41 protein-coding genes and 1 tRNA gene (1 of these 42 running past the window's edge) are annotated in these 57,671 nt (G+C 56.1%); 25 read left to right on the forward strand and 17 right to left on the reverse strand.

Features of this window, described 5'->3' with window-relative positions:
- Positions 1–7 precede the first annotated feature (7 nt).
- Both HB393_RS21510 and HB393_RS21515 read left to right on the forward strand, forming a co-directional pair.
- A complete protein-coding gene (locus HB393_RS21510; RefSeq protein ID WP_255551495.1) occupies positions 8–1,486 on the forward strand; it encodes an ABC transporter substrate-binding protein in 1,479 nt (492 codons plus the stop codon).
- A 198-nt stretch (positions 1,487–1,684) separates the two neighbouring features.
- Complete coding sequence (locus HB393_RS21515) at positions 1,685–2,728, forward strand: LLM class flavin-dependent oxidoreductase (RefSeq protein ID WP_213807273.1); 1,044 nt, start codon at positions 1,685–1,687, stop codon at positions 2,726–2,728.
- 76 nt (positions 2,729–2,804) lie between these two features.
- Here HB393_RS21515 and HB393_RS21520 read toward each other — a convergent pair whose 3' ends face one another.
- Positions 2,805–4,055, reverse strand: a complete 1,251-nt coding sequence (locus tag HB393_RS21520; RefSeq protein WP_213807274.1) for a TIGR03790 family protein — start codon at positions 4,053–4,055, stop codon at positions 2,805–2,807.
- A 355-nt stretch (positions 4,056–4,410) separates the two neighbouring features.
- On the opposite strand from HB393_RS21520, the gene HB393_RS21525 reads away from it, so the two are divergent.
- Together HB393_RS21525 and HB393_RS21530 are read left to right on the forward strand one after the other, a co-directional pair.
- Positions 4,411–5,151 carry an SDR family oxidoreductase gene (locus HB393_RS21525; protein ID WP_213807275.1) on the forward strand — a complete coding sequence of 247 codons (741 nt, stop codon included), beginning with the start codon at positions 4,411–4,413 and terminating at the stop codon, positions 5,149–5,151.
- A gap of 120 nt (positions 5,152–5,271) precedes the next feature.
- On the forward strand, positions 5,272–5,856 hold the full coding sequence (locus HB393_RS21530) for a TetR/AcrR family transcriptional regulator (protein ID WP_213807276.1): 585 nt from the start codon (positions 5,272–5,274) through the stop codon (positions 5,854–5,856).
- Positions 5,857–5,901: 45 nt separating this feature from the next.
- On the opposite strand, the gene HB393_RS21535 is transcribed toward HB393_RS21530, so the two are convergent.
- Complete coding sequence (locus HB393_RS21535) at positions 5,902–6,240, reverse strand: hypothetical protein (protein ID WP_213807277.1); 339 nt, start codon at positions 6,238–6,240, stop codon at positions 5,902–5,904.
- Entirely contained in the window at positions 6,241–6,474 is a 234-nt protein-coding gene (locus HB393_RS21540; protein ID WP_213807278.1) for a hypothetical protein, read from the reverse strand. It abuts the gene before it with no gap.
- Between the two features lie 232 nt (positions 6,475–6,706).
- On the opposite strand from HB393_RS21540, the gene HB393_RS21545 reads away from it, so the two are divergent.
- The 3 genes from HB393_RS21545 to HB393_RS21555 all read left to right on the forward strand — a co-directional run bounded on the left by HB393_RS21545 (position 6,707) and on the right by HB393_RS21555 (position 12,240).
- The gene (locus HB393_RS21545) at positions 6,707–7,153 is read left to right on the forward strand and encodes a transcriptional repressor (protein ID WP_213807279.1); all 447 of its coding nucleotides are present in this window, start codon (positions 6,707–6,709) and stop codon (positions 7,151–7,153) included.
- Positions 7,154–7,320: 167 nt separating this feature from the next.
- Positions 7,321–9,555 carry a catalase/peroxidase HPI gene (katG, locus tag HB393_RS21550; RefSeq protein WP_213807280.1) on the forward strand — a complete coding sequence of 745 codons (2,235 nt, stop codon included), beginning with the start codon at positions 7,321–7,323 and terminating at the stop codon, positions 9,553–9,555.
- Positions 9,556–10,056: 501 nt separating this feature from the next.
- Positions 10,057–12,240 (forward strand): EAL domain-containing protein, encoded by a 2,184-nt coding sequence (locus tag HB393_RS21555; protein WP_213807281.1) that lies wholly within the window; start codon positions 10,057–10,059, stop codon positions 12,238–12,240.
- Positions 12,241–12,293: 53 nt separating this feature from the next.
- On the opposite strand, the gene HB393_RS21560 is transcribed toward HB393_RS21555, so the two are convergent.
- From HB393_RS21560 to HB393_RS21575, 4 genes are read right to left on the reverse strand one after another with little or no spacing between them, the layout of a single operon-like run.
- Positions 12,294–13,877 (reverse strand): efflux transporter outer membrane subunit, encoded by a 1,584-nt coding sequence (locus HB393_RS21560; protein WP_213807282.1) that lies wholly within the window; start codon positions 13,875–13,877, stop codon positions 12,294–12,296.
- On the reverse strand, positions 13,874–17,005 hold the full coding sequence (locus HB393_RS21565) for an efflux RND transporter permease subunit (protein WP_213807283.1): 3,132 nt from the start codon (positions 17,003–17,005) through the stop codon (positions 13,874–13,876). The genes HB393_RS21560 and HB393_RS21565 overlap by 4 nt, the downstream gene beginning before the upstream one ends.
- Positions 17,002–20,334 (reverse strand): efflux RND transporter permease subunit, encoded by a 3,333-nt coding sequence (locus HB393_RS21570; protein ID WP_213807284.1) that lies wholly within the window; start codon positions 20,332–20,334, stop codon positions 17,002–17,004. Before HB393_RS21570 ends, HB393_RS21565 begins: the two co-directional genes overlap by 4 nt.
- Complete coding sequence (locus tag HB393_RS21575) at positions 20,331–21,419, reverse strand: efflux RND transporter periplasmic adaptor subunit (RefSeq protein WP_213807285.1); 1,089 nt, start codon at positions 21,417–21,419, stop codon at positions 20,331–20,333. Before HB393_RS21575 ends, HB393_RS21570 begins: the two co-directional genes overlap by 4 nt.
- Before the next feature lie 1,036 nt (positions 21,420–22,455).
- Between HB393_RS21575 and HB393_RS21580 the strand changes: the two genes are divergently transcribed.
- On the forward strand, positions 22,456–23,010 hold the full coding sequence (locus HB393_RS21580) for a TetR/AcrR family transcriptional regulator (RefSeq protein WP_213807286.1): 555 nt from the start codon (positions 22,456–22,458) through the stop codon (positions 23,008–23,010).
- A gap of 156 nt (positions 23,011–23,166) precedes the next feature.
- On the opposite strand, the gene HB393_RS21585 is transcribed toward HB393_RS21580, so the two are convergent.
- From HB393_RS21585 to HB393_RS21600, 4 genes are all read right to left on the reverse strand, one after another.
- Complete coding sequence (locus tag HB393_RS21585; RefSeq protein ID WP_213807287.1) at positions 23,167–24,168, reverse strand: NAD(P)-dependent alcohol dehydrogenase; 1,002 nt, start codon at positions 24,166–24,168, stop codon at positions 23,167–23,169.
- Between the two features lie 338 nt (positions 24,169–24,506).
- Entirely contained in the window at positions 24,507–25,322 is an 816-nt protein-coding gene (locus HB393_RS21590) for an SDR family oxidoreductase (RefSeq protein ID WP_213807341.1), read from the reverse strand.
- Positions 25,323–25,650: 328 nt separating this feature from the next.
- The gene (locus HB393_RS21595) at positions 25,651–25,995 is read right to left on the reverse strand and encodes an EthD domain-containing protein (RefSeq protein ID WP_213807288.1); all 345 of its coding nucleotides are present in this window, start codon (positions 25,993–25,995) and stop codon (positions 25,651–25,653) included.
- Positions 25,996–26,050: 55 nt separating this feature from the next.
- Positions 26,051–26,881, reverse strand: coding sequence for an enoyl-CoA hydratase/isomerase family protein (locus HB393_RS21600; protein WP_213807289.1), 831 nt, complete (start codon positions 26,879–26,881; stop codon positions 26,051–26,053).
- A gap of 1,216 nt (positions 26,882–28,097) precedes the next feature.
- Here HB393_RS21600 and HB393_RS21605 point away from each other — a divergent pair.
- The 3 genes from HB393_RS21605 (at position 28,098) to HB393_RS21615 (ending at position 33,912) form a co-directional block, all read left to right on the forward strand.
- Complete coding sequence (locus HB393_RS21605; RefSeq protein WP_213807290.1) at positions 28,098–29,327, forward strand: efflux RND transporter periplasmic adaptor subunit; 1,230 nt, start codon at positions 28,098–28,100, stop codon at positions 29,325–29,327.
- On the forward strand, positions 29,327–32,500 hold the full coding sequence (locus HB393_RS21610; protein WP_213807291.1) for an efflux RND transporter permease subunit: 3,174 nt from the start codon (positions 29,327–29,329) through the stop codon (positions 32,498–32,500). Before HB393_RS21605 ends, HB393_RS21610 begins: the two co-directional genes overlap by 1 nt.
- Positions 32,501–32,604: 104 nt before the next feature.
- Positions 32,605–33,912 (forward strand): TolC family protein, encoded by a 1,308-nt coding sequence (locus HB393_RS21615; RefSeq protein WP_213807292.1) that lies wholly within the window; start codon positions 32,605–32,607, stop codon positions 33,910–33,912.
- A 102-nt stretch (positions 33,913–34,014) separates the two neighbouring features.
- Here HB393_RS21615 and HB393_RS21620 read toward each other — a convergent pair whose 3' ends face one another.
- Positions 34,015–36,036 carry an amidohydrolase family protein gene (locus tag HB393_RS21620; RefSeq protein WP_213807293.1) on the reverse strand — a complete coding sequence of 674 codons (2,022 nt, stop codon included), beginning with the start codon at positions 36,034–36,036 and terminating at the stop codon, positions 34,015–34,017.
- Positions 36,037–36,164: 128 nt separating this feature from the next.
- Here HB393_RS21620 and ruvX point away from each other — a divergent pair, with 128 nt between their 5' ends.
- Positions 36,165–36,638, forward strand: coding sequence for a Holliday junction resolvase RuvX (ruvX, locus tag HB393_RS21625; RefSeq protein WP_255551479.1), 474 nt, complete (start codon positions 36,165–36,167; stop codon positions 36,636–36,638).
- Positions 36,639–36,778: 140 nt separating this feature from the next.
- Here ruvX and HB393_RS21630 read toward each other — a convergent pair whose 3' ends face one another.
- Positions 36,779–37,423, reverse strand: a complete 645-nt coding sequence (locus HB393_RS21630) for an HD domain-containing protein (protein ID WP_213807295.1) — start codon at positions 37,421–37,423, stop codon at positions 36,779–36,781.
- 557 nt (positions 37,424–37,980) lie between these two features.
- Here HB393_RS21630 and HB393_RS21635 point away from each other — a divergent pair.
- Positions 37,981–38,691 carry an alpha/beta hydrolase gene (locus HB393_RS21635; RefSeq protein WP_213807296.1) on the forward strand — a complete coding sequence of 237 codons (711 nt, stop codon included), beginning with the start codon at positions 37,981–37,983 and terminating at the stop codon, positions 38,689–38,691.
- Between the two features lie 661 nt (positions 38,692–39,352).
- Here the strand turns inward: HB393_RS21635 and HB393_RS21640 are convergent.
- Positions 39,353–39,426: transfer RNA gene (locus HB393_RS21640), tRNA-Gln, on the reverse strand.
- Between the two features lie 166 nt (positions 39,427–39,592).
- On the opposite strand from HB393_RS21640, the gene HB393_RS21645 reads away from it, so the two are divergent.
- A complete protein-coding gene (locus HB393_RS21645) occupies positions 39,593–40,087 on the forward strand; it encodes a DUF1572 family protein (protein WP_213807297.1) in 495 nt (164 codons plus the stop codon).
- Positions 40,088–40,201: 114 nt separating this feature from the next.
- On the opposite strand, the gene HB393_RS21650 is transcribed toward HB393_RS21645, so the two are convergent.
- On the reverse strand, positions 40,202–41,425 hold the full coding sequence (locus HB393_RS21650) for a VWA domain-containing protein (protein WP_255551481.1): 1,224 nt from the start codon (positions 41,423–41,425) through the stop codon (positions 40,202–40,204).
- 133 nt (positions 41,426–41,558) lie between these two features.
- Here HB393_RS21650 and HB393_RS21655 point away from each other — a divergent pair, with 133 nt between their 5' ends.
- The 8 genes from HB393_RS21655 to HB393_RS21690 all read left to right on the forward strand — a co-directional run bounded on the left by HB393_RS21655 (position 41,559) and on the right by HB393_RS21690 (position 53,126).
- On the forward strand, positions 41,559–43,385 hold the full coding sequence (locus HB393_RS21655; protein ID WP_255551482.1) for a SpoIVB peptidase S55 domain-containing protein: 1,827 nt from the start codon (positions 41,559–41,561) through the stop codon (positions 43,383–43,385).
- Between the two features lie 123 nt (positions 43,386–43,508).
- The gene (locus HB393_RS21660; protein WP_213807298.1) at positions 43,509–44,516 is read left to right on the forward strand and encodes an NAD(P)-dependent alcohol dehydrogenase; all 1,008 of its coding nucleotides are present in this window, start codon (positions 43,509–43,511) and stop codon (positions 44,514–44,516) included.
- Positions 44,517–44,693: 177 nt separating this feature from the next.
- Positions 44,694–46,934, forward strand: a complete 2,241-nt coding sequence (locus HB393_RS21665) for a WD40 repeat domain-containing protein (RefSeq protein WP_255551484.1) — start codon at positions 44,694–44,696, stop codon at positions 46,932–46,934.
- A gap of 221 nt (positions 46,935–47,155) precedes the next feature.
- A complete protein-coding gene (locus HB393_RS21670; RefSeq protein ID WP_213807299.1) occupies positions 47,156–48,571 on the forward strand; it encodes an ABC transporter permease in 1,416 nt (471 codons plus the stop codon).
- The gene (locus HB393_RS21675; RefSeq protein ID WP_213807300.1) at positions 48,564–49,013 is read left to right on the forward strand and encodes a carboxymuconolactone decarboxylase family protein; all 450 of its coding nucleotides are present in this window, start codon (positions 48,564–48,566) and stop codon (positions 49,011–49,013) included. Before HB393_RS21670 ends, HB393_RS21675 begins: the two co-directional genes overlap by 8 nt.
- 79 nt (positions 49,014–49,092) lie before the next feature.
- A complete protein-coding gene (locus HB393_RS21680; protein WP_213807301.1) occupies positions 49,093–49,854 on the forward strand; it encodes an ABC transporter ATP-binding protein in 762 nt (253 codons plus the stop codon).
- Between the two features lie 266 nt (positions 49,855–50,120).
- Positions 50,121–52,589, forward strand: coding sequence for an ATP-dependent Clp protease ATP-binding subunit (locus HB393_RS21685; RefSeq protein ID WP_213807302.1), 2,469 nt, complete (start codon positions 50,121–50,123; stop codon positions 52,587–52,589).
- Between the two features lie 78 nt (positions 52,590–52,667).
- Complete coding sequence (locus HB393_RS21690; RefSeq protein WP_255551486.1) at positions 52,668–53,126, forward strand: cupin domain-containing protein; 459 nt, start codon at positions 52,668–52,670, stop codon at positions 53,124–53,126.
- A 65-nt stretch (positions 53,127–53,191) separates the two neighbouring features.
- Here the strand turns inward: HB393_RS21690 and HB393_RS21695 are convergent, their stop codons facing one another.
- Both HB393_RS21695 and HB393_RS21700 read right to left on the reverse strand, forming a co-directional pair.
- Positions 53,192–53,488 carry a YtxH domain-containing protein gene (locus HB393_RS21695; protein ID WP_213807303.1) on the reverse strand — a complete coding sequence of 99 codons (297 nt, stop codon included), beginning with the start codon at positions 53,486–53,488 and terminating at the stop codon, positions 53,192–53,194.
- 123 nt (positions 53,489–53,611) lie between these two features.
- Positions 53,612–54,316: a uracil-DNA glycosylase gene (locus tag HB393_RS21700; RefSeq protein WP_255551487.1), complete on the reverse strand. Its 705-nt coding sequence runs from the start codon at positions 54,314–54,316 to the stop codon at positions 53,612–53,614.
- A gap of 557 nt (positions 54,317–54,873) precedes the next feature.
- On the opposite strand from HB393_RS21700, the gene tig reads away from it, so the two are divergent.
- The 3 genes from tig to clpX all read left to right on the forward strand — a co-directional run.
- Positions 54,874–56,322, forward strand: coding sequence for a trigger factor (gene tig / locus HB393_RS21705; protein WP_255551488.1), 1,449 nt, complete (start codon positions 54,874–54,876; stop codon positions 56,320–56,322).
- Positions 56,323–56,424: 102 nt separating this feature from the next.
- Positions 56,425–57,051 carry an ATP-dependent Clp endopeptidase proteolytic subunit ClpP gene (gene clpP / locus HB393_RS21710; protein WP_345945371.1) on the forward strand — a complete coding sequence of 209 codons (627 nt, stop codon included), beginning with the start codon at positions 56,425–56,427 and terminating at the stop codon, positions 57,049–57,051.
- 205 nt (positions 57,052–57,256) lie between these two features.
- Positions 57,257–57,671, forward strand: the 5' portion of a protein-coding gene (clpX, locus tag HB393_RS21715) for an ATP-dependent Clp protease ATP-binding subunit ClpX (RefSeq protein WP_213807306.1). It continues 872 nt past the right edge of the window; only the first 415 of its 1,287 coding nucleotides appear in the window; it begins with the start codon at positions 57,257–57,259; its stop codon lies off the right edge, out of view.

A 57,671-nucleotide genomic window follows, 5' to 3' on the forward strand; every position in this document is an offset into this window, starting at 1 on the left:
GACCAACCTGGATGTGCGGCAAGGGACGGATGCGCAGAGTGAGCGGGTGGGTGGGCTGATCTTCGATGCGCTGGTGAAGAAGGACGAACACTTCAATCTGCGGCCCTGGCTGGCGGCGAGCTGGGAGCAGCCTGATGCGCTGACCTGGGTGTTTCATCTGCGGGATGGGGTGCGGTTTCATGATGGGCGGCGGCTCGAGGCGGAGGATGTGGCTTACACGATCCGAAGCATGATCGACGGGACTTTGATTACGGCGAAGGGTGGCTCCTTTGCAGCGGTGAAGGCGGTTGAGGTACTGGACCGGCTGACGGTGCGGGTTCGGCTGACGCGACCGTATGCGGGCTTGCTGTTCAATATGAGCGATGGGTTGTTTGGGGTGGTGCCAAAGGGTGCGGGGCGGGACTTTGGGCTGCATCCGGTTGGGTCGGGGCCGTTCCGGTTTGTGAGCGCGGTTCAGGATAAGGAGGTGATCCTGGAGCGGAGTTCGGAGTATTGGGCGGATTCGGTGGAGACTGGGTTCAGGGTTCAGAGCTCGGGGGCTGGTGGGCAGGAGCCGCGTGGGAGAAGGATTGAGCGGGTGCGGTTTTCGGTGGTGCCGGATGCGATTACGTCGGCGCTGGAGTTGAAGAAGGGATCGGCAGATCTGGCGAGCAATGTGGTGACGCTGGATATGGTTCATACGCTGGAGAGCGAGCCAAACCTAAAGGTGGAGTCGGTGCCGAGCTCGATTGTGAACTATGTGAACTTCAACGTGACCGACCCGGCGCTGAAGGACGAACGGGTGCGGCAGGCGGTGGCGTGTGCGATGGACCGGCAGGCGATTGTGGATGCGATCTGGCGAGGAAAGGCGCGGTTGGCGAATACGCTTTTGCCAGTGGGACATTGGGCTGAGGCCAATGGCGGGGAGATGGCGGCTTATCCGCATGATGTGGCCAGGGCGAAGGCGCTGCTGGAGGCGGCGGGATTTCGAGCTAACAAGGATGGGGTGCGGGTCCGGATTACTCTGAAGATCAATACGGATGAGACGCCGCGGTTGATGGCGGCTGTGTTGCAACAGCAGTTGCGGGCGGCGGGGATCGATCTGCAGATACGGTCGGCGGAGTTTGGGACGTTCTATGCGGATGTGACGAAGGGTGCGTTCCAGATGTATGCGCTGCGGTGGATCGGGAGCAATGAAGATCCGGATATCTTCCGTTATGTGTATGGGTCGGGGAGTTTTCCTCCGAAGGGAGGAAACCGGGGACGGTACTCGAATGCCCGTGTGGACGCGCTGTTGACTGCGGCGGCTGTAGTGACGGATCAGAGCGAGCGGCGGCGGGAGTATGTGGAGGTGCAGAGGATTCTGGCGGAGGAGTTGCCGGGGATTCCGCTGTGGTATCCGAATAACCAAGTGGTGCACACTCGGCGGATCGTGGGGGTGAGGCCGAGGGTGAGTGGGAACTTTGATTTTCTTACGGATGCGGAGATTGCTTCTTCCAGTCGTTGAATCGCATTGCTGTTGCTCCATTTGTCCTCGATATGTGTGAGGCTCAAAAATCTTCCCTTTCCTCAATGTGAAGTTCGTGCCCGTCAGAATATTTGTGGATTGAAGTTGTCTTACTTGCGTCTATACCGGCAGCGCCCGCGCGAAGTCGTTGTGTAGCTTCGCGCGGAAGTTCTGGCGATTTGAAATCAAGGACTTTATATGAAAACTCCGATCTTCTCCGCTCTCGACTTCGTAATGGTCCGGCAGGGTGACGACGCTGGCAAAGCCATTGCTCAATCGGTTGAGCTGGCCCGATATCTTGAGAAGTTGGGCTATCACCGTTTTTGGGTGCCCGAGCATCATGGCGTGGAGTCTTTCGCCTCTGCCAATCCGGCTGTCCTGATAGGGCATATCGCCGGGGCGACGAAATCGATTCGGGTGGGCGCAGGTGGCGTGATGCTGTTCAACCATCCGCCTTTGGTGATCGCGGAGCAATTCGGGACCTTGGCATCGATCTATCCTGGCCGCATTGATTTAGGAGTAGGTCGCGCTGTAGGCTCTGCCACGCCTAAAGAGCCTATCTACAAGGAGGCTCTGCGGCGCGATCCTCAACTCAGCGGTGACAGCTTTCCACGGCATGTCGCGGAGCTTCAGCTTTACTTTGGAGCTGAGGAACCGGATCAACAGATTCGAGCCTATCCGGGACAAAACACCAACGTTCCGATCTACCTGCTCAGCTCGAGCGGCTACAACGCACAGTTGGCGGGAGAGCTCGGTCTGCCGCTGGCGTTTGCGACGCATATTAAGCCCGACAATCTGATTCCCTCGGTTAAACTTTATCGTGAACATTTCCGACCATCTAAGTTCCTGTCGGAGCCCTACGTCATGGTCACGGCTTTGGCATTAGCAGCAGACACCGACGAAGAAGCGCACAGATCCTTTACCTCTGTCGAACAATTATTTTTGGCGTCCATCAGAAATGGGCCGCCAAAGCTCCCACCAAAGGTAGACAGCATGGACGGCCTTTGGAGTGAGGAAGAAAAGCAGGCGGTAGGGCAAAGAATGAAGTCGGCTATCCTGGGAGATCCGGCGACTGTACGCCGCTCTCTTCAGGCTTTGCTTCAGGAGACCCAGGCAGATGAACTGATGCTGTGGTCCACTGCGTACGATCCTGCGGAACGATTTCGGTCGTACGAAATTCTTGCAGAGGCGGTCGCTTCGCTACAAGACCAGAGCGAAGTGGATGCTGCTCTCGTGTCGTAACTAAGGCGTTTACTATCCAGGGATTGTTGTGAGAGGCGGAGACCGTGATAGGTCTCCGCCTTTTGTCTTGCGTCGCCTATTTCTGCGCCTCTCCTAGCGGACGGGATGGATAGGGGTGTGTGAGCGGATCGCCGACGACGATGTCCGTCCAGCCCACCATTTTGGAGCCGGCGAAGAAGCTCTCTGCCAAGGTGAAGCCGCTGGTATACCGGTCGAGAACGATGGTAGGCGAGGAGATGGACTGGAGTAGCGGCTCGTCGGTGTATCCCTTGACGCCGGTGATTCCCTGGGAGATGAGGTCGGCGATCATGCTCTGTCCGTCGGACTGGCGGAAGAAGCTTCGGGCGCTGGTGGAGACGGCTGTATCCCCTACGGCGCCGGGGGCAAACTTCAGCGTGTTGTAGGCTCCCTGGGAGAAGTTGTTGTCGTTGCTGCCCCAGGAGTAGTAGCCAAGCAGATTGCTGCGGTTGCCTACGAAGGTCTCGTTCAGGTCGACGTCTACAGGGACTCCCTTGGCTTCGAGGATATTGCCGGCGTGCTGCATATCCGCGTTCCAAGTGCCGAAAGAATCTTCCTGCGTGATCAGGGTGCTGGGGAGTGGCGCTGGCTGCGAGCTGGGATCGTCGATTCCGAAGTCGGGTTCGATATCCAAGAGGATCTGACCGTTCTTGAGACCTTTCTCCGCAGTGAGTGCGTGCGTGGTCAACGCCTCCGCGTCGGGCAGGCTGTAACCGTCCAGCCGGGTTACGAGATAGCCACCAAACTTTGCGTGGCTAAAGGGCACTCTCGCATCCCAGTAGCGATTCATCCAGGCTGTGCCGACTGCGAAGCCGCCGGGATCGTTGAATGTGATTTTGATCGCGCCAGGAATCTTGTCGTAATCCAATGCAGCAAGGGTGCCGTCGAGGGAGGTGAGGGTCTGTCCACTGAACGCCTCACCGGTCTCTCCGCCTGCGACGCGGATGGGGATGCCTCTTGTGAGCACGATGAAGTTGATGTTGGGATGAGTCTGCAGGAAGGCACGGATGGGATTTTCAATCTGCTGCTGATAGTCGGCGAAGTTGATGGTTTCGTTGTCCTGGGTGACGGTGGAGTCGATGCATTGAATGCGTAAGACGTTGGGCACGCTTCGCTTCGTACTGTACTGCATGCCGATGGCTCTGGAGGTAGAGCTGGAGTTGTTGATGACTACGAGCACCTTGTCCGGTGTCGCTGCCTGACTGGGAGATGCGATCGCTGCGAGAATTCCGAAGACTAGAGAGAGGGTGAGGAGGTGCGTTCGGGCGAGCTTCTGGGCGGGCGGGAAGATCCAGTCAAAGGGGGTCATAGGTATCCTGTGGTGAGAAGAACACGAGGAATTATGGAGTATTCCGGTTGCGCTACAAATAACCGTCGATTCATCGGAGATGTTTCCGCGTGGGCTTCGCAGGTATTCCCTCTCGGCCTATAGATCCTGAAAGCCTCGTTAGGATTACTCCGCAGACAAGTTTTTTAAGTTGGCTACAGACTATTCAACAAGATAGGAAACACCCGTTACAGAATCGAAGCCAGTATCTCTTCTACCGTTCTGGTTTCGTTTTGACGCATACGATCTTTAAAAGTATAGTTAAAACAACCAAACGGTAGGAAGTTTTTAATCGCGACGTTCCATCTTTCCATCTATCTTCCAAGAGGTAATTCCGATGTCAAACAATCAAAAAGTTGCACTGATCACAGGCGCGAATCGTAATATTGGCTTCGAAACAGCTCGTCAGCTAGGCCAGAGGTCCATCACCGTAGTGATTGCGGCGCGTATCTTGAGCTCTGCAGAGGAAGCCGTATCCAAACTCAAGGCCGAGGGCATCGATGCATTTCCAGTGAAACTCGACGTTACTAGTGCACAAGATCGCGACACTGTTGCCAACACTATTAACGAGCGTTATGGGAAGCTCGATATTCTTATCAACAACGCCGGTGTCGATGCACCGGACGGAATCTTCACTCCCAAGACGATCGATACCAGCGAAGAAGAACTCCAAACTGTCTTCGCTGCGAATCTCTTCGGCGTGATTGCTCTGACCCGCTCTCTCTTGCCTTTGTTGAAAAAAAGTGATGCCGGCCGCATCGTCAATGTATCGAGCAAGCTTGGATCGTTTGCGCGTCAGAGTGCTCCAAACAGCGAGATCGCAGCGATGAAGGCATTTTCCTATAACGCTTCGAAGGCCGCACTCAACATGTTCACGATTCACCTGGCTGCAGAGTTACAAGGTACGAACATTAAGGTCAACTCCGCACAGCCGGGTTGGGTGAAGACAGAATTGGGTGGAGAGCATGCGCCGATGGAGATTGCGGATGGTGCCCGGACCAGTGTCGATCTTGCTCTTATCGGCCCAGACGGCCCAAATGGCCGCTTCTTGCATCGCGGCGAAGAGCTCCCCTGGTAAGTCGCAAATAGCGAATAAACTCAGTGTGAGCACACGCCGGCTGCCTCAGGCGAGTGCTCACACTTTTCTTGGTTTGCAACACATGGCGAACTCTTTTGTTACGCTGGAAGAGGAGTTCCGATGCTAAAAGGTGAGAAGACACGTAGGAAGATTATCGAGAAGGCCGCGCTGCTCTTCAACAAGAAGGGATTTGATGGCATCTCGATGCAGGACGTGAGCGAGGCGACTGGTCTCGAAAAGGGTAGTCTCTATACTCACTTCAGCAGCAAGGAAGAGTTAGCGAAAGAAGCGATGGCTTACGCCTCGATGACGAGCTTCATCTCAAGCATCGAGAATCTGGAGAAGCTAACGAGCCCCGTTGAAAAACTAAAGCTCCATATTCGCAATGTCCTCTCGAAGCCGAATTTTCCGGGCGGATGTCCTCTGACCAATATCGCTATCGATGCCGATGACGGAAACACCGTTATGTACGCAATGGCTCAAGAGTCGTTGAAGCATTGGACATCATTTCTGAAACAGTTGATCAAAGAAGCGCAAGAGATGGAAGAGATTCAGTCGTCTGTGAATCCAGAGGCGTTTGCTACCTTGATTATCTCGCTTCTTGAAGGCGCATGCCTCGCCTCGAGGCTGCAGAGATCAAAGAAGGCTCTTACGGTAGCGCAACAGTTCCTCACCGCCCAGATTGACGGCTACGTCAAAGAGTAAGCACCTGCACTGTATCTACTTTCGGATGTCTTAGCCGTTTCGATCCTAGTTCGGTTGTTCGTCAGAATTGGCTTTCCCCGACTTTGCTGCGGTTCCAGAAGCGCTCGAAGGTGGCGGAAACAACGCGCCGTCTTCGCCTGCACCAGGTTGTGCTTCACCATACGCGACCGCACCGGCAGAGGCCTCAATGCCCGCGTTCCGTATCACTTCCTGCGCTCCTGTCGGCCATTTGCCGTCGGTGATTAGATGGTCGTCGAGGATGAGATCATTCTGATAGTTCGTCCACATTCCACCGATCTTTGCGCTGTCATGCCAGTTATCGATGGCCGTGTTATCGGGCGAGATCCGCAACGGATAAGCAGCCTTCACTGTATTGATGTTCAACTACTCCGCCGCCGGGTCTTGTACCACGTTCCGCCGAACGATGATGTAGCGGGAACCCTCATCCAAATACAAGCCAATCAAGCCGTGGATATCGAAGATGTAGTTCTCTGTAATCAGCGTGCCAGGACTAGCGGAAAGATTATAGATCGCACCACCATCGTGAAAGAGCTTCTTGGCTCCGTGCACGCGATTGTTCGCGACGACAATATCACGATGAGTCGTAGGCGTCCGCAAGTCGTTTCACTTTAACCTCTGTAATTTCTTCAGTACGAACATGAATCGCCCAGACGCTTCGCATCCACCTGATATCACGGCCGCCTCTTCCGAGGCGTTCTTGATCATCACCACTGTAGAAGAATATGGTTTGCTTGTTGCTCTGCGGTACGCGTACGATGGCGTTCAGCCAAAATCGCTCCCACTCTCCACCGCTTGACGAACAATAATAATTATCGTTTACTAGCTATTAATGCATGTCTCTCCCAACGTCGAGACCCGTCCCTTCCGTAAGCTTTGTGCGGATCATGGGCTCGCCGCGACCCATCAGCGCCAGGTTCTTTACGAGGTCATGCAGACGATGCCTGGCCACCCCAGCCCGGAAGAGGTCTATGCGCGGGTCAAGAAGAGAATACCCGCAATCTCTCTTGCGACGGTTTACAAAAATATTCATCTCTTTGTCGAGAGAGGCGTGCTAAAAGAAGTCAGCATGCACCACGGCTCCCTCAGAGTCGAGTTGAACAGCCACCTTCACCATCACATGGTCTGCTCGCATTGCAAGGCCATCACCGACATTGAAGAAAAGGATCTCGGCGTTCTTCCGACGCTGCAACGATTGCCTGGGGGCTTTCAGGTGGAACGCTACGCTATCGACGTCATCGGAATCTGTGCCGCTTGCCAGAAAGCAAAACGCGGCTAACACCATCAACCCACTAACCGAACTGAAGATGTTGAATAGAACAACAACAGATATTTGACCACCGGCCGGGCAACTTTCATAGATGGAAACTCGAATTTGCTAACCGTTTGGCCCCGCGACCCAATCGTGGGATAGGCTTCACCAGCAATGAAAACGAAGGAGCGAAAATGTCGGATGAAATGAAGTGTCCAGTGCCGCACGGCGGCACCCCCTCCACCAGCACGGAGACGGCTTCCCCCCTGCACGGCGCTGTTACGCACAACTCGCGCAAGATCACACGCAACGAACATTGGTGGCCCGATCGCCTCGACCTCGCCGTCCTCCATCAGAACACCAAGCTAGCCGATCCCATGGGCCAGGACTTCGACTACGCGGCAGAGTTCAAGACCCTCGATCTCGATGCGGTGATCAAAGATCTCCACACCCTGATGACCGATTCGCAGAGCTGGTGGCCCGCGGACTACGGCCACTATGGCCCATTTTTCATCCGCATGGCATGGCATGGCTCCGGCACGTACCGCACCTACGATGGCCGCGGCGGCGCAGGCATGGGCACGCAGCGTTTTGCTCCGCTCAATAGCTGGCCGGACAACGTAAGCCTCGACAAGGCTCGCCGCCTGCTATGGCCCATCAAGCAGAAGTATGGCAAGAAGATCTCCTGGGCCGATCTCATGATCCTTACCGGCAACGTTGCGCTGGACTCGATGGGTTTCAAAACCTTCGGCTACGGCGGCGGCCGCGCTGACGTCTGGGTTCCGCAGGAAGACATCTTCTGGGGCAAGGAGCACACCTGGCTCGGCAGCGACCGCTACCAGGGGGAGCGTGACCTAGACCACCCTCTCGCCGCCGTCCAAATGGGCCTCATCTACGTCAACCCGGAAGGTCCCGATGGCAAACCGGATCCGGTCGCTTCGGCACGCGACATCCGAGAGACCTTCGGCCGTATGGCGATGAATGACGAGGAGACCTTCGCGCTCATCGCCGGTGGCCACACCTTCGGCAAGGGCCACGGCGCCTACGATCCAGGAAAGTTCGTCGGACCCGAACCCGAAGGCGCACCGATCGAGCAGCAGGGCTTTGGCTGGAAGAACTCCGCGGGCAAAGGCAATGCTGAAGATACGATCTCCAGCGGTCTCGAAGGCGCGTGGACTACCAATCCCATCAAGTGGGACTCTGAGTACCTCGACAACCTTTATAACTTCGACTGGGCGCTAAAGAAGGGCCCAGGCGGCGCATGGCAGTGGTATGCCGTGGCAGAGGAAGCCAGCGTTCCCGACGCGCACATCAAGGACAAGAAGCATCTGCCTATGATGTTCACCTCGGACCTTGCGCTCAAGTTCGATCCCGCCTATGAAAAGATCGGCAAGCGCTTCCAGGCCAACCCCGACCAGTTCGCCGACGCCTTCTCTCGCGCATGGTTCAAGCTCACGCACCGCGACATGGGCCCCATCGTCCGTTACCTCGGACCCCTGGTTCCCAAGGAGCAGTTGATCTGGCAGGACCCCGTCCCGGCTGTCGATCACGAACTCATCGGCGAAGCGGACATCACCGCACTCAAGGAGAAGATCCTCGCCTCTGGTCTCTCGATCTCGCACCTCGTCTCGACTGCCTGGGGAGCGGCAGCGTCCTTCCGAGGCTCCGATAAGCGCGGTGGAGCAAATGGTGGACGCATTCGCCTCGAGCCACAGAAGAACTGGGAGGTGAACCAGCCACTCGTGCTCGCAAAGGTTCTCGACACGCTCGAGGGGATTCAGAAGGACTTCAACGCGACGGGCAAGAAGGTCTCGCTCGCCGACCTGATCGTTCTGGGCGGTTGCGCTGCGGTTGAAGCGGCTGCAAAGAAGACTGGATCCAACGTTCTCGTTCCCTTCGCGCCTGGCCGCACGGATGCTTCGCAGGAGCAGACCGATGTTGAGTCCTTCGCCCCGCTAGAGCAGACGGCGGACGGCTTCCGCAATTATCTTCGTCTGGGACACACAGAACGGGCGGAAGCGCTGCTCGTCGACCGGGCGCAATTGCTGACTCTGACCGCTCCTGAGATGGCTGTCCTCGTTGGTGGCCTGCGCGTCCTCGGTGCCAACTTCTGTGGCTCGAAGAACGGTGTCCTCACTACGCAGCCCGAGACGCTGACGAATGATTTCTTCGTCAATCTGCTCGACATGGCAACTGAGTGGAAGGCATCTTCTACTTCGGAAGGCTTGTTTGAGGGGCTGGATCGCGCGACAGGTGAGATTAAGTGGACCGCCACTCGTGTAGACCTAATCTTCGGTTCCAACTCTCAACTCAGGGCCATCTCGGAAGTTTACGCATCCGCCGACTCGAAGGAGATCTTCGTGAAGGACTTCGTAGCTGCGTGGAACAAAGTCATGAACCTTGACCGCTACGATTTGCGCAAGGCGTAGGTCGTCAGTTGTATGCAACTCCGTAAACCAAGGGGCTACCGTAAGGTAGCCCTTCTGTATTCCTACTTCCAGCACCATTGGCCGCAGTATGTTAGATAGAACATCCGCGCGATCCGCGGCCGATCTCCACCTTCGCCGGATCCACACGATACGCTGATATCAATGCCTTTTTCCTTCTCTAGGATGAACATACTTCTCAAGGAATCGAACCACTACTAACGTCCGCTAGACATCCCTAACGCCGTCTACACCATTGACCCCGGCTACGATAGACCATCACCTACGTCTTTCAGGTAGCTGCGCCCCCTTTCGTCGTCCAGTAAGATCGACCAAATAAGTGCTGTCAGCACTGAAGCGCATCTTTACGCGCTGTAGAGTTGGATTTGGAATTTCTGCATCGAAGCGAACGTACGGGGCCAGGGTATGCGTGAATTAACTACTCTCGATCAAGCATCAAGTGTCTTGGCTCGTCGCGCTTTGCTCGTAACTCTCAGTATAGGCATGGTAAGCTCCGCTTCAGGGCTCCTCGCGTCTACCATAGGCATGGTCGCCGCGCGCGAATTCATCTTCGTCGCCTGCATCTTCCTCTTCACTCTCTGCGCTCTTGTCACACTGCTGGCATTCCGCAAAGTCGCCGTCCAAACGATAGCTACGGCAACTACCGGCTACTACGCCGCCCACATGTGCGTTGGCGTCTGGATCTCGCTTTCTGGTACCGGACAACACCTCAATCTCTTCATCTATCTGCTCTGGCTCTTCCCTCTCCTCGTCTTCAATAAACTGGTAAACCAGCCGGCCATCAGCCGTCTGCTCGCAAGAACGATCCTGGTGGTTCCTCTCCTAACCATCCTTTGTCTCCTCCCCAGGTGGGCCATCGTCCTCCCAACCGAGCAACGAGTCCTCCTCGGCATTTTCTGCCTCACTTACGTCTGCTATGCCCTTACGCTCAATATTGTCACCCGCTACCGTGAAAAGTACATCGCGGAGCAGCAGCGTACAGAATCCCTCAAAGTCACCGCCGAAATCTTCGAAAGTATCTCCGACTGCTTCCTCTCACTCGATGCGGAGTTCCGTCTCATTTATCTGAACGATGCCGCCTGTGCTGAACTCAACGTCGACCGCCAAAGCGCACTCCACCACACTCTCGACCGCGCCGCCCCACGCTTCTTTTCCGACTCCATCGTCAGCAGGCTTCAAGCTGCTTCTGTGCATGACCTCGCCACCCTCTTCGAGGCCCAGAGCGAACAGAACAGTCTCTGGTACGATTTCCGTTGCTTCCCACGGATGGGTAGCATGTCCGTCTACTTCCGAGATGTCACCAATCGCAAAAATGACGAAGCACGCATCCAGCACCTGGCCTTCTACGACCTCCTCACCGGGCTTCCCAATCGCCAACTCTTGAGCGATCGCCTCACCCAAGCGATGGCCACCGCGACCGTCCAGAAAACCATTGGCGCACTTCTCTACATCAATCTTGACGACTTCAAAGTCCTGAACGGCACTCTTGGCCACGAAGTCGGTGACGCTCTGCTTCAACAGGTTGCTTTCCGTCTCACCGCCTGCTTGGAATGTGGCGAAACAATCGCCCGGATTGGCGGAGATGAATTCGGTCTCATGCTCGAAGCCCTTGGTAAAGATCCCCAAGCCGCAACCGCCGCGGCCACTCTAACCACAGAGAAAATCCTCGCACTCTTCCTTTCCCACTTCGTCGTCGGCAGTTGCGAAAGTGAAATTAAAGCCAGCATCGGGGTCACGCTCTTCGGCGCTTCTGAAACGGGCTCGTCCGAAACACTTGACGACCTCCTCAAACGGGCGAATATAGCCATGTACCGCGCCAAGGCTCACGACGGGAATAGTTTGCGATTTTTCGATCCAGCCATGCAGATTGAGGTCGAGACCCGTGCCGCTCTCCGCGCTGGCCTACGATCCTCATTGCAAAATGAGGAGTTTACCTTGCACTACCAGCCCCAGGTGGACAGCGAAGGCATTGTCATTGGGTCTGAAGCCCTGCTTCGCTGGTTTCATCCAGAACGCGGCAGCGTTGCGCCCAGCGAATTCATACCCATCGCCGAAGAGGCTGGTCTCATCATCGAACTCGGCCGTTGGCTACTGCAGACGGCCTGCCTTCAACTCGCCGCCTGGGCAGGAGATTCTGCAATGAAGTCTCTCACACTGGCCGTCAACGTCAGTGTCCGTCAGATCCTCGACCCTCATTTTGTAGACCTGGTCAAAGGGGCCCTGAGTTCCTCGGGAGCAGACCCTTACCGCCTCAAGCTCGAAATCACCGAGAGCTCGATCATGGAGAGGGTCGACGAAGTTATTGCCAAGATGAGCGAACTTAAAACCCTCGGCGTCACTTTTTCTCTCGACGATTTCGGCACCGGATACTCGTCGCTCTCTTACCTCCGTCACCTGCCGCTCGATCAGCTCAAGATCGACCGCACCTTCACCGCCCACCTCCTTACCGACGAAAAATATGCTTCAATCGCACGTACCATCATCGTGCTCGGTCGTAGCCTCAATCTCTCTGTCATTGCCGAGGGTGTAGAGACCAAAGCCCAGCGCGCGTTTCTTATGGCGGAGGGCTGCCACCTCTACCAGGGTTTCCTCTATGGCCCTGCCGTACCAGCCTCGGAGCTCGAAAAATACGTTGCCGCGAGTTACGATCACCTCAGCGTCGGTTAAGAAGCGATCACACCCGCATACCAACGATCTAATCGCAATTCGGGGGATACGTTTTATTTCTGGATGGTACGGTCCGCCTTGCTGAACGGAGCCGAGACCTGAGACGGTGTCGGCAGGTCTGACACATTCCAACCTCCGCCTAACGCCTGAATCAGTTGCACAGAGGCAGTCATCTGCTCGGTTCGAAGAGTTACCAGAGTGTTTTGTTCTGTGAGTAAGGTCAGTTGTGTCTGTACCACATCGATGTAGGGATCCATACCTGTCTCATAACGAGCGGTTTCAAGGTCAACAGACTGCTGTGCGGAGGCTGCGGCGATCTGCTGTTGCTGGTATTGCTGAGAAAGAATACGTAAGGAGGCGATGTTGTCCTCGACCTGTTGGAACGCAGTGAGCACGGTTTGACGATAGGTCGCGACATCCGCGTTATAGGTGGCGATAAATTGATTGACGGTGGCTCGACGCAAACCGGCGTCGAAGATCGTCTCCGACGCAGAAGCACCTACCGACCAGAAACGGCTGGGCCAGTCAAAGAGCTGCGAGATCGCGGAACTCTCCGTTCCGCCCCCGGCCGTGAGAGGAAGTGTGGGGAAATACGCTGCGGTGCCCACGCCGATGAGCGCATTCGCGGAGGCCATCTGCCGTTCTGCGGCAGCTACATCGGGCCTACGCTCGAGGAGTTGCGATGGCATGCCGATCGGGATGGCGGGGGGAGCTGAGTCCAGCGACTTGGCCGGAATGGAGAAGCTGGAAGGATTAACGCCGATCAGCACTGCGATCGCGTGCTCAAACTGGGCGCGGAGGACCCCGAGATTAGTGGCAGAGGCCTCTGCATTCTGTAGTGTGTTCTCAGCTTGAACGACGGCGGCCTGATCTCCGACTCCCGTGTCGTAAAGACTGCGCGTCAGCTCTACCGACTTGCGGTCTGCTTCTACGGTCTTGCGAAACACATCGATCAGAGCATCCTGGCCACGCAACTCGAAGAGAAAGATGGCAAGGTTGGACTGTTCGCTCAGGCGTTCGTTTTCGAGATCCGCCGCGCTGACTTGAGCAGCATACTGGTTGACACGGATCTGGTTACGAACCTTGCCGAACAGATCTGGTTCCCAGGAGGCTTCAAACGGAATCGACCATAACGTACTTTGTGTCCCCGCAGAGGTGACCGTACTCGTAGTAGAAGTTGTTCCTGTTCCAGAAGAGGTGGGACTTGAGCTCGAACCTGTTCCCGTATTACGGGAAAGATTCGCAGAGGTACGCGAGCGCTGGAAACCGGGTGCTACCCCGAGCGTTGGATAAAGCTGCGATCGAGCCTGCGCGATCAGCGTTCGTGCCTCCATGTAGTTCTGGAAGAAGACTTTGATGTTCTGGTTGTCGATGTTCAGTTTGTCTTCGAGGTCATTGAGTTCCGGGTCGTTGTAGATCAGCCACCACTTACCGCGCAGCATCGCGTCCTGCGGTTGCGCGGGCCTCCATTCGCCAGAATCGTTCACTGCCGGTGTAGCAGCCTCTTTGTATTGCTCCGGTGGGGAAGTGGGCAATGCCGAGGGCCTGGTATAGCGGGGGCCGACGCGGCAGCCCGCGAAGAAAGACAGGCCAAGAACGGTGAGGAAAAGCGAACAAATTCGAGTAGGGTTCTTCATCCGTGGGCCTCCGACGGCGCCGTCGTCTGCGTTTCATTCCTGGCATGATCCTTGCCGGCAAAATGAATCCGCATGCGATCGAGCGTGAGGTATACGACTGGCGTGGTGTACAGCGTGAGCATTTGGCTGACGATAAGTCCGCCTACAATGGTGATGCCAAGCGGTCTGCGTAGCTCCGAACCCGTCCCGGTGCCGAACGCTAGCGGCAATGCACCGAAGAGGGCCGCCATCGTCGTCATCAGAATAGGACGGAAGCGGAGAATGCAGGCCTCAAAAATAGCCTCTTCAGTATTCATTCCCTGTTCGCGCTCCGCTTGCAGAGCAAAGTCGATCATCATGATGGCATTCTTCTTCACGATGCCGATCAGCAGCACAATTCCAATGATCGAGATGACGTTCAGATCCTCATGGAAGAGCATCAGCGCCAGCATCGCGCCCACGCTTGCCGAAGGCAACGTGGAGAGAATCGTGAGCGGATGGATCAGGCTCTCATAGAGCACGCCAAGCACAATATAGACCGCGAGCAGCGCGGTCAGAACAAGATATGGCTCCGAGCCGAGAGATTGCTGATACGCCTGAAGTGTTCCAGAGAAGAAACCCTGAATCGTCGTAGGCAAGTTGAGCTTCTGCTTGATCCCTTCTATCTCCTGGGTCGCGTCACTAAGCGAAAGACCCGAGGCGAGATTGAACGACACGGTGACCGATGGGAATAGCCCGGTGTGATTCAGCGCGAGAGGAGTGGTGCCAGGCTTTGCGGTACTGAAGGACGAGAGCGGTGTATTGCCCGCAGCAGTTGTCGAAGATGCATTTGCATCGTGGAAGTACACAGTGCTCAGACCATCCGGACGCTGCCAGTATTGCGGCGCCACCTCAAGCACGACATAGTACTGATTGAGTTGCGTATAGATCAGAGAAGCCTCCGATTGTCCGAAGGAGGCATAGAGTGCGCTGTCAATCGATGTCGCCGTCTGTCCAAGCCTTGCCGCAGTCACACGATCGAAGTTGACCTTTTCATCCAGGCCACCCATCTGCTGATCCGAGCTGACATCCTGAAAGCCGGGCAGGTGTTGCATCTCACTAAGAATCTTCGGGCCATAGGTCTGCAGGTCGTCGACATTGTCGGCTTCCAGAGTGTATTGATACATCGCGTTACTCGACCGGCCTCCGATGCGGATGTCCTGCTGTGCCTGGAGGAACGCGGAAGCTACCGGTAATGCATTCAGCTTCGGCCTCAGCCGATTGATGACATCGGCAGCACCTGTCTTGCGTTTTTCCAGAGGTTTGAGGGAGATAAAGATGTTGCCGGTGTTCGTGGCGCCCTGACCGCCTGTGAAGCCGATCACATGCTGAACAGCAGGGTCTTTGCCGATGACCGCCTGCAGTTTCTGAATGGAGTCATCCATCACATTATAGGAAGCGTCCTGGGGGCCACGCGCAGCGCCAGCGAGCGAGCCCGTATCTTGCTGTGGAAAGAAGCCTTTCGGGATGCGAACAATGATGATGACGTTCAGCGCAATCGTGAGACCCAGCAGCACAAGCATCAGCACCGAGTTTTCCAGCGCCCAGTGCAGGCTGGAGCGATAGACCTTCAACACCCAGTCGAAGAACCTTTCAGTGGTGTTGTAGAACCATCCGTGCTCCACCTCATGCTCGCTCTTGAGCAGATAAGCGCACATCATGGGCGTCGTTGTAAGTGAAATCGCCATAGATACCATGATGGCGGTGGAAAGTGTCACCGCAAACTCTCGAAATAGACGACCGACAATACCGCCCATCATGAGCAGTGGAATGAAGACCGCGATCAGTGAGATGCTGATGGAAAGAACCGTAAACCCGATCTCCTTCGCACCAAGCATCGCGGCATCGAAGGCCGACTTCCCTTCTTCCAGGTGCCGGGTGATGTTTTCCATGACAACGATGGCATCGTCCACGACGAAGCCCGTGGAAATAGTGAGCGCCATCAGGGACAGATTGTCGAGCGAATAGCCCAGCAGATACATCACCGCAAACGTGCCGATCAGTGAAACCGGAACCGCCACCGCGGGAATCAGCGTGGCGCGACCATTGCGAAGGAAGAAGAAGACAACACCGATTACCAGGACGATGGAAAGGACTAATGTCTGTTCTACGTCGTGCACACTGGCACGAATCGTCGTCGTACGGTCCAGTACGACAGTCATATCGATGCCCTGTGAGATCGATGCCTTCAAAGAAGGGATCTGCGCGTAAATACGATCGACAGTGTCGATGATGTTGGCGCCAGGCTGGCGGAAGATGATCAGCATCACGGCGCGTTTACCGTCGAGATAACCAGCCGCACGAACATTCTGGGTCGAATCGACCACATCCGCGACGTCGGATAGTCGAATCGCGGCGCCATTCTTATAGGCCACTACGATCGGTTGATACTGCTCTGCCTGAGAGATCTGCCCATTCACGAGAATGTCTGCGGTGCGGTCACCGTCCGTGATCTGGCCGCGAGCGAGATTCGTATTTTGGAGTCTCAAGACCGACTGTAGGTTCTCCATCGTCAGCCCGAAGCTAGCGAGCTTGTTCGGATTGACCTCTACACGAACCGACGGCAACGCTCCGCCGCCAGGGTTGACCTGACCGACGCCTTGGATCTGAGAGAGCTTCTGCTGTACGACTGTGGAGGCTTCATCGTAAAGTTTGGCGGAGCCGTACTTGTCCGACGTAAGGCCGATAATCATGATTGGCGCGTCCGCGGGATTCACCTTACGGTACGTCGGATTCGCAGGCAGGTTGATGGGTAGATAGCTGCGGGCGGCGTTGATGGCCGCTTCCACGTCGCGCGCCGCGCCATCGATATCGCGGCTCAGATCGAACTGAATCGTGATCGACGTCGTTCCCAGCGCGCTGGAAGAGGTCATCTCCGTTACGCCGGCAATGTGGCCAAACTGCCGTTCTAGCGGCGTCGCCACGGACGACGCCATGATGTCCGCGCTGGCTCCGGGAAGGCTGGCCGCAACAGAGATCGTCGGAAAGTCAACCTGGGGCAGCGGCGAGACCGGCAGCAAGTTGAAGCACACTCCACCAACAATCGCGATTGCAACTGTGAGTAGCACCGTCGCGACCGGGCGATGAATGAATGGTGAAGATAGATTCACGCGTGCCCACCCTCGGCTTGCAGATCCCTGCCATTGCTCGGACCGGTGCCGTGATCGGGAGCGTGCTCACCCGCCTTTTGCTGCGGCTTGTGCTTAGAAAACCGTTTTGCCAGATTATCGAAAAAGATGTAGATCACCGGAGTCGTGTACAGCGTAAGTACCTGGCTGACCATCAGCCCGCCGACCATCGCGATACCGAGCGGACGGCGAAGCTCCGAACCGATGCCATGCCCGAAGGCAAGCGGTAGACCACCAAGAAGCGCCGCCATCGTCGTCATCATGATCGGACGGAAGCGCAGTGTTGCCGCTTCATAGATGGCTTCGGTTGAGCTTCTGCCATGATCACGTTCCGCTTCCAGCGCAAAATCGACCATCATGATGCCGTTCTTTTTCACAATACCGATGAGGAGAACGATACCTATGATCGCGACCACGCTGAGGTCTTGATGGAAAAGGATCAGAGACAAAAAGGCTCCGACGCCAGCCGAAGGCAATGTGGACAAGATCGTGATGGGATGAATGAAGCTCTCGTACAGCACACCCAGCACGATGTACACGGTCACTAACGCGGCAAGTATCAGAAGCGGCTCGTTGGACAACGAGTTGCGGAATGAAGCCGCAGTCCCTTGAAAGTCGGCCTGCACACTCGGCGGCATCTTCAGGTCTTTCTGAACCTTCGTCACATCGGTGATCGCAGTTCCCAGCGAAGCATTGGGTGCAAGGTTAAATGAAACGGTTACCGAGGGGAACTGTCCTTGATGCGTAATAGATAGCGGCTCGGTGGTGGTCTCGAAGTGCGAGAACGCGCTTAAAGGAACGGAGTTTGCATACATTGATCCACTCGTCGCCGTGGAGCCGGTGTGCGTCAGTGCAGATACCGGCGCGGTCAGTGCCGACGTCGATGCCGTAAATGCCGCAGTGGTAGTAAGCGCGTTAGTTCCAGCAGAGGTTGAGCCCTGACCTGATGAAGTTGCTGCCGCTCCAGTGCTCGCGCTCGAAGCATTCGCTTGAATAAACAGGTGGTTCAGCTTGTCCGGATCCTGCTGAAACTGTGGCTGCGCCTCCAGAATTACGTGGTATTGATTCAATTGCGTGTACATCGTGTTGATCTGACGCTGTCCGAATGCGTCGTAGAGCGTTTGATCCACGGTCGTCGGTGCAATGCCCAACCGCGAAGCCGTAGGCCGATCGATCACCAGTGAAACCGCAAGTCCACCCAACTGCTGATCTGTTGCCACATCCTCCAGTTCCGGCATTTCCTTGAGCTTGTTCACGAACTTGTCTGTCCACTGGTTCAGTTCTGCTTGATCCGTATCCTCCAACGTGTACTGGTACTGTGTACGGCTCACGCGATCATCGACCGTAATGTTCTGTACTGGCTGCATGAAGAGCGTGATCCCGGCAACATCCTTCAGCTTTTTCTGGAGCCTGCGAATCACATCCGAAGCCGAGGCATCACGATCCTCGAGAGGCTTCAGGTTGATGGAAAAACGTCCACTGTTTCCAGTCGTGTTCGTTCCATCCGCACCGATGAAGGACGAGAGACTTTCGACAGCCGGATCCGCAAGGATAATCTTGCTCAGTTCCTGCGTCTTCGAGGTCATGTCCTTTACACCGATTGTCTGTGATGCCTGCGAGATGCCCTGGATCACGCCAGTGTCCTGCACCGGGAAAAAGCCCTTAGGCACGATGACATAGAGAAACACCGTCAGGAGCAATGTCGCGACCGCTACAAGCAATGTGGCAGTCTGATGTTTCAGCACCCACTTCAACGTTCGGCCGTAGAAGGCGATCATGCTCTCGAATACGCGCTCGGAAGCCTTGTAGAAGCGGCCTTCCTGCGCTTTGGGATCATGCTTGAGAATGCGCGAGGCCATCATGGGCGTAAGCGTCAAAGACACCACTGCCGAAAGAATGATAGTGACCGCAAGCGTCACGGCAAACTCTCGGAAGAGCCGACCGACGACGTCCCCCATGAACAGCAGCGGAATGAGCACCGCAATTAGCGATACCGTCAGAGAAAGAATGGTGAAGCCGATCTGCTCCGCGCCCTTGAGCGCCGCTTCCATCGGAGGGACACCTTCCTCCAGATAGCGCGAGATGTTCTCCACCATTACGATGGCGTCGTCCACGACAAAGCCGGTGGAGATCGTCAGCGCCATCAACGAAAGATTATCCAGAGAATACCCGAGCGCATACATCGCGCCCATCGTTCCCACGAGCGACAGTGGCACCGCTACCGAGGGGATGATCGTCGCATACAGATTCCGCAGAAACAGAAATATCACCAGGATGACAAGACCGATCGTCAGCACCAACTCGAATTCCACGTCGCTCACGGAAGCCTGGATTGGCGTGGTCAAGTCGGTGAGTGTTGTGACCTCGATACCTGCAGGCAAGTTGGCCTTTAGCTGTGGAAGGAGCGCTTTGATGCTCTTCACGACGGCGATCGTGTTGCCACCGGGTTGGCGCTGCACGTTCAAAATGATCGCCGGGGTAGTGTTCATCCATGCGGCCTGTGTCGTGTTCTCCACGCTGTCGACGATGCTCGCAACATCCGGCAACATCACTGCCGCACCATTGCGGTATGCCACAACGACCTTTCGATAATCCGCACTTGAAACCAACTGATCGTTGGCGTCGATCTGGTAGTCCTGCCGAGCTCCATCAAAGTTACCCTTCGCAGCGTTGACGCTGGCGGCAGTCACGGCAGTGCGAAGGTCTTCCATGCCCAGCCCAAAGGAAGACAGCGCCGTGGGATTCGCTTGAATGCGCACAGCCGGCTTCTGGCCACCGCTGATGCTCACAAGACCAACGCCGCTCAACTGCGAAATCTTCGGCGCTAGCCGCGTATCGACGAGGTCTTCCACCTGAGGCAGTGGGATATTCTTCGAGGTTACAGCCAGCGTCATCACCGGCGCATCCGCCGGATTCGTCTTGCTATAAATCGGAGGGGCGGGCAGGTTTGCCGGCAGAAAGCTCTGCGCGGCGTTGATGGCAGCCTGGACCTCTTCTTCCGCCACGTCGATATTTAACGACAGGTTGAACTGCAGCACAATGACGGAGTTCCCTCCCGCGCTGGTCGACGTCATCTGACTCAAACCTTGCAATTCGCCGAACTGACGCTCCAGAGGTGCGGTCACAGTCGTTGCCGTTACATCAGGGCTCGCGCCGGGATAGAACGTCAACACCTGAATCGTCGGGTAATCGACTTCAGGCAGCGCAGAGACAGGCAACTGTGTGTACGCCACAATTCCAACCAGCAGAATCGCCGCCATCAGGAGTGCCGTCGCAACAGGACGGAGGATGAACGGACGTGATGGGCTCAAGGCGTGCTACTCCCACTACTCTGTATAGGCGTGGCTCCCTGCGGGGAGATCTTGACTCGCGACCCGGATTGCAACTTGTCGAAGCTGGAGTTCGCAACGACCTGTCCTGGGTTGACACCAGTCACCTGCGACGTATCTCCGTCTATCGCACCGACCTTCACTGCCTGAAGTTGCGCCTTGTTATTCGTCAAGACATAGACATAGGTGCTCTTATCGTTGTGCTGTACCGTTGAGGTCGGCAGAAGAGTCACGTTCTGCAGGGTATTGACGAGCAGGCGCGCATTGACGAACTCGTTCGGATAGAGCTTGCCATCGCGATTGTCAAACTGTGCACGAGCCTTCACAGTGCCCGTCGTGGTATCCACCTGATTGTCCAACGTCAACAAGGTGCCACTAGCAATTTTGCTCTGCGCCGAGCGATCAAACGCATCCACTGTCAATTTCGCACCGGATTTCATGCGCGGAAGCACCTGGCCCAAAGCATCTTCTGCAAGTGTGAAGATTACGGTGATGGGTTGTACCTGTGCGATAACCACCAGCGGCGTCGTGCCACTCGCGGTCACCAGATTACCCGGATCGATCAGGCGAAGCCCCACGCGTCCGCTGATCGGCGCGACGATATGGCAAAAGTCCACCTGCACCTGGTCAAACTGCACGGCACCTTCGTCCTGCTTCACTGTGCCCTCATCCTGCAGCACAACCTTCTCCTGATCTTCATATGTCTGTCGCGGAATCGCGTTCTTCGCCCAGGCCTGTTTATATCGCTCAAGGTCCATCTGAGCTTCCGCGAGGATGCCCTGGTCGTGAAGCAGCGTTCCCTGCGCGGTCAAAAGATTTGCACGATACTGCCGCGAGTCGATGTCCACGAGCGGATCGCCCTCCTTCACGAACTGGCCTTCACGGTAATGAACTGCGGTGACCACACCCGTTACCTGCGCCGTGATCGATGAAGTGTACACCGGAGTCACTGTGCCAATGGCTTCTTGATAGATGCCAATGTTCCCTTGTTGTGCTGTTGCGGGCATCACTGGCACAACGCCACCGGCTCCACGCGCCGGCTTGGCGGCAGTGTCATGCCGATGCATCACCCACCAGAAAGCGAGGAAGAACACAAGAAGGATGATGCCCCAGACAATGAAGCGCGAAGCATGTTTCCTTTTGTGCTGGGGCGAATCAGACGTGGCCACGGCAGGAAGCAAATGAGCAGGATCTCTAATCGGATGGTCGGGCTTGTCGAGAGACAATCGTGTTACTCTCCTCGGTCTTCGATTCAGAAGATGAAATTCTTCAACAATCAAAATGACGGAGACGGCGACCAGAAAGATTCAAGCGCGATGGAGATACCTGAACAAAGGTTTAGTAGGATGAAACGGACTTTCAGACGACCCTAGCGTCTCAGAGCTGCATACTCCACACTTTACATAGACATAATAGTGGCTGCAGAATTAGCAGGATTCGCAATCTCGATGTGCATAGCACTAAGAGCTTTTCGAGTTGGCGAGCGGACAACGTTTTTTCGTAGTGCGCACGGAAAATTCGTTGACCAAGATCCCATACAACCGTCTAAGTTAAGTTTAAGTAATGACGATCGCAAAGTGTCATCTGCCAGGGATAATACCTCCCGCATATTGTTTCCGGTGCACACATTGGTCAGACGTGGTGTCGTTTCGGAAAGCCCTCCGCGCTTCCCATTTTTATGAAGTCTTCCACTTCACTTTCGACTTGATTGACGCACCGAGATCGGAAATCAGGACCGCTGACCAATTTCCTCTGAGAGCGGCAGCCCTCGGTACGCCATCTTGGATGTAACTAAATATTCCGTTGATGCGGAATTCAGACGGACGACCAATGTGCTTTTGATCCTTCAAACATTTCCGGTACAGCAATAGCCTCTTCCGCCTGATCAAGAGTCACCGCATCCCCTGTTGGCGTAGGTTTGCGGATGGAGCGAACGCTCTTTGATCGCATAACCCATCGAATCGAACGTGACCATCATTTTGAATCAGGCGAATTGATGTCGACCAAATTGCAGCCACCCTATTGCGATCGGGGGAGGCCGATTATTGCGCGCTTCAAGCATGACGTATATCATGGTGAGAGTAGAGAATTGTTGGAGGTCCAATGGGTTATACAGCGGCCGACACGGCCCAAAAACATGAACGCATCCTGGATCAGTCGATCCGACTATTCCGTGAGCGCGGATTTGCTGCAGTGAGCGTCAACGAGGTCATGAAGACAGCCGGCTTGACCCATGGTCCGTTTTACAATCACTTCGAATCCAAAGAAGCATTAATGGCCGAGTCTCTGACCCGTGAATTTCAGCGGGCGACAGGTGACTTCGACAAGTTGCCCGCGACAGAAAAGGGCGTGGCAAAGTACGTCGACTATTACTTGAGCAAACAACATAGAGACGACTTCGCCGGGGGTTGCCTGGTGGCGGCTCTGTCATCCGAAGTGCGACAACAGGAACAGGTCCGTGCGCCGTTCACGGAACAGCTTAAGGGGCTAATTCAGAAACTGGCAACGCGGTTTCCGTGGCGCTCCCGCAGATCCGCACGCGGAGACGCTATTCATCTGTACTCCACAATCGTAGGTGCAGTTATCCTCGCTCGGGCCGTTAACGATGATAAGTTCTCGCAAGAGATTCTGGATGAGGTGAGAAGTCGTGTTGGCTGAGAACCAGCCACGCCGGTATTAAGAGCTTCGGTGCCGGGGTAATGATGAGGAAAGAACGGAAGCACGTTGATCGGAGACGTGCTCGGATCCTTCTCTAGAGCTTCGATAGCTCAGCATTGTCCATAGCAGCGTTAGACGATTCACAGCGGCATTCGGCTAGATCGCGATGGCAATCTTTCCGAAGTGCTTTCCTGCCGCCTGTCGCTGGAAAGCTGTTCCCAGTTCGTTTAGCTGAAACTGGCTATCAATAACTGGCCTCAAGCCGGTTGTTTCGATCGCTCGGATAAAGTCCATTTGTTGAGCACGGCTACCCACGATGAATCCAGACAAGCGGATCTGACGACCTAGTAGTAGAGGTAGCGCAATCTCACCCGAGAGTCCGGTCAACACTCCTACTAACTGGATATGACCACCAATCCTGCAGGCTTGGATGGACTGGCCAAGGGTTCCTTGTCCTCCAACCTCGACGATGTGATCGACGCCTATGCCGTCTGTTAGCGCGAGAACAGCGCGCGCCCACTGCGTCTGGCGCTTGTAGTTGATGGTGAAATCCGCGCCTAAATCCTTCAGACGTTCAAGTTTCTCGTAGGACGATGAAGTCGCAATCACAGTAGCGCCCATTGCTTTCGCAATCTGCAGCGCGAAGATCGAAACCCCTCCAGATCCTTGTATCAACACGGTATCTCCGGGCTTCACCTTGCTTTCCACAACGAGGGCTCTCCACGCGGTAAGACCCGCCGTCGTAATTGTGGCGGCTTCGGCGTAACTATATCCACGCGGAACTCGGGTGAACCAGTTAGCAGGGCGAATCACAGCCTCAAGTGCGTAGCCGTCGACACCATCGCCGGGCGTTTGAGAGAAATCCGAAATGGTGGGGGTTCCGTACTGCCAACTCGGGGCAAAACAGGAGACAACGGAATCGCCGACTTTGAATTCGCTGACTCCGGAGCCGAGGGCCGTAACGATTCCAGCTCCATCGCTCAACGGAATTCGGCCGGGCTGAGTGGGTAGCGCACCGATCGCAACTGCGTAGTCATGGAAGTTTAGAGAACTTGAATATATACGGACCAGAATCTCTCCAGGGCCAGGCTCGCCAGGTGCCTCCATCTCCGTCACTTCTAGATTGCTCAACTCATACGGAGATTTTAATTTGACCACTTTCATCGTGTCCTTTCACTGCCTTTGCTGGGGCGACATGGCTCTATGCTTCGCGATCACTCGCTCCTCATTAAGGAAAGACAAGAGTCGGGCCAAGAGGCTTTCTCAAAGAGATCAAGGTTTTGCATACATCAAGTACCGGGGGGTTAGCCCGTTCGCATGTCACTTTAGCGACAGCAGTATTGAGAATCCCGTCCATCAAAGGCATCCCATCACCGCCTAAGTCCTCGCTGCAAGCTTGATATTGGGGTGTCTTGGAGCAGAGCTCGCATTTTGGGTAGTCGCCATTTCATTCCTTAAGAAGTGGGCCGTGATGCATGCTCACGACCCACACGCCTCTACCCGCCGAGGCCGTAGCGAGAAGCGGGTTTGCCAGTCTGCGAATCTGCGAACATCGCGAGGCGGGCCTTATCGAAGACCTCCCACCGGCTAGCGTCTTCAACCGATGGAAGGGTGACCGTTTCGCCTGCATCCAAGCCGGCTAGCGCAGCATCGACACAATGCTCCGTCGTCATCACCGTCGCCGGGTCAAGATTTTTTAAGCCAAATCCGGACAGGTCCCAAAGATCGGTCCCAGTGCTGGCTGGAAGTACGAGCTGCACTCGAACTCCGGTGTTTGCGAGTTCGTCCCGAAGACCAATGGTGAATAACATCACATGTGCCTTGGCAGCGCTGTAGGATGTACTGATTGGAGTTGCATAGAACGAAAGCACAGATCCGATGTTGATCAACGTGCCGCTGTTGCGCTTTATAAAGGTAGGGAGAACAGCAAGGCTCAGGTGCGTGACTGACTTTGCGTTGACATCCATCAGATTGTCAACGACATCGACAGGAAGGTTGATTGAGGGCTTCAAAGCAGATGAGCCCGCATTGTTGACCAAAAGGGTGATCCGCTCATTGACTGCGATGGTATCTCCCACTCGTTTCAAATCGGTATCGTTGCCGAGGTCTGCGACGAGAACTTCTGCTTTTACCCCGTACTTATTCCGCAATTCCTTCGAGAGTGCCTCAAGACGATCTTTGCGGCGCGCGACCAGAATCAGATCGTAGCCACGCTTAGCTAGACGATCCGCATATTCTTTTCCAATACCTGCCGAAGCGCCTGTGACTACGGCAACTCCTAGTGCCGCGCCGCCGTTATTCTGTGTGCTCATATCCAATCCCCTTATTCAGCATGATGGGCAACATGTTCAACTGCATTTGAGCATGACATACGTCACGCTGAGAGTCAAGGATCACACAGCGAAGATTAGCGTTCTTAACGTGGAACTGTGATTCATCGTGGCTAGAAAATGCAGTTGATCGTGGTCAATCTCATTACCAGTTCTGGATGGCGAGTATCGGCGCAGGGCCACACCGCTAAACGCGCCGCCACAAGTGTTTGCTATGGTCGCCACGCGGGCAATGGACAGCGATTCTATACGAATAAAACAGCCATCTGTCTGCAGATTGGCCATTTGGTAACAATTAAACGGGTGTAGGTCACTGCATTACAACAACTTCATCTGTAAACAATAGCTGGCAGTTCTCCCGATCCATAAACTTCCGTTCATCAGCGACAATGTTCTCTTGATAGTCATGCGTCGCGAAGAACGCCTCCGCGCTAGCTTGATCATCGAACCATACTTCCGCGATCCCATCAACCGTCGATGGAATTCTGTCATTCAATGTCGCAGCCAATCTGTGACATTGAATGTACCGGCGAATATATCTCTTCGAGGCGGGCTGACTCGTCAAGACAGCTGCGTGGACTGTCCGCCAATGCTTGGAAAACTCCTCGAACTTCATGCCTTCCTTACGACGCATAAAAATATTCAGTTTGTACACATCGACTCTCCTTTGAATTTCGGTTTAGGGTTCCGAAGGCGCCAATAATTAGTGGTTACTTTCCATTAGGCCCGAGCTTGGCGCCGAGACTGTACTCGAAATCGCCTTTCTGCTGCAATCCCCGATCAAGAAGTGAGGCGAAAGCTGCTTTCGTCTCCGGCCAGGTGGTTGTGGTGATGAAGTGCTGATTGGACGCCCAGCGATCTGCTTCCTGAGTTACTTTTGCCCGCGAATTGACCAGCTTCTTTGCAAGTTCAAGGGGACGTCGTTCGAAGCTGGCGATGCGGCGAGCGAGATTATCTACAAACTCATCCAGCTCTGAGTCAGGAAGAGCGCGATTGACCCATCCGTAACGTTCTGCTGTGTCAGCATCGAAGTCGTTGGCTCCAAGCAGAATCTCTAACGTCCTTGCCCGTCCAGTCAACTGCGACAGCCCTTCAGTCGCTCCCCCGCCAGGTACGACCGCTACACCCACTTCGATCTGGCAGAACACAGCCTTTTCTCGGCTGGCAAAGCGCATATCGCATGCCAAAGCGAGTTCACTGCCGTGACCGCGAGCCCGACCGCGAACAAGGGCGATGCTTGCAACACGAGAATTCGTAAGACGGGTAACAAACTCCGGCCAGCGCGAAAACTCTGCTGCACCTGGAGTCTGAGGAATTTCTTCACCACGGACGACATCGTAATGGGCTACGAAGTAGTCCGGATTTGCGCTGTCAAAGACAACGACTTTGAGGTCCGAATCGGAATCGATGCGGTCCATAAGCACCCGCAACTCCGCGAACATCTCAGGGTCGTAGAGATTAATAGGAGGATTGTCGATAGTAATGCGCCAGTATCCGGGTGTCACAACTTTGACCTTGAGACGTTGCCTTATTGTGCTCATGTGATTTACCTCGCTTAGAACATTTGGGTCTTGTTGAGCCCGCAGGCTCGCTCGGGTTGATTATTGTGGGCGCGTCTCATGCGTCCGTGAGATCGCGGGAACAACAAATTAGGAACGAACATCCCTTCCAGTCATTCTGCGAAAGCAGTGGATCCACGAAGGGACACTACTTCATATCCAGACGCAATGTCCTTGCCAGGCAATATGCGATGCTTCATCCAGACCGGTTTATTTACCCGCAGATAAACGTTGTTGGCTCGTTCGACGACGATGTTTCGAACGGCATCTTTGGGCACGCCGATAACGAGGAGATCAGACTGATATGCCTTGCAGCCGCGAAAATACTTGCCTATGTCATTTCCGGTCGAAATTGCAGCCTTCGATAGCGAAGCCAGCGTCTTCTGCTGGTTTGCGAGCCTCTAATTGGAGGGTAGTGTACCGAGTTTGCACTGCTTCGGTCCATCCAATGTAGGAAGCAGCCAACATTGAAAAGAAGCTAAATGGCGAGAGGCTCTACTAGCCTCCTGATTCAGAGGAGGCGACGTGATCTCCCGAAACATCCTCCTCCTCTCCTTTTGACTCTACAAAGCATTCGCGGCGCAATGAGAGTTTGCTTTTGCGAAATTGCTCATTTTCCCTGATACTCAGAAGAAGGTCTAGATTTGGTCTTGAGTAATGGTCCTGTCTTTGATGTGTGGAATTAACTCATGCAGATAAACTCTCCAGGTCGACGAACATCCAGCATGACTATCTTTGCTATCGTGTTTTTGGCCTGCATGGTTCTGGGCTGGGGTACCGGCTACAAGCTTTCGCTCTACCATAGCCGAGGCGATTCGACCTCAGTCATCCCCGCGGCGAAGCTCCTCTCACAGAAGGAGAGGCCTTCTACAGAACGGATAGATGAGGCCCCATCTCCTGCGGTACAAAATCATCAACCCTCTATCTATTCCCCGGCGATTATCGTGGTCGCCCTCATGCTTGGCCTGCGACTCTCCGTGTCCACCTGGATGCGAAAGGCCACGATGGACGATTCCGGCCGGCAATGGTCGTCTCATTCCAACTTTTTCTTTTTCCGACCCCCACCCGTAATACTTCCCTCCAATTAGACAGAGTTCCCTTTAGGCAGCTACCCATACCCTTGCATTGGCAAGTCTGTGTCCCTCTGAAGGGTTTCTAGTTCCCTCATATTCTCCTGTACTACGATAGGTGCCTCACCATGTCGATGCGATCTCATTCGATCGTTTTCAGGGGCGCGCTTTGTATTGCGCTTCCATGCTTTGTCTTCAGCGGTTGCAAAGATAAGCAGCCAGACTCGGCCCCAATCGCAACGGCTTCGGTTGCGCCCGTGACCCGGGGTGACCTTGCGAGCACGCTAACCGTTGCTGGCGAATTCCAGCCCTATCAAGAGGTCGAGCTTCACGCGAAGGTCTCTGGTTATATCCGGCGCATCAACGTCGATATTGGAGATCGGGTCAAGAATGGGCAGGTCATCGCGACGCTTGAAGTCCCTGAACTCAGCGCTCAGGTAGCCGGTTCGCAGGCTGAGGTGCGGCACAGTCAGTCTAAGATTGCTCGCGCTCAAAGTGGTGTGTCTCTTGCCGAAGCGAACTATACCGCGGTTCACGCAGCCTATATCCGCTTATTTGCGGCGTCGAAGCAGCGTCCGGGTCTAGTGGCCGAACAAGAGCTTGATGATGCGCGAGCCAGAGACTTGGACGCCCAGGCGAAGATCAGCGTGGCCAAATCAACGCTCGAGGCGACCAAAGAGCAATTGGGTGTTTCGCAAGCGGACAATCAGCGCATTCAATCTCTCAAGGACTACTCCGTGGTGACTGCACCGTTCGCCGGCGTCATCACCATGCGTTACGCCGACGTCGGCTCGCTCATTCAAGCTGGAACCACGTCGAACACCCAGTCAATGCCAGTGGTCAAACTGGCGCAGAGCGACCTTCTCCGTTTGCGTATGCCTGTGCCCGAGGAAGATGTTCCCTTCATCAAAATAGGTGGAGATGTCTCGATTAAGTTGCAGGCGACGGGCAAGACCTTTGCGGGGAAGATCATCCGCTTCACACGCGAACTATCTACCTCTACCCGGACGATGCTGGCCGAGGTCGATGTTCCCAATCCCGACCTCGCACTCAGTACAGGGATGACCGCACAAACCACTATTGTCCTGCAAGCACAGAAAAACGTTCTTACCGTACCTGCGGGCGCCGTAGTCAAGGGAGATGGTCAGTCGTCAGTGTTGGCTGTGGATGCCGACAGCAAAGTTCAGAAAGTACTGGTCACACTTGGGATTCAGAGCCCCGGCCGCATCGAGGTTATGCAAGGACTCTCCGAACATCAGTCTGTCATCGTCTCCGGACAGACAAACTACCAGCCCGGTCAAATTGTGCACCCCCAACTTAGCACTATCTCGATGTCAAAGCAGGGGGACAACCAGTAATGTCATCCTTCGCTATCAAGTATCCCTTCTTCATCCTCATGATGTGTCTCGTCGTCATGGTGGTCGGCGTAACCACCGTGACGAGTATGCCCGTAGATCTCTTTCCCGAAGTCAATATCCCTGTTGTAGTCGTCGCAACGTTTTACGCAGGTATGCCGCCTCAACAGATCGAATCCGATATCACGAACAGTTACGAACGATTCTTCACCTTGGGTAGCGGAATCGACCACATCGAGTCACGTTCTCTGCCGGGAGTCAGCCTCATCAAGATTTACTTCCAACCCGGAACCGATGCAAATGCAGCCGTCAGCAATATCTCGAACTTGGCAATGGCGAACCTACGCCGTCTTCCCCCTGGAACCCTGCCGCCTGTTGTACTCAAGTTCGACGCTGCCAATCTTCCGGTCTGCCTCATCACCTTAAAGGGTGAAGGGCTCAATGAAACGCAGCTTAAAGATCTTGCCCAGTTCACAGTTCGTAATCAAGTTGCCAATGTCCCCGGTGCGTCGGTTCCGCAACCCTATGGCGGCCGGTATCGCCAAATCATGGTGTATGTCGACCCGGTGAAGCTCGAAGCTCACCAGATGAGCGTCACAGATGTAGTTGACTCTCTCAATAAGTCCAACTTGATTCTTCCAGCCGGTGACGTTCGCATTGGGATGAAAGACTACAACATCTATGCGAACAGCCAAGTTCCCGTCGTCGATCAGATCAACGATTTGCCTCTGAAAACAGTCGGTAATGCCTCGGTCATGGTCGCTGACATTGGTCAGGCAAAAGATGCCGGTCAGCTCCAGACCAACATCGTTCGAGTTGATGGCCAACACTCCGTATACATCCCAGTTCTGAAACAAGGCGGCAACTCGAACACGATCACCATCGTCAATGGCGTTAAAAAAGCAGTTGGAAACCTGCTGGATATTCCTTCGGTATTGAAGACGAGCGTCGTCTTCGACCAGTCGATCTTCGTGAAAATTGCAGTCAAAAACGTCATCAACGAGGGAACCATAGGGCTTTGTCTAACGGCGTTGATGATCCTGCTCTTTCTGGGCAATATTCGCGCGACGGTTGCAGTGCTCATCTCCATCCCGATCTCCTGCCTGGCTACATTTTTAGGACTAAACCTAGGGGGGAGCTCGATTAACACGATGGTTTTGGGAGGTTTGGCCCTCGCTCTCTCTCGTCTCATCGATAACTCCGTCGTTGTGCTTGAAAACATCTTTCGTCATATGGAGATGGGTGAGTCTCCAGCAGAGGCCGCCGTCAAGGGAGGTAAGGAAGTACAACTGGCGGTGCTTGCAGCCACGTTCAGTACCTCTATTGTCTTCTTTCCTGTCATTCTGCTTGTTGGAGTTAGCAAGTATTTGTTTACAGCACTCGCACTCGCTGTGGTGCTTGCGCTCTTCTCATCCTATGTCGTCGCAATGACCGTCGTGCCCCTCTTCTGTGCGAAGTTCATCGCGATCGATCCTGACCACGGAACGGCCGCAATTGAGAAAGATCTCGATTCGCACGCGCCGAAGAAAGTAAAGGACAACTTCTTTCACGTCATCATCGACAGATTCAATCTGGGCTTCCACACACTACAGGCAAAGTATGAGAAGGCAATCGCTACATGTCTGGACCGGCCTGTCTTTGTCGTAGTTGTCTTCAGCCTGTTTGTCGTGTGCAGCTTGGCTCTTTATCCATTCCTCGGCAAAGCGTTCTTCCCTCGTACTGACCCCGGCCAATTCGTCGTTGATGTAAAGCTCCCAGCCGGTACGAGAATCGAGGTGACAGACGACTACATCGCGAAGATGGAGCAGGACATCCGCAGTGTGGTTTCGCCGGAAGACCTGAATATGATGGTGTCCAACATCGGCATCACCCCTGATCTTTCCGCAATCTATACCTCGAACTCGGGAATGCACACCGCGTTTATTCAAGTCAGCTTGAAGGAGGAACACAAAACTGGCAGCTATGCCTATATGCAAAAGGTCCGCGAAAAGCTGACCAAAGACTTCCCTGATGTCGCCACGTACTTCCAGGCCGGTGGTCTCGTCGATTCGGTGGTCAATCAGGGCAAACCCGCGCCGATCGATATCCAGATCGGCGGCAACGATCTACATCAGGCGTACGACATCGCCAAGACTACAGCAGCCAAGCTGAAGAAGCTCGGCTCAGTCAACGACGTGTTGATCCCGCAAGACCTCGATTATCCCGGACTGGAGCTGAACATCAACCGCGTTCAGGCCGGTCTGCTCGGTGTGTCACCTAAGAATATCGTCGATAACGTCATCACAGCACTCACCTCAAACGGCGTTATTTCGCCAAGTTTTTGGGTCGATCCAAAGACGGGCAACAGTTACATGTTGACGGTTCAGTACCCTGAGAACCTGATCAAAACAATGACCGACTTCAAGCAGATTCCTCTTCGGTCCCCCGACGGGGCAAACACCACCCCACTCCAATCTGTTGCCGATATCAAGCAGATCAACACACCAACAGAAGTGGACCATTACCAACTACGACGGGAGTTCGACATCTATGTCATGCCGAAGAAGGAAGATCTCAGTAAGGTAAACCGAGAAGTCGAGTCAATCGTCGGCCAGATTCAGAAGCCACATGGCGTAACGGTCAAGGTCCGTGGCTCCGTTCGCGATATGGATAGCTCTTTTTCGAGCTTTGGCTTAGGTCTCATTCTTGCAGCGGTGTTGGTCTACCTGATCCTGATGGCACAGTTCGCGTCTTTCTCCGCTCCGTTCATCATCCTGCTGGCGGTCCCACCTGGACTGTCAGGAGTGCTGATCTTTCTATTGCTTACCGATACCACCCTTAATGTCATGTCCCTAATGGGAGTCGTGATGATGACCGGTATCGCCGTATCCGACAGCATTCTGATTGTTGAGTTCGTTGGAACGTTGCGGCACGAAGGAATGGCTCTGAAGCAGGCTCTATCCGAAGCCTGCAAAGTGCGTTTGCGCCCCATCCTTATGACAACCATGGCCACAATTCTTGGCCTCATCCCCATGGCGCTGGCACTCGAACCTGGGAGCGAGCAATACGCACCCCTGGCACGCGCCATTCTCGGAGGATTGTCGGTATCGGGCCTTGTCACTGTATTTCTTGTGCCCACGGTTTATCTGCTCGTCCACCGCAAGGAACAGTACAGCGCCACAGCAGAGGAGATTTAGCCATGCAAGCGAATCCAATCATCTACAACGCCCTCCTTCCATTTGTTCTGGGAGCTTCGGGACTGCTTGCGCAGAACGCCTCGACAGCTCTCCCAAATGCACCAATGACGCAATCAATACTTATCTCATCAGCGCAGACGGGACCGGTCACGAGCTCTCCTGCCCAGGTTAGGACAGAAGAGAATCAAATGCCCCTGACTCGGCTAGAGGCTGAAAAGCTGGCCCTGGCCAACAATCCTCGCATCCGCATCTCGGCATTGATCGCCCGTGTTCAGCATCAGGCCGCAAGAGAACGCCGAGCCGATGAACTTCCCAACTTGAGCGGAAACCTGACTGCGGTGGAAGCGAACGACGGAAGCCGCATCTCCAGCGGTTCCTTAACGGCGTCGCGGCTGGTTGAACACGCTGGGATGGGAGTCCAACTCAGCCAACTCATCACCGACTTTGGGCACACCCGGAACCTAGTGGCTTCAGCAAAACTACAAGAGAAGGCGCGATTGGCTGACGCTGAGGCAAGTCGTCTAGATATATTGTTGGCAACCGATCAAGTCTTCTTCGCGGTTATCGAAGCGCAGGACACACTCAAAGTTGCGATGCAGACCGTTAACGCCAGACAAGCCCTTGTAGACCAAGTGGGTGCGTTCACCAAAGCAAAGCTGAAGTCAGATCTAGACGAGAGCTTCGCTCGAGTTAATTTGTCACAGGCAAAGCTTCTGCAGCTCAATGCACAAAACAACCTTGACGCTGCTAAAGCCGCGTTCAGCGCCGTACTTGGCTACGACAAAGAGATGAACTTTCAACTTGTTGACGATTCAGCTTCTCTCCCGACAGTTCCTCCTGATGCCGATGCGCTCATCGCTCAGGCCATACAGAACAGGCCTGACCTCCGATCGTTTAAATATAGCGAACAGGCGGCCCAGAAGTTCAGTAAGGCACAGCACGAACAGTTGCTCCCCACTATTAGTGCTCTCGGCGTAGTTGGTGGAACGCCGGTAGGCTCTTCGCAGTACATCACGACAAACTGGTACGGTGCCGTGGGGGGCAACGTTAGCATCCCGATCTTCAATGGGTTTCGACTCTCGGCACAGGCCTCTGAAGCCTCACTTGAATCGAAGGAGGCAACCGAGCAGACCCGTGCTTTGCTAGACCAGGTAGTCCGCGATGTCCGCACTGCATGGCTCAATTCAAATACAGCATTGCAGCGGGTAACGGTGACGGCGGAGTTGTTGAAAGAGGCAAACACAGCGCTTGATCTGGCTAAGACCCGATACGATCTTGGTCTCAGCTCCATTGTGGAATTGAGCCAGGCAGAGCTGCAGCAAACAGAAGCAGCGATCGGCAATGCCAATGCGAGATCCCAATACAGCTTGGCCATCTCAACGATCAATTTCCAGACATGCATCCAGCCATGAAAGTTCAAATATGCCATCGTTTTTGAAACTATCGGCGGGGGTCGCCCCAGTCACTCGCAAACAATAACTTAGAGCAGCATGAGATCAGTAAGCCGTCGATCTTTATCTTTTGAAGCCTACGGTCTGGGCTAGTCTCTTTGTGTCGTAGAACCGGCCGTTAGTGACTACGGTGGTCACTTTGCGTAGGTCGCTGATGTTCGCGAGGGGGTTGCCGTCTACGAGGATGAGGTCGGCACGTTTGCCGGGCTCAATAGAGCCTGAGTCTTTTTCGAGGCGCATGGCACGCGCTGCATTTAGAGTGGCGGTCTGGATGGCTGCTATGGGTGGGATGCCAGCCTGGACGTAAAGCTCAAGTTCGCGGTCGAGGCCGTAGCCGGGGAGGTTGGTGTCGCTGCCGGCGACAATGGGGATACCGGCTTCATAGAGGGCACGGACGACCTTGCTGTTGGTATCCATGCGCTCGCGGAACTTGGCGCTATCAGCGGCGGGAACTCCCAGGGCGCGGTATTTGGTGACGAGGGTGTAAGGGGCAGACTTCAGGCCGGGCTCGAAGCTGATGGGGTCGATGTCTTTGGAGTGGCCGGCCATCTCACCCCAGGCGTTGGTGGGATCGATGACGGTGTTGTGTTGTTTGAGGAGAGCGATAAGTTTTTTGGAGCGGTCGGACTGGAGGTCGACAGGACCGACGCCTCCATCCAGGTTCATCGCGCGGATGACGAACTGAAGATGGTTGATCTGGTCCATGAGGTTCTGATTTGGACCGTCGGGTATGGCATCGAAGGCGTTCATGGCGGCAGGAACGTGTCCGGTGACGGTCATGCCGCGTTTGTGGGCTTCGTCGGCGATGACCTTGAGGATGTCGGGCTTGATCTGGGTATAGACCTTGATCTGCTCGAAGTGGGCGCTGGCGTAGAGGTCGACGGCCTGGATGGCTTCGGCCGGGGTTTCGACGTCAACGCCGCCGAAGGCGAGGGGCCCGCCGCTGTCGATGAGGCCGGCGAGCAGCAAACGTGGGCCGAGGGCATGTTGCTTGTCGATGCGGTCGCGAATGGTGGTGAGGAAGCTAAACTCGCCACCGCAGTCGCGGGCGGTAGTGATGCCGGCGCTGAGGAGGGCCGGACCGAATTCGATGCCGGAGTAGTGGACATGCATCTCCCAGAGGCCGGGGAGGAGCGACTTACCCTCGGCGTGGATGATGCGGATTCCGGCAGGAATGGGCGTGGAGGCGGCAGTCCCGACGCTGACGATGCGACCATCGCGGATGAGGACGGCTGAGTTTTCCAAGGCGGGTGCACCGGTACCGTCGATGAGGCGTGCGCCGAGAATAGCGAAGGACCCGATGGCGAGGGGCGGGACCTGGCGGTCGAGATCAGCGAGGTCGAGGACCTGCTGGCGCACTCCGCTGCGGAGGAGCTCGCTGGCGGCGGAGTCGTACTCGTCGAGAACCTCTTCCTGGGGAAGTCCTCCAGCGAAGGTCATGACGGCTGCGAGGCGGCCGTGGTCGTTCATCCAGAGGATCTCGCGACCCCAGATGAGGTTCTGGATAGTGTAGCGAGTGAGACGGACAGTGCGTCCATCGATGGTGAAGGCTTCGTGGCCTACGAGGCGGATCTCAAGAGGCAGGGCTTCGGCGCTGGCGCGAAGGATGGAAAGCCGCGCGGGCTGGTGGTGGAGCTTCCAATAGCGCATCATCAGCATCTGGAGTGAGGCGGGCATAGAGGAGAAGCCGACAAAGGCGACAGGGGGCTTCGTCATGGTGCGGTTGAGGCCACCTTCGTGGAGGGTGGCGGTCTTGCCCTGGATGGTAGTGGATTGAGCGTCCGGGTTTGCCGAAGGCGTGGCGTGCTGCTCAAGCGAGATGGGTTCAAGCTGTGGACCGAGGGCAAGAGTGGAAGTGCTAGCCCGCTTCATACCGCGGTCGAAGGTAGTGGAGGTGGAGGTGAGGATCCGTTGTTCTTTGGATGTTCCGGGGGCAACCTCCGTGAGGGTGTAGTCTTCGGTTCCGATGGTGTGGAGAAGAAGGTGGATCTTGTAGGTGCCATGTTCGAGGAGGCGAGGGCCCGGCTGAGCTTGGGCTGCAAGCGGAAAGGCAACAAGGAGGCAGAGGAGTGCGGATTTTCGCATGGGTTGAGAGGCCTTTGGGCTGTGTCTCTTTGATCGTAACGGAGATGTGGCTGGCTGATCGAGCGAATAGATGGATAAGTTAGCTGTGTTCATAGGGCAAGAGCGACGATTAGACTGGGAGTATGGCTATGGGGCGAGTGATGGCGTTGGATATAGGGAAGGTACGCGTAGGCGTGGCACTCTCGGATCCGCTGGGCTATACGGCGCAGCCTCTACTGACCTTGTGGCGCAAGAGCCGAGGCGAGGATCTGCGAAGCCTGTTGCGGCTGATCCGGAAGTATGAGGTGGTGGAGATAGTAGTTGGGAATCCACTGCACATGTCGGGCGACGTGAGTCCTTGGGGTGCGAAGGTCCAGGAATTTGCCGCGGAGTTGCGGCGACGGAGCGAGCTGCCGGTATGGCTGTGGGACGAACGACTTAGCTCTGTGGCGGCGCACGAGATTCTCGATGAAGCCGGGCATGACCGAATGGACCGCAAGCGAGTAATCGACCAAGTTGCGGCAGTGGTAATTCTCCGGGGGTGGATGGAGGCCAGGGAGGACGCCACGGCGCGAATCGCCTTGGAGCAGCGCGATCTTGAGGCTCGGGAGACGAAGGGATAGAGAAGCGATCCCCTATCGCGTGTAAGTCTTGACAACGAAGATCGTCTCCTCGAAGGGGACAACAACGGAAGGTTGATGTCATTTCATTTGCGCAATCTTCCTGTGTTAGCCATTTTTATCCCATCTTTCCGTTCGAGTTGCTATTCGGAATCAGGGAAGGGCGATGCAGCTATGACGTCGCAGGCATTGGGAGACTTATAGCCAGGAATGAGACGCTCACAGATGCTAGCGTTCACGGTGCCGTAGGTCGTACCAGGCTTCCTTGTAAAGCCGGCAAAGTACTCCTGAATGAAGTCTTCCTTGAAGTGTTTTCGAGGATACCGGGCAACGATTTCTTCACGCAACTCTGAAGGAAATTGATCGAAGCCTTTCCCGAGCACATCAAGACCAACCCCTGAATAGAGGAGGGCGACTTCAGGGTGCATGTACTGAGTGATACCTGGGGTTGTGTGTAGAGCGATAGCTTCCCAAGCAATTTGCACCTGCTCTTCAGGAACCTTATGTGCAGTGAGGAACTGACGGGCCGCGTTTGCGCCATCAACCTCGAAGCGCTCGTCCGGGCTGGAGAATTTCTTAATGAGGCCGAAGTCGTGAAATGCGGCCGCGACATAAAGGAGTTCAGGGTCGAAGTGAAGCTTTCGCTGACGGCCCTGCTCAGCCGCGAACAAATAAACACGGATGGAGTGGTTGAAAAGCAGATCCGTGGAATGCTCACGCAAGAGATCGGTAGCCTCTTTTGCAAGCGACGAATCGGGAATGGCGAGAGATGCCGAGGGATTTGACATAGGTAAATCCTTGGTGTGTCCTTCAGTATTCGAAGGAGTGTAGCCAAACTATTGTTATCCTCTGATTCCGCTAAATATGCACCGGACACTAATGTCGCAACGTCAGCCGCAGCCATTCAATGCTGTTTGTTTGGACACTTCTTTTGACTGAATCTGGTCTTGCATTACACGGCTTGATCAACATCATAACTCTTCCATTTGCACTCACTCAGGAAGTACCACTCATGTCTTCACATCACGAACTTTAGCTAGGCGAGGATGGGTTGCCGCGATTACGGACATAGCCGATACCCTCTGAATCCCAAGCAGAAGGATGAATATCTATTATTGAGTTGTATGCAATTGCCAAGAAAGTAGAGCCGTGACATGAAGATTAGCCAGATCAAACGGCGTCTCAAAGGTCGGAGGAATTGTGTCGCATCTTGGAGAACTTCAGCCTTCCAAGAATTGCACGATAAAGATGTGATATTCGATCTTTCTGCATATAGAACGTCATACCATCAAGGTCCCGACGTCGATAGCTTAATTACAGTCGTTCAAACAGCGATCTAGAGACAATGGCCCACTTTATCTTTTTGGCTGGTTCCGAACTTCGGGCGCTTTCATGGCAGAATGTGCAAGATGGGCTTGGTGCCCACGGTCATAGTAGCTCGACATTGGACTTAGCGGATTGGTTATGGGCTTCAGGATTTACTTCGACGATCGACGCAATCGTCAAAACGATCCCGCCCCGGCCACAGACTATTCTCATCGGTCATTCCCTCGCCGGGATAGTCGTTCCGTTGCTGGCGAAGAGGCTCGATGCCATATGTGAGATCCACATTGCGTCGCTCACTCGGCGTGCGGGCCAAAGTTTTCTGGACCAGCTACTCTTGGGTGAAGAAATCTTCGATTCAGCATGGGCGGCTGGATATGAAGTATTGATTCGGTCTGAACACCCGCTAATCACTCATCATTCTTTTCTTCACCACCACCTCTTCCACGATTGTCCCGCGGGTACTGCGGATCTTTTCTGGAAGAGATCGAATCTGCCCCTCAATACGTTTTATGGTTTTGTGTCTCCCTTGTCAGAGTCCTTAGAGCGCAGATGCCATTACATCGTTTGTGCTAACGATCGAACAATTCGGCCTGCCTGGCAAAGAGAAGCTGCTCGTTCGTTACCGGGCGCGGATGTGACCGAGATAGCCACCGGCCACTGCCCGCATATTGCAAGACCCAATGCGCTAACTGACCAAATTCTCGCCATCACCAAGAAACACATCCCTTGAGATATTCAAGCGTACGGATTACGAGCAAGTGACATCATGGATCCTGAGATATGCGGGGCAATAAATGATGTTGCTGGCGTGAAGCCTAAATCAAGACAGAAAAGAGGACAGCAACATGACACATGCGAAGCCATTTTGATCACAGGGGCAGCCGTTAATATTGGAGCAATTGAGAACATACTGACTCGATTGTTGATAGAAACAGGAAGGTTTCCTTTCGATCCGAGTCCCCTATGCTGCTACCGTCATGACAAGCCTGCAGCTAAACTTCATCTGCTTCTTTTTTTTTCCTGAAATCCGGTCTGTGGGTGTTCGGATGCCCACGATGCCCGACGATGCGATAGAACTCGATTTTTATAGACGTGCGAAGAGCAGCTTCTATTAGCAAGAGCAATGGTTGGTCGTGTCACGATACATTTCAGGACCACACAGTTGTGCACAAATCGAAAGTCGGCCAAAGCTGCACATAACCGCCTAAGAATTCCACTTGTCTCAAAATACCCCCAATCGTCCTTTCGGGTACCCCCAAAACTATCCCCAAAATCCTGAGATTCGGTGACAGCACATGAGACAACATGAAAGCAATTACCGTGTGTTTTGGTAATTACTCCCCGTTGTTCTGGGGTGAAAGTGTTTATTTTCAGGGTGTTTTGTAAGTGGTTGGTTGCCCCCCAGGGATTCGAACCCCGATCGAGCGAGTCAGAGTCGCTAGTCCTACCATTGAACGAGGGGGCATTGCAGGGATGGCGCCGCCGCTAGGTTGCGAACAGTGATGATCGCCAACCGCCTTTTTGAGTGTACTGTGTGAGCCGTTTGGGGTCAACGCGAGGCGGTGGATTTTGTAGAACTGAATGAGTGCGTTATGAGTCGGAAAGAGGTTACCCAGAGATAAGATAGCGGCATGACAAACGAGGTGGCTGAGCTGTTTCTGGACTATTCCAACCATAAGCTTGCGGCATTGACGCAGAAAATGGACGTCTGTCTGGTGCGCTTGAGCGAGGAGCAGATATGGGCGCGAGGCGGGGCGCATGAGAATGCGGTGGGGAATCTGGTGCTGCATTTATGCGGGAATACGCGACAGTGGATTTTGCATGGGATAGGTGGCCGGGAGGATGTGCGACTGAGGGACACTGAGTTCGAGACCACCGGGGGGATGCGGCGGGAGGAGTTGCTCGAGATGTTCGGCGGCACCATCTCGGAGGCCCGAGAGGTGATCTCCAGGCTCACGGGGGAGCGGTTGGGCGAGATGATTCGTCCACAGGGACAAGAGGTGACGGTACTGGCGGCGATCTATCAAGTAGTAGCCCATGTGGGAGAGCATGTCGGGCAGATCGTTCTGTTGACGAAACAGATGGTCGGGACGGATCTGGATTTGACTATGCCACGGCGGCGTTAGGGGTCGGGTTGGCGATACCGAATAATAGTCAGCAGATTCGTCGCGCTACGGGACGACAAAAGCGGAACTGCCTGTCTCCATTGGAAGATGGAGTCTAAATAAACGACGGCTACCCTACTCCACTTGCTGTTTGGCACGGTACCCATCGCGGGCTACTACGGAATATTTGAGGGGCTTGTGCTTCTCGTCCTGCATCTGGAGAGGGTGGCCTTCGCTGTCGACCAGGGAGACTTTGACCTTGCGGTAGGTACCGTCGTTGTGGTTGTTGGTGGGGCGGTAGGTGACGATGTACTCGTTGCGGATTGAGTCGTTGATCTGCGAGAAGATGTCGGGGAGTGCGCCCTGGAAGAGGGGGTTAAAGCTGAGGCCGCCAGTCATCTGAGCGAAGGTCTTCATCTGGTTTTCGGCCTGCAAGTAGTCAAGGCGTTGAATGCCTCCCATACCTCCACGGGCGTCGGCGAGTTCACGGACCAAGGCTCCCGTACCGATGGTGAAGATAGTGACGTTTGGGGTGGATTTCACCTTGGCCAGGATCTTGTCGAGGGTGAGCTTGGAGAAGGTGTCGCGGCCGGTACCAATGAGGATGATGTACTTACGGCCTTCGATGCGGCTGGTACGGTCGAGCGTCTCGTAGAGGGCATCGAAGAGGTTGGTGTCGGAAAAGCCAGGAATGATGAGGGATTGGATTGCCTGGCCGACGGTGTCCTTATTGTTGGTGAAGTCGGTGAGGATGTGGGTGCGGAGGTCGTAGGTGACAACGGCGATGTAATCGTCAGGCCGGAGGGAGCGGAAGAAGCTGTAGGACGCGTTCTGCATGTCCCGGATGAAGTAGTAACTGTTGGCGGCGAACTCCAGAAGCATAACGGCGGTGATGGGAGTTTGGGCCGTACGAACACTCGTAATGGTCTGGGGAACGCCGTCTTCTAGTACCTGGAAGTTGCCGGCCTTGAGGCCAGGGACGAACTGGTGGGTCTTGTCGAGGATGACGTTGACGTCGAGGTTGACGATGGGAACGTCGACGCGGATGGAGTAGGTCTCGTTGTTCGGATTCTTGACCTTGGGCTCAGGTGGGGCTACGGGAACCGGAGGTTCGTCGGCATTCTTTTTCTTCTTCAGGATGATGGAGCCGTTGTCGGTGGCCGGACCTTCCTGCGGGTCGGTGGGCGGGTTGGCCTGGGTGCTGCCCGGCTGCTGCTGGGAGGAGGGGGCATCCTGAGCGCGGAGCCTAGGTGCGGGAACAACCGTGCCGAGGGTCAAGAGGAGGACGGTAGGGAAAAGGCGGATTCGGGTGCGGTCGCTTGAGGGGCTCGTTCTCGAACTGCTTGGTGTCGTCATCATCTAGAACTTTACTCCGGAAATAGCGCGACGGGCCAGCGTTTGGCGCGCGGCTTTGCTTTGCAGCCGCGAGGCCTCTAGTCTGTAAGACGTGAACGCTCCGAGAAAGACGCTTGCGAGAACAACGAGACGGCTGATGCAAGGTCTGACTCTGGCGATGAGTTTGACGCTGCCGGGAGGAATTTGGGCACAGGCTCCGAGCGGGATTGCGGGGGTAGCAGCGGCGGCGATGGGATCGATGCCGGTCGCCGCGCCGCTGGAGACGCGAATCTTTCCGCTGTCGGAGGTAAAGCGCGGCCTGCGCGGGGTGGCTTATACAGTCTTCGAGGGGGTAGTGCCAGAGCCGATGGAGGTGGAGATCCTGGGCGTTCTGAAGGACTCGCTGGGACCCGGACAAGATATGATCCTGGCGCGGTTGCGCGGAACGAAACCGGAGTACACCGGTGTTGTCGCGGGGATGAGCGGCAGTCCCGTGTATATCGATGGGCGGCTGGTGGGAGCTCTGAGCTATCGGATCGGACAGTTCAGCAGAGACCCGATCGCGGGGATCACACCGATCGAATTGATGTTGGCAGTACGGGATGGGGTGGGCGTCGGAGGGGGCAAGGTAGATCTCTCCACTCCCCTGCAAGGTGACGGACCAAGAGACGCCCGGAAGGTGAGTGGCGCCGGTGGCGCAGAGATGCAGCCGATCGAGACGCCGTTGGTCTTCGGCAGCGGGTTCGGCCGGGAGACGGTGGAGCGGTTTGGGGATCGGTTTCGGGCGATGGGCTTGACGCCGGTTGCAGGGCTAGGTGGGGCAGACACCAAGGCGGTGCAGCCGGAGCCGCTGGTTCCGGGCAGCGCTGTGAGTGCGGTCTTGGTACGCGGAGATCTCTCGATGGCCGGGACCTGCACGGTAACATACATTGATCCCAAGCGGCTGCTGGCTTGCGGACATCCGATCACCCAGTATGGCCCAGTGGCGCTCCCCATGACGAAGGCGGAGGTCGTGGCGACGCTGGCCTCACCCCTGAATGCGTTCAAGATCATCAATACGACGGAGACGGTCGGGTCGTTTACCGAGGACCGGGCTTCGGCCATCCTTGGACGTTTCGATGTGAATGCGCGCATGATTCCGGTAACGGTCGAGGTAATTCCACCGGACGGCGGGCAGGCGAAGACCTTTAAATTCGAGGTCGTGGATAACCGGCAGTTGACACCGTCGGCGATGCTGGTCTCTGTATATCAGAGCCTGCAGGGGACGAATGTATCGGCGGCAGAGATGAGCTATCGGGTGCGTGGGGAGATGACGGTCGCAGGGCAGGCTCCGGTGCGCATCTCAGGTTTGATGGCACAGAACGACCTGAACTCCGGGGCGATCAATACTGCGCTGCTCGTAGGCGACAGGTTCAACCGTGTATACGACAACGCCTTGGACCAGCCAAAGATCACAGGAGTGCGGCTGAGGGTGGAGACCATTTCGGAACGAAAAACCGCGAGCCTGGAAGCAGCGCGTCTGAGCAAGACGGAGGCGCGCGCAGGCGACACGGTCGAAGTGGAGGCGACGCTGCGGCCATATCAGTCGGAGGCTCGGGTGACGAAGATAAGGTTTACCCTGCCGGCAAACTTGCAACCAGGACCACTGCGAGTGGTGGTGAGCGACGGAGCGACGGTGGACCGGCTCTTGAGTGCGCCGGGAGGTGGCTCACAGCGGGCCATGGGATTGACAGATACGGTGGCGCAACTCAACCGAAATCACGCGAACGACGTCGTCTATGTGACGCTGCTGGATAAAGCGGCTCAGGCGGTACTGGAGTCGGGCGCACTGGGAGAGGTCCCGCTTTCGATGGCGAATGTCCTGGGACCGTTGAAGGAGGGACAGAAGATGCAGTTGACCGGGGAGAGTGTCGTGGAGGTGGGCTCGGCACCGGCGGACTATGCCGTGAGTGGATCGCAGGTGCTGACGATTGCGATCCGTTGAAGCACGGTGCCTTACTCTGCTAAATGTATGCAGCGGGCCAACATGAAAAGTTATGCAGGTTTCATTGTTGTAGCATCAGACAGGCGCCTCAGATAGATTGAGTGCGCTCAAGGAACAGATTGAATGAGTGAAATACATGGTCTAGCCGTTCATGCGGCTGGTGCACAGTTGTTGCCTTATAAATACGATCCTGGCGAGCTGAAGGCCAACGAGGTCGAAGTGAAGATATCGCATTGTGGCGTCAGCTACTGCGATGTTCATCTCATCGACAACGATTGGGGTGTAAGCAAATATCCGTTTATTCCAGGCCACGAGGTAATTGGAAGCGTAGTTGCGGTCGGCTCCGGCGTGAAGGACCGTACGGTTGGAGAGCGCGTAGGAATTGGCTGGCAGGCAGATAGCTGCGGAATCTGCGAGTGGTGCCGCCGGGGGGATGAGCATCTTTGTGCGCAATCGCAGCCGACATCCATTGGCCGCAACGGTGGATTTGCAGAACGCATCCGGGTGAACTCCAAATTTTCGATTCCAGTGCCAAAGGCTCTGGAGAGTGAGAGTGCTGCTCCGCTGCTTTGCGCTGGAATTACCGTATACAACCCCTTACGGAATCATGGCGTACGACCTTCCTCCCGCGTGGGAGTGATCGGAATCGGTGGCCTTGGACATCTTGGACTGCAGTTTGCGAAGGCATTCGGCGCGGAGGTGACAGCGTTTTCGACCTCGAAGGACAAAGAGGAAGAGACAAAGTCCCTGGGAGCGCATCACTTCGTCCATACCCGGGATACGGGCGCTCTGAAAAAAGTAGCGGGAACGTTCGATCTTCTGATCAGTACCGTGAACGGGGAGCAGGACTGGCAGGGTTATGTGAATGCACTCCGCCCCAAGGGATCCTTGTGCCTGGTAGGATATGCGCCTTCCGTCGTGCAGATTCAACCGGCGTCCATTATTAACGGGCAGCGCGGAGTACATGGGAACGCCGTAGGCAGCCCCCGGGACCTGCAGGAGATGCTGGATGTTGCGGCGCGGCACGGCGTGAAGGCGATCACGGAGCGATTTGCAATGGCCAAGGTGAACGATGCTATCGCCAAGGTCAAAAAGAATCAGGTACGATATCGCGCGGTTCTGGCGAACTAGAGCAATTCTCCTGTGGGTGCATAGGAGAGGCTTCGAATCGATGGCCGTTTTCACCCCACAGCAACAATAGAATTGCTCTAGAATTGCCGAACTTCGGTCGGGCAGAGAGATGGGCGGGGCTTCGGCTTCCGCCCGTTTCTTTGTTGGGCGGTCTGGTGCTTTAGACTCAAGGGCACGATGATACGACGAATCTGCGCAATAGGGATGGTGATGGCGGCGGGGTTGCTGCCGGGTTTGGTGCGAGCTCAAGGGACCAAACTGTGGAGCGTGGAGCGGTACGAAGAATTGTCCAAGGGCACAGCGGAGGGAGTTGCGATCCGCAGCGATGGAGTCCTGGTGGCTGGGCCTGCTACTTCCCTGCTGTATGCGACCGGCGGAAGCTACGTGTGGTCGCTGGCGAGCGACGCCTCCGGTCACGCTTATGTGGGGGTGGGCGGCAGTGTGGGTGGCTCCGCGGCGGTGATGCGCGTCGGTGAGGATGGCAAAGCGACGAAGATCTTCGAAGGCAAGGAACTGGGGGTACAAGGGCTTCGTACGATGCCCGACGGGTCCTTGCTGGTAGCGACCTCTCCGGACGGAAAGGTCTATCGCCTTGCTGCAGCTCAAAGCAGAGCGGCTGGCGCGACGGACGCGACGGTAATCTTCGATCCGGCGAAGACGGACGAAAAGCCGAAGTACATCTGGGATGTGGCAGTGATCGGGCAGAGCGTCTTTATCGCTGCGGGGGCTCCGGCGGTGGTGTACCGCGTGGATCTCAGCGGCGCGAGTGCTGGCGCGCCGCACGTTTTGTTCAAGACGGCCGATCAGCATATCCGATGCCTGCTGGCCACAGAGAACGGAACTCTATGGGCCGGGTCCGATGGGGCTGGAGTGATCTACAAGATCGCGACCTTGCAAAAGGATGCAAAACCGTTTGCCGTATATGCCGCATCGCGCAAGGAGATCACCGCGCTGGCCATCGATCCCGCTGGGAACATCTATGCTGCAGGCGTAGGAAGCAAAGGGCCCGGAACACTGCCGCCGTTGCCAGTGACGGGCAATGTGGGGGTAACGATCTCGTTCTCCCAGCCAGGATCGGCGACAGCCGCAGGAAGCAACACGCTGGTGCCAGAAGGCTCGGAGATCTACAAGATCGGTGCGGATGGAGCTCCGAGCAAGCTGATCACACTGAAGGACGATGTAGTGTACGGCTTGGCGTTTCGAAACGGCGGCCTGTTGGCAGCCACGGGAAACCGTGGCAGGGTCTATCGGGTGGATACGGACGTAGCGGGCCGGTTCACCGATCTGGCGCATCTGGAAGCTTCGCAGGGGATAGCGTTTGCCGCAGCTCCCGGTGGCGTGCTGGTGGCGACGAGTAATAGCGGCAAGGTATTTCGGCTGAACGATGCAGCCTCGAAGAGCGCGGCCTACACGAGCGAGGTCTTCGACGCGCAGGGATTCTCGCAATGGGGCCGTGCTGAAGTTCGGCCCGAGAATCTGCAGGGCGTGACGCTCTACGTGCGCAGCGGAAATGTTCCAAGTGCGCTGATGGGGTGGAGCGATTGGACTCCGGTCGGAACGGACCACGCGGTGACCGTACCAGCATCACGATTCGTACAGTGGAAGGCGGTGCTCGGAGCGGGCGGTGCTTTGGACCGCGTCGCCTTGAACTATCTGCCAAAGAATGCGGCGCCAGTAGTGGACGACATCGTGGTGCAGGCCGGAGCGAGGATGCCGGCGGGCGGCGGTGTTCTGCCGAACAACACGGTACAAATTGCGTTTCCAGTCGCCGCGGGGGGAGTCCCGGGGCTTACGTTTGGCGGAGACGCGAATGCCGCTCCGCTGACCGCCCAGAAGGACAAGACAGCGATAACCGCCCGGTGGCTCGCACACGATGACAACGGGGACGATCTTATGTTCGCGGTCTGGTATCGCGGAACGGCGGAGACAAACTGGAGACTCCTGAAGGACAAGATCAGTGACCGGTTTTACAGCTTCGATTCTGCGTTGCTGCCGGATGGGCCCTATGTGCTGAAGGTGGTAGCCAGCGACGCTCCTGTGCATACGGACGCGGATGCGATAACCGCCGAAAAGGCGAGTGCGGAGTTCGTCGTGGATACGACACCGCCGGTACCAGGCACGCTCGTGGCGGAGATGGTTGCAGGGTCTGCTAATGTAGGCCAAAAGATTCATGTGCGATTCGAGGCGCGGGATGCGGTCTCTCCAATCGCCCATGCGGAGTACAGCGTGGATGCTGGACCATGGCAATACGTCGAGCCGGTAGGGAAGGTTTCAGACTCTCTGGCGGAACGGTATGATTTTGCTGCTGCGATCCCAAATGTAACTTCCCCTGTCACGGATACAAAAGAGCATGTGGTTGCTGTGCGTGTATTCGACCGTTTCGAAAATGCAGTGACAGCTAAGGCGGTGGTTCGATGATGTTCGATAGCCAGGGCACAAACGTTGGAAGTGGCGCAGTCTGGATCCTCGCAAATTTCTGCTACGCAGGAATGAAAGCGCAGGGGCATCCGAGCCGTCTATGGCGTATCCTCTCATTTATTTTTGGATTTCCGGGCACCCTCCTTTCTTTTTTTGTTGTTCGGGAAGGCAGTGGTCGCGCCTATGGCGTAGATCTACCGAAGCACCGGGACGGGCTCTAGATGAGATTCGAACTCTTCATAGCTATGCGGTATCTGCGGGCGAAGCGGCGGCAAGCCGTCGTGGGAGTGATTACTGCGATCAGTGTGATCGGCGTAGCGGCGGGAGTGGCTTCGCTGATTGTCGCGCTTGCAATTACGAACGGCATGCGGCGTGACCTTCAGGAGCGGCTCGTCGGCTCTACTGCGCACGTCGACTTGATGCGAGTAGCCGGGGATGGAATACGCGACTGGCGTCCTTTGCTGGCGAGGCTTCGGAAGATTCCACATGTGACGGCGGCGGCACCGGGATTGTATGGGCAAGTGCTGATATCGCGAGGCGCGCGAAGTGGCGGAGGCCTGATCAAAGGTGTGATTCCTGCAGACGAACGGACCGTAGGAGATCTGTTGCAGGGAGTAGTGATGGGGACGGCAGCGGGACTGGAGCCGCTGAATCTACGAAGCGAGAGAGGAAGACAGTCCACTCCGCGCGGGGCAGCCTCCCCCGCTCCTCCCAAGGCGCATGGAAGACAGCCTGCGGAAGAGCAGCAGGTAAGCGAACTAGGGGACGTCGCAGTGAGGGACGACAGCGCGGCGAACGCCGAAGCCCAGCTCCAGGCCGAAAAGGTGATGGAGCTTGCTGCGGCTGTACCGCCAATCGTAATTGGCAAAGACCTGGCGGAGACCATCGGGGCTAGTGTGGGCGATACTCTGCTGGTAACGAGCCCCCAAGGCGAATTGACGCCGCTGGGACTGGTGCCGAGATATCAGCGGTTTCAGCTCCAGGGGATCTTCAAGTCGGGATTTTATCAGTACGACTCGAGCTACACGTTTCTGCGGCTGGCGGATGCGCAACGGCTGTTCAACGAGCCGGATCTGATCTCGGTAATCAGCTTCAAGGTAGATGATCTGTACCACGCCGACCGCGTGGGACGGGAGATCGAGAAAGCCGCCGGCCCAGGGTTCCAAACGACCAACTGGATGGAGCAGAACCGGGAGTTGTTCCGGGCGCTGAAGCTGGAGCAGGTGGTGACATTCATCGTGCTGGCGCTAATCGTATGCGTGGCAGCATTAAATATTTTGATTGCCCTCACCATGATGGTCATGGAAAAGACCCGCGACATCGCGGTGTTAATGAGCTTTGGCGTGACAGCATCGCAGGTGAGACGGGTGTTTCTGTTGCAGGGACTACTGATCTCTGTGATCGGGACCGTGCTCGGCATGGTGTTGGGGTACGGGCTGAGTTGGGCGGGCGGCCACTATCGTTTTATCCGGTTGGATGCGGCGGTCTACTCGATCGACTATCTTCCCTTTGCGCCGAAGTTTGTCGATGCAGTGATAGTGGCGGCAGTATCGCTGGGAGTAAGTTTGGTGGCTACCCTTTATCCGAGCGGAAGCGCGGCCAAGGTGCTGCCGGCGGAGGCCTTGCGCTATGAATAAAGCCAGACTGAAATATATGGAGTTAGCGCCCGAAGGTCTCTCGAAAATGACGGCCCTGGAGCACTATCTGAACAACGGAACAGGGTTAGAACCTTCGTTGTTGGGGATGATTCGGCTGCGAGCCTCCTTGATGAATGGTTGCGAGTACTGCATTCACCTACACGCGGCAGAGTTGCGAAAGCTCAATGAGACGGCGGATCGGATCGACAAAATTACGGACTGGCGCGGCACGGATCTTTACACCCAGCGGGAGAGGGCAGCCCTGGCTTGGACCGAGGCGCTGACCGACATACAGGACGGGCATGCGCCAGACGCTCTCTATGATCAGGTGCAGGCGCACTTCACGGAGGTAGAGACAGTGAATCTAACCCTGGTGGTCTCCACCATCAACGCCTGGAACCGAATAGCCATCGCGCTGGGATCACACTCGCACCGAGGTTGAGTCTGAACAGGAGAGCGCTTCCCCTGACCTTGGAATTACAAAATGGGATATTCAGCGAGATTATAGGAAGAGGATCGAGATGACTGCGCTAAATGATGGGACGAACGAGTACGGACTGGAGCCGTTTCCCCCGGGCACGGTGCGATCTGTCGCACTGCGGGCGGAGAAGCTTACGAAGACCTATCCGGCCGTCGCGGGGGCAGCACGGGGAGAGGTCGAGCTATTTCGCGAGTTGGACCTGACCGTTTTCGCCGGGGAGATGGTGGCGATAGTCGGGGAGAGCGGAGCAGGTAAAAGCTCCCTGCTGCATCTGCTGGCGGCGCTGGACAAGCCTACGGCGGGAGAGGTCTGGTTCGGGGAAGACCGATTAAGTAGTATGTCGGCGCGGCAGGCGTCGGAATTTCGCAACCGGCGGGTCGGGTACGTCTGGCAATTCCACTATCTATTGCCGGAGTTTACGGCGCTGGAAAACGTCGCTATGCCCTTGTTGGCTCGGCAGATGGAGCGCAAAGGCGCGATGGAGCAGGCGCAGGTCTGGTTGGAGCGCGTAGGGCTGGCCGGACGGGAGGAGCATCGTTCCGGGGAGTTGAGCGGTGGCGAGCAGCAGCGGGTGAGCCTGGCAAGAGCCCTGGTCACGGAACCCGAGGTGCTGCTGGCGGACGAACCGACTGGTGATCTGGACGGAAAGACCGCCGAGGCGGTATTCGGCCTGATACAGAAGTTGCATGCAGATCATGGGCTTACGAGCGTCATGGTGACGCATAATCTGGAATATGCCGGAAGATGCCATAGAATCCTTCGTCTTCGTGAAGGAAAGCTCGTAGAAGCAAAGGATTTGTGAGCATCAGCGATTTGCGTCTGATTTGCACATGGTGCATCCAATCGAAATTGATGTACTGTATGCATAACTTTTGGTGCGCTTTCACCCTTGACCCATTGGGATTAGACTGGAATAGGACTGGTAGTACGTGGATGGCGCCCTCGCTGTCTGGGAGCGGCCTTAGGGTTTCGGGAAAGAGCTTCAGACCGGGACGTGTACGGGACTAACGGTTGGCGGCGCTGGAGCCGGGATTGGCCTGGCGAAGTGGTCGTCTAGTAAGGGGGAACATGTTCGAACGCTATACGGAGAAGGCGCGACGCGTGATTTTCTTTGCGCGTTATGAGGCCAGTCAGTTTGGGTCGCCTTATATCGAGACCGAGCATCTATTGCTCGGACTGCTGCGGGAGGACAAGGCGCTTACGAACCGCTTTTTGCGGTCGCACGCGTCGGTGGAATCGATACGGAAGCAGATCGAAGGGCATACGACGATTCGGGAGAAGGTCTCGACCTCGGTCGACCTGCCCCTCTCGAACGAGTGCAAGCGCGTGTTGGCCTATGCTGCTGAGGAGGCAGAGAGGCTCTCGCATAAACATATTGGGACGGAGCATCTGTTGCTCGGACTACTGCGCGAGGAGAAGTGTTTTGCCGCAGAGATTCTGACCGAGCGCGGGCTGCGTCTACCGGCGATCCGCGAAGAGTTGCAGCGGACCACGCAGGAGAAGGCGCCTGCCGCGCAGGGTGGCAAGGGAGGACGCAGCGAGCAGAGCATGCTGGCGGAGTTCTCACGCGACCTGACCCAGAGCGCCATGGATCAGCAACTCGATCCGCTCGTTGGCCGCGATACCGAAGTCGACCGAGTGATCCAGATCCTGTGCCGCCGGACGAAGAACAATCCAGTGCTGATCGGCGAACCGGGTGTCGGCAAGACAGCGATCGTCGAAGGACTAGCGCAGAAGATCGCAGACGGCGAGGTACCGAGCTTCCTGGCTGACAAGCGAGTATTGGCTCTGGACCTTTCACTGATCGTGGCCGGAACAAAGTATCGCGGCCAGTTCGAGGAGCGGTTGAAGACGATCATGAAGGAGCTGATGGAGAACCAGAACTCCATCGTGTTCATCGACGAGCTGCATACGCTGGTAGGCGCAGGTTCGGCGGAGGGTTCGCTGGATGCAGCGAATATCCTGAAGCCGGCGTTGAGCCGCGGCGAGATCCAATGCATCGGTGCGACGACTCCTGCGGAGTACCGGAAGTCGATTGAGAAGGATCGCTCGCTGGAGCGGCGCTTCCAGGCCGTGAAGGTTCCTCCTCCGAACGAAGAGGATGCGATCAAGATCATCATGGGGATCAAGGACAAGTATGAGAAGTTTCATGCTGTCAGCTACACGGATGAGGCAATCACCTTCTCCGTAACGCACTCCAGCCGATATATCCCAGACCGTTTCCTGCCGGATAAGGCGATCGACCTGATCGACGAAGCTGGCGCGAGGGTTAAGCTGCGTCAGACTTCCCTGCCCGAAGAGCTGACGGAGGTCCAGAAGCGGATCAAGTTCATCGTTCACCGCATGGAGAACGCCATTGCGAATCACGAGTTCGAGAAGGCTCGATTCTACTCGGACGAGGAGCGCAAGGAGCGGGAGAACCTACGGGCGCTGCGCGACAAGTATCACCTGGATGATTCCTCCGCGGGCATCGTGACGCGCGAGGACATCGAGGACGTCGTGAGCCGTTGGACCGGCGTGCCGATCAACTCTCTGAAGGAAGAGGAGATGCAGCGGCTGCTGCGGGTCGAGGAAGAGCTCCACAAGCGCGTGATCTCGCAGGAGAAGGCGATCTCAGCGCTGGCGCGGGCGATTCGCCGGTCGCGAGCTGGTCTCAAGAATCCTGCACGGCCGATCGGCAGCTTCCTGTTCCTGGGACCGACTGGCGTCGGCAAGACCGAGATGGCTCGTACGCTGGCTCAGTTCCTCTTCGGAAGCGAGAAGGCGCTGATCCGGTTCGATATGTCGGAGTTCATGGAGAAGCACTCCGTGAGCAAGCTGATCGGTTCGCCTCCGGGCTACGTCGGCTACGAAGAGGGCGGTCAGTTGACGGAGCGTGTGAAGCGCAATCCGTACTCTGTGGTCCTCCTCGACGAGATCGAGAAGGCACATCCCGATGTCTTCAACCTGCTGCTGCAGGTCTTTGAAGACGGGCAGTTGACGGATGGTCTGGGCAACACGGTCGACTACAAGAACACGATCATCATCATGACCTCGAATATTGGGGCCAAGCATCTGCAGAAGCGGCAAGGACTGGGCTTCCAAAGCGAGAAGGAAGACATGGTGCTGGACAAGATGGAAGAGCTGGTTCGGGGCGAGGTGAAGCGCACCTTCAATCCGGAGTTCCTCAACCGTCTGGACGAGATCATTATCTTTACCTCCTTGCTGGACTCGGACCTGATGCAGATTCTCGAGCTGCTGGTACAGCAGTTGAACGCCAACCTGGTGCACAAGGCGATCACGATCTCTGTGACCGACGACGCGAAGCGCTGGATCCTGGAGAAGACGGCCTCAGACCGCACCTACGGTGCTCGTCCGTTGCGCCGCGCTCTGCAGCGGTTCATCGAAGATCCGCTGTCGGAGGCTTTGATCGGCGGTGGAATCGTGCAGCGGCCAGCGTTCATCGAGGTCTACATGGAGAACAACGCGCTGTTCTACCGGCCGATCGCTTCGGATGGCGAAGAGAAGATGGCAGGTCTCGCACTCTCCGCGGTATAGCTCGACGTGAAGTGAACCCTGAAGTGCCCCGGCTGTTTGCCGGGGCATTTTCTTTGGGATAAGGTGGAGCGCGGAGGCTTGAGACGCTCAATGGACCGACGGGAGTTTGCGGGAATGATGCCGGCGATGCTGGCGATGGCTGCGATTGGAACGCAAGAGGCGAAGGGTCAAGGGAAGGCTGGTTCCCTGCCGACGATTGCTTCAGGAGTTTTTAAACCTGGGCCTGCCAAGGTGGCCGGGGAGAAGCGGGTTTCTCACAGTTATGTGAGCGGGATGCTGGCAGCGGGCAATCTGCGGTTGGAGATGCATGAGACGACGCAGGAGGCAGGAGCTCCGCATGAGCCGATTGGAACGCATCTGCACAACGAGTTGTGGCTGGTACGCGAGGGCACCGTGGAGCTGACGACCAATGGAGTGGTCCGACGGATGGAGGCTGGCGACGTTGGGATCTGCGTGGCGGGCGACAAGCACTTCATCCAGAACGTCGGCTCTACGCAGGCGACTTATTTCGTGGTGACAGTCGGACCGCCGGAATAGTTTTTGGATTAAATAGGAACGGCCCGCGACTTGGCGGGCCGTTCCTGCTGAACACCGATGCGTTCTTAGACGAGAGCCTTGGCCGATTTGACCGCGACAGCCGCCATATCACCGGCTTTGTCCACTACGGACTCGACCTGCTCCCGTGTACGTTTGACGGCCTTTTGCGCTTCGTTGCTGAGGCGCTCCGCTTGATCCTTGAGGTAATCGCCGGCCTCTTCCAGGTAGTCGCCTGCGTCTTCTACTCCCTTGCGAAGCTGCTTGCGGGTCTTTGCGCCGGTCTGCGGAGCATAAAGTAGGGCAACTGTGGCCCCGGCGACGACGCCGACTCCGAAAGCGAACCAATAATTCTTTGCACTCATGCGAAATACCTCGTGCTTGATTTGTGCTTCTATGAACTTTCGATTCGCATCGAGCAGGATTGGTTGTTCTTAGCAGGCATCTCCGGAGCGCATCTGGTCCCAGATTCGCGTGATTTTCACGCTTCAGACTTTGAGGCCTGCGAGTTCGCGGGCTCGCAGGAAGACTCTGGTGAACATCGGACGGTCGAGACGTCCGGTGTTGGTGTTGCGCAGGGAGGGGTGGTAGCAGCCCAGGAGGCGAATGCCGTTGGGCAGGAGGTACTCCGCGCCGTGGGTGAAGGTGTAGTCGGATCGCTTCGCGATGAGACCTGTGTGGAGCAGATGCGCGAGGTAGCCGTCCCAGGCGATCTTCCCGAGGCAGACGACGACGCGGACGCGAGGCAAGGCGGAGACCTCGGCGGCGAGGTGCTCGGAGCAGTTGCGAATCTCCTGCGGGTGAGGCTTGTCGCCTGGCGGAGCGCAGCGGACGACGGAGGCGATCCAGGCGTGGCGGAGCTTGAGGCCGTCCTCGCGGGAGACTCCCAGAGGCTTGTTGGCGAGGCCGAGCTCGTGCAGGATCGGGTACATGAAGTTGCCTGAACCGTCGCCGGTGAAGGGGCGGCCGGTGCGGTTGGCTCCGTGGGCGCCGGGGGCGAGTCCGAGGATCAGGATGCGGGCGCGTGGGTCTCCGAAGCCGGGAACGGGCTTGGCCCAATAGATCTCGTCCTGATAGGCACGGCGGCGGGTCTCGCCGATTCCCCGGCAGTAGTCGCGGAGGCGGGGGCATCGCTCACAGGTGACGATAGACTGGTGGATCTGCTGGAAGTGCGGCGGCGTGGATGGACTCAAGGGAACGGACATCTCCCTTGATGATAGCGGTCCACCGGGAGTACCGCTCCGTAGGCACCCCCCTCCCCCCGTCTTTTTGGTTAAAGTCCTGAAAATAAGCGGATTGCCTGTGGACTTCCAAGTACAGATTTTCAAAGATCTTTTTAGGCCAAACATTGCCTGGCCTGGTTACCGAAGATTTCTTCTACTAAAAAACTAAGCGTTGGAGCGCTTTTTTTACTCTAGTTCTATTTTATTGGACCGGCAATAACTAAAGTGCCACTTTTCTTTGCCTCTATTTGATTTGTTTTCATCTACTTCCCTCAATTGAGGTCTTGACAGCGCCTTTTGCTGGTGTTTTTCGCGTGAAGGGCGATAAGTGTTCACCGGTTGGGATTTAGAGTTCGTCTCAAAGCGGGGACGGTAAAAGTACGGCGGGGAGGAACGTCTGTGGAATGACAAACAAAGAGCGGTTTGACCCTGCACAAGCAAGACTCGTACAGTGAGTAGTGAGGCGCACTGTGCGCGGGCCGCTTTGTACAGGCCGCGCGCCCCTACTCCCGCGAACCCTGGAAGGCATGGAATTGACTGAGACGACGGCAACAACCGAGATGGCAGCAAATGAGACTGCCTTGACTGAGACGGCAGCTGAGCATACCGAGCTTGAACATACCCATGATCACGATCATGACCATAACCACGACCACGTTCATGAGCAGGCCCCGACCCTGAACCCGGAGCTGATGCGGGAGATCGAGGTCGAGGTCCCGGCGGATGAGGTGAGCAAGAGCTTCAAGACGATCGTGAAGCGATATCAGAAGCTGGCGCGCATTCCTGGCTTCCGGGCCGGCAAGGTGCCGGAGTCGCTGGTGCGTTCGAAGTTCGCAAAGGAAGTCCGGCAGGAGGTACTGGAGGCGTTGGTCTCGGAGCGCTTCCGCAAGGCGATCGACGAGGGCAAAATGCGTCCGGTCTCGGAGCCCCAGTTGCTCGACCTGCAGCTAACCGATGGCGAGCCGTTGAAGTTCAAGGCTGCCTTCGAAGTAGCGCCGGAGTTCGATATCGCAGGATATGACACTGTGAAGCTGACCAAGCCCGACGTCGCGCTGACAGACGAAGAGTACGACGCAGAGCTGGCGCGGGTGCTGGATGGCTACGCGACGGTGGAGCCAGTGGAAGAAGACCGTCCGTTGGTGGATGGAGACTGGGCCGAGATTCAGTTTCGCGGCGAAGTGAAAGAGCTGGCGCAGACCGTGACCGAGGATGGTCTGGCGAGCACGTCGGCGACAGAGCCGATCACCGGCGACGATGTGCTAATCGAGATCGGCGGCAAGAATACTCTGGCGGCTTTCAACGAAGCATTGCGTGGAGCCAAGCCAGGGCAGGAGCTGAAGTTCGAGGTGGAGTATCCCGCGGACTTTGGCGAGCGCAAGCTGGCGGGCCAGACGGTGGGCTACGACGTCACCGTAAAGGCGATCAAGAAGAAGACCTTCCCGGAGAGGGATGAGGAGTTCGCCAAGCAGCTCGGAAACTACGAGAGCTGGGAGGAGTTCGAGACTCAGTTGCGCGAGCACGCCTCCAGACAGAAGAAAGATGCGCTGGAGAGCCGCGTGAAGGACCAGATGCTGGAGGAGTTGATTGGGCGGTACCAGTTCCCTGTTCCCGAGTCGTTCGTACAGCAGCAGGTGGATGCACGGCTGGACCGCGGCCTGCGAGCGCTGGCCCAGCAAGGCATGAAGGCCGAGGACATGCGTAAGCTGGACTTTGGCCGGCTGCGGGCAGCACAACGCGACCAAGCGGTAAACGAGGTGAAGGCCTCGATGATCCTGGACCGTGTGGCTGAGGCCGAGGGCGTCACAGTGGACGATAACGAGCTGGACCGCGAGCTGCTGATGCTCTCGATCCAATCGCGCGAGCCACTGGAGGCGCTGCGGGAGCGGCTGGCGAAAGACGGCGGACTGGACCGGATTCGCGAACAGATGCGGCGCGAGAAGACCGGCAGTGTGTTGTATGAGAAGCTAAGCGCGTAGAGCTGAAACAAGGCGAAGAAGTAGATCCTCCGCCGGGCTTTTGAATCAAAAGTGAATCATAAGAAGCACGGCGGATTAAACAACTAACATTAGCTGCAGCCGATCAACAGGAACTACGAAAAGAAAGAGAGTGTCATGGGATTAGTACCGATGGTGATCGAGCAGACGAGCCGTGGCGAACGCGCCTACGACATCTACAGCCGTCTGCTCCGCGACAACATCATTTTTCTGGGCACACCGATCGATGACAACATTGCGAACGTGATCATCGCGCAGATGCTGTTTCTGAGCGGTGAGGACCCGGAGAAGGACATCCAGCTTTACATCAATTCGCCGGGCGGATCGATCACGGCCGGACTTGCGATCTACGACACGATGCAGTACATCAAGAACGACGTGGTGACGTTCTGTATCGGTCAGGCCGCGAGCATGGGCGCGTTCCTGCTGATGGCGGGCAAGAAAGGCAAGCGATTCGCACTGCCGAACTCGCGCATCCTGATCCATCAACCATCGATGGGCGGGTTGAGCGGTCAGGCGACCGACATCGACATTCATGCGCGGGAGATTCTGCGCATTCGCGAGATTACGAACAAGCTGATGAGCCAGAGCACCGGCCAGTCACTGGAACGGATCGAGCGGGATGTGGAGCGCGACTTCATCATGACGGCCGCGCAGTCGAAGGAGTATGGGATCATCGACGATATTATCGACCGACCCCGTACAACGTAGTTCAGTGCAACGTATTGCAAGCAGGAGCCCGGGCCATTGGCCTGGGTTTCGGCGTTTTGGCAGTCTGCGTGCACAGTGAGAGTTCTGAATATCACACCTTCGATGTAGATCTTCGGTAACCTCTCGAATGGCTTTGTGCATATGAAACGGGTGTAAACTTAAGGGAGTCTTTCGTTGTAGGGGACTCTTAGGAGCTTTTGCATTTATGAAAACATCACGGGGCTCGGATGAGTCACTTCGTTGTTCTTTCTGCCACAAGTCACAGGATGCGGTTGCGAAGCTAATCTCCTCCCCCTCCGACTATCCACGGGCCTATATCTGCGATGAGTGCGTTGCGGTATGCAACTCGATTCTCGAGGACGATCGCGCGGAGGCAGCGCCCGGCGCGGCTCCAGCGCATCTTCCCAAGCCGCAAGAGGTCAAGGCGTTTCTGGATGAGTACGTAATCGGTCAGGACCAGACCAAGAAGAAGCTGGCGGTCGCTGTCTACAATCATTACAAGCGTATCCAGATGAACAAGACCCGCGGCAACGACGTTGAGCTGGCGAAGTCGAACATCCTGCTGGTGGGGCCGACGGGTTCGGGCAAGACGCTGCTGGCGCAGACCATGGCGCGCATGC

The organism is Granulicella sp. dw_53, assembly GCF_018449545.1.
GTDB lineage: Bacteria > Acidobacteriota > Terriglobia > Terriglobales > Acidobacteriaceae > Edaphobacter.

Excerpts from the sequence above, each read along its gene's own strand:
- HB393_RS21515 (WP_213807273.1), top strand. The coding sequence starts at position 1,685 with ATGAAAACTCCGATCTTCTCCGCTCTCGACTTCGTAATGGTCCGGCAG.
- HB393_RS21520 (WP_213807274.1), bottom strand. The coding sequence starts at position 4,055 with ATGACCCCCTTTGACTGGATCTTCCCGCCCGCCCAGAAGCTCGCCCGA.
- HB393_RS21525 (WP_213807275.1), top strand. The coding sequence starts at position 4,411 with ATGTCAAACAATCAAAAAGTTGCACTGATCACAGGCGCGAATCGTAAT.
- HB393_RS21530 (WP_213807276.1), top strand. The coding sequence starts at position 5,272 with ATGCTAAAAGGTGAGAAGACACGTAGGAAGATTATCGAGAAGGCCGCG.
- HB393_RS21545 (WP_213807279.1), top strand. The coding sequence starts at position 6,707 with ATGCATGTCTCTCCCAACGTCGAGACCCGTCCCTTCCGTAAGCTTTGT.
- katG (WP_213807280.1), top strand. The coding sequence starts at position 7,321 with ATGTCGGATGAAATGAAGTGTCCAGTGCCGCACGGCGGCACCCCCTCC.
- HB393_RS21555 (WP_213807281.1), top strand. The coding sequence starts at position 10,057 with ATGGTAAGCTCCGCTTCAGGGCTCCTCGCGTCTACCATAGGCATGGTC.
- HB393_RS21560 (WP_213807282.1), bottom strand. The coding sequence starts at position 13,877 with ATGAAGAACCCTACTCGAATTTGTTCGCTTTTCCTCACCGTTCTTGGC.
- HB393_RS21575 (WP_213807285.1), bottom strand. The coding sequence starts at position 21,419 with ATGCATCGGCATGACACTGCCGCCAAGCCGGCGCGTGGAGCCGGTGGC.
- HB393_RS21580 (WP_213807286.1), top strand. The coding sequence starts at position 22,456 with ATGGGTTATACAGCGGCCGACACGGCCCAAAAACATGAACGCATCCTG.
- HB393_RS21590 (WP_213807341.1), bottom strand. The coding sequence starts at position 25,322 with ATGAGCACACAGAATAACGGCGGCGCGGCACTAGGAGTTGCCGTAGTC.
- HB393_RS21600 (WP_213807289.1), bottom strand. The coding sequence starts at position 26,881 with ATGAGCACAATAAGGCAACGTCTCAAGGTCAAAGTTGTGACACCCGGA.
- HB393_RS21605 (WP_213807290.1), top strand. The coding sequence starts at position 28,098 with ATGTCGATGCGATCTCATTCGATCGTTTTCAGGGGCGCGCTTTGTATT.
- HB393_RS21610 (WP_213807291.1), top strand. The coding sequence starts at position 29,327 with ATGTCATCCTTCGCTATCAAGTATCCCTTCTTCATCCTCATGATGTGT.
- HB393_RS21615 (WP_213807292.1), top strand. The coding sequence starts at position 32,605 with ATGACGCAATCAATACTTATCTCATCAGCGCAGACGGGACCGGTCACG.
- HB393_RS21620 (WP_213807293.1), bottom strand. The coding sequence starts at position 36,036 with ATGCGAAAATCCGCACTCCTCTGCCTCCTTGTTGCCTTTCCGCTTGCA.
- ruvX (WP_255551479.1), top strand. The coding sequence starts at position 36,165 with ATGGGGCGAGTGATGGCGTTGGATATAGGGAAGGTACGCGTAGGCGTG.
- HB393_RS21630 (WP_213807295.1), bottom strand. The coding sequence starts at position 37,423 with ATGTCAAATCCCTCGGCATCTCTCGCCATTCCCGATTCGTCGCTTGCA.
- HB393_RS21635 (WP_213807296.1), top strand. The coding sequence starts at position 37,981 with ATGGCCCACTTTATCTTTTTGGCTGGTTCCGAACTTCGGGCGCTTTCA.
- HB393_RS21645 (WP_213807297.1), top strand. The coding sequence starts at position 39,593 with ATGACAAACGAGGTGGCTGAGCTGTTTCTGGACTATTCCAACCATAAG.
- HB393_RS21650 (WP_255551481.1), bottom strand. The coding sequence starts at position 41,425 with ATGATGACGACACCAAGCAGTTCGAGAACGAGCCCCTCAAGCGACCGC.
- HB393_RS21655 (WP_255551482.1), top strand. The coding sequence starts at position 41,559 with ATGCAAGGTCTGACTCTGGCGATGAGTTTGACGCTGCCGGGAGGAATT.
- HB393_RS21660 (WP_213807298.1), top strand. The coding sequence starts at position 43,509 with ATGAGTGAAATACATGGTCTAGCCGTTCATGCGGCTGGTGCACAGTTG.
- HB393_RS21665 (WP_255551484.1), top strand. The coding sequence starts at position 44,694 with ATGATACGACGAATCTGCGCAATAGGGATGGTGATGGCGGCGGGGTTG.
- HB393_RS21670 (WP_213807299.1), top strand. The coding sequence starts at position 47,156 with ATGAGATTCGAACTCTTCATAGCTATGCGGTATCTGCGGGCGAAGCGG.
- HB393_RS21675 (WP_213807300.1), top strand. The coding sequence starts at position 48,564 with ATGAATAAAGCCAGACTGAAATATATGGAGTTAGCGCCCGAAGGTCTC.
- HB393_RS21680 (WP_213807301.1), top strand. The coding sequence starts at position 49,093 with ATGACTGCGCTAAATGATGGGACGAACGAGTACGGACTGGAGCCGTTT.
- HB393_RS21685 (WP_213807302.1), top strand. The coding sequence starts at position 50,121 with ATGTTCGAACGCTATACGGAGAAGGCGCGACGCGTGATTTTCTTTGCG.
- HB393_RS21695 (WP_213807303.1), bottom strand. The coding sequence starts at position 53,488 with ATGAGTGCAAAGAATTATTGGTTCGCTTTCGGAGTCGGCGTCGTCGCC.
- tig (WP_255551488.1), top strand. The coding sequence starts at position 54,874 with ATGGAATTGACTGAGACGACGGCAACAACCGAGATGGCAGCAAATGAG.